The 56,454-nt window shown below is 71.4% G+C and carries 51 protein-coding genes and 1 tRNA gene (2 of these 52 only partly in view); 12 read left to right on the top strand and 40 right to left on the bottom strand.

What is annotated here, in order from left to right; all coding sequences use genetic code 11:
* A protein-coding gene (locus ACWD5F_RS24640; RefSeq protein WP_451257570.1) for a phosphatase PAP2 family protein crosses the window boundary here: on the top strand, nucleotides 1-670 show its 3' portion. The gene continues 29 nt to the left of window position 1, outside the view; only the last 670 of its 699 coding nucleotides appear in the window; the start codon falls outside the window, past its left edge; the stop codon is at nucleotides 668-670.
* Nucleotides 671-687: 17 nt separating this feature from the next.
* Here ACWD5F_RS24640 and ACWD5F_RS24635 read toward each other — a convergent pair whose 3' ends face one another.
* The 22 genes from ACWD5F_RS24635 to ACWD5F_RS24530 form a co-directional block, all read right to left on the bottom strand.
* Nucleotides 688-2,013, bottom strand: coding sequence for a glutamate-1-semialdehyde 2,1-aminomutase (locus ACWD5F_RS24635; protein WP_451257340.1), 1,326 nt, complete (start codon nucleotides 2,011-2,013; stop codon nucleotides 688-690).
* 7 nt (nucleotides 2,014-2,020) lie between these two features.
* Nucleotides 2,021-2,572, bottom strand: a complete 552-nt coding sequence (gene rfbC / locus ACWD5F_RS24630; RefSeq protein ID WP_451257338.1) for a dTDP-4-dehydrorhamnose 3,5-epimerase — start codon at nucleotides 2,570-2,572, stop codon at nucleotides 2,021-2,023.
* Entirely contained in the window at nucleotides 2,569-3,807 is a 1,239-nt protein-coding gene (locus ACWD5F_RS24625) for a polysaccharide pyruvyl transferase family protein (RefSeq protein ID WP_451257336.1), read from the bottom strand. The genes rfbC and ACWD5F_RS24625 overlap by 4 nt, the downstream gene beginning before the upstream one ends.
* The gene (locus ACWD5F_RS24620; protein ID WP_124002131.1) at nucleotides 3,804-4,751 is read right to left on the bottom strand and encodes a glycosyltransferase family 2 protein; all 948 of its coding nucleotides are present in this window, start codon (nucleotides 4,749-4,751) and stop codon (nucleotides 3,804-3,806) included. Before ACWD5F_RS24620 ends, ACWD5F_RS24625 begins: the two co-directional genes overlap by 4 nt.
* Nucleotides 4,748-6,046, bottom strand: a complete 1,299-nt coding sequence (locus tag ACWD5F_RS24615) for a hypothetical protein (protein WP_451257334.1) — start codon at nucleotides 6,044-6,046, stop codon at nucleotides 4,748-4,750. Before ACWD5F_RS24615 ends, ACWD5F_RS24620 begins: the two co-directional genes overlap by 4 nt.
* A complete protein-coding gene (locus ACWD5F_RS24610) occupies nucleotides 6,043-7,326 on the bottom strand; it encodes a DUF4910 domain-containing protein (protein WP_451257332.1) in 1,284 nt (427 codons plus the stop codon). The genes ACWD5F_RS24615 and ACWD5F_RS24610 overlap by 4 nt, the downstream gene beginning before the upstream one ends.
* Complete coding sequence (locus ACWD5F_RS24605; protein ID WP_399123257.1) at nucleotides 7,314-8,339, bottom strand: NAD-dependent epimerase/dehydratase family protein; 1,026 nt, start codon at nucleotides 8,337-8,339, stop codon at nucleotides 7,314-7,316. Before ACWD5F_RS24605 ends, ACWD5F_RS24610 begins: the two co-directional genes overlap by 13 nt.
* Before the next feature lie 5 nt (nucleotides 8,340-8,344).
* Nucleotides 8,345-8,992 carry a PIG-L deacetylase family protein gene (locus ACWD5F_RS24600; protein ID WP_451257330.1) on the bottom strand — a complete coding sequence of 216 codons (648 nt, stop codon included), beginning with the start codon at nucleotides 8,990-8,992 and terminating at the stop codon, nucleotides 8,345-8,347.
* A complete protein-coding gene (locus tag ACWD5F_RS24595; protein WP_451257328.1) occupies nucleotides 8,989-9,783 on the bottom strand; it encodes a sugar phosphate nucleotidyltransferase in 795 nt (264 codons plus the stop codon). Before ACWD5F_RS24595 ends, ACWD5F_RS24600 begins: the two co-directional genes overlap by 4 nt.
* Nucleotides 9,780-11,033, bottom strand: a complete 1,254-nt coding sequence (locus tag ACWD5F_RS24590; RefSeq protein ID WP_451257326.1) for a class I SAM-dependent methyltransferase — start codon at nucleotides 11,031-11,033, stop codon at nucleotides 9,780-9,782. Before ACWD5F_RS24590 ends, ACWD5F_RS24595 begins: the two co-directional genes overlap by 4 nt.
* Entirely contained in the window at nucleotides 11,030-12,271 is a 1,242-nt protein-coding gene (locus ACWD5F_RS24585; protein WP_451257324.1) for a glycosyltransferase family 4 protein, read from the bottom strand. Before ACWD5F_RS24585 ends, ACWD5F_RS24590 begins: the two co-directional genes overlap by 4 nt.
* A 2-nt stretch (nucleotides 12,272-12,273) precedes the next feature.
* On the bottom strand, nucleotides 12,274-13,578 hold the full coding sequence (locus tag ACWD5F_RS24580) for an O-antigen ligase domain-containing protein (protein WP_451257322.1): 1,305 nt from the start codon (nucleotides 13,576-13,578) through the stop codon (nucleotides 12,274-12,276).
* Nucleotides 13,571-15,121, bottom strand: a complete 1,551-nt coding sequence (locus tag ACWD5F_RS24575) for a right-handed parallel beta-helix repeat-containing protein (RefSeq protein ID WP_451257320.1) — start codon at nucleotides 15,119-15,121, stop codon at nucleotides 13,571-13,573. The genes ACWD5F_RS24580 and ACWD5F_RS24575 overlap by 8 nt, the downstream gene beginning before the upstream one ends.
* A 9-nt stretch (nucleotides 15,122-15,130) precedes the next feature.
* Nucleotides 15,131-17,077 carry an alginate lyase family protein gene (locus tag ACWD5F_RS24570; RefSeq protein ID WP_451257318.1) on the bottom strand — a complete coding sequence of 649 codons (1,947 nt, stop codon included), beginning with the start codon at nucleotides 17,075-17,077 and terminating at the stop codon, nucleotides 15,131-15,133.
* Nucleotides 17,074-19,263 (bottom strand): bi-domain-containing oxidoreductase, encoded by a 2,190-nt coding sequence (locus ACWD5F_RS24565; protein ID WP_451257316.1) that lies wholly within the window; start codon nucleotides 19,261-19,263, stop codon nucleotides 17,074-17,076. Before ACWD5F_RS24565 ends, ACWD5F_RS24570 begins: the two co-directional genes overlap by 4 nt.
* Nucleotides 19,264-19,278: 15 nt before the next feature.
* A complete protein-coding gene (gene asnB, locus ACWD5F_RS24560; RefSeq protein WP_451257314.1) occupies nucleotides 19,279-21,213 on the bottom strand; it encodes an asparagine synthase (glutamine-hydrolyzing) in 1,935 nt (644 codons plus the stop codon).
* 3 nt (nucleotides 21,214-21,216) lie between these two features.
* The gene (locus ACWD5F_RS24555; RefSeq protein WP_451257312.1) at nucleotides 21,217-22,746 is read right to left on the bottom strand and encodes a Wzz/FepE/Etk N-terminal domain-containing protein; all 1,530 of its coding nucleotides are present in this window, start codon (nucleotides 22,744-22,746) and stop codon (nucleotides 21,217-21,219) included.
* Entirely contained in the window at nucleotides 22,743-24,107 is a 1,365-nt protein-coding gene (locus tag ACWD5F_RS24550; RefSeq protein ID WP_451257310.1) for a Wzz/FepE/Etk N-terminal domain-containing protein, read from the bottom strand. The genes ACWD5F_RS24555 and ACWD5F_RS24550 overlap by 4 nt, the downstream gene beginning before the upstream one ends.
* The gene (locus ACWD5F_RS24545; protein ID WP_451257308.1) at nucleotides 24,104-25,369 is read right to left on the bottom strand and encodes a glycosyltransferase family 4 protein; all 1,266 of its coding nucleotides are present in this window, start codon (nucleotides 25,367-25,369) and stop codon (nucleotides 24,104-24,106) included. The genes ACWD5F_RS24550 and ACWD5F_RS24545 overlap by 4 nt, the downstream gene beginning before the upstream one ends.
* Complete coding sequence (locus ACWD5F_RS24540; protein ID WP_401711969.1) at nucleotides 25,359-26,675, bottom strand: nucleotide sugar dehydrogenase; 1,317 nt, start codon at nucleotides 26,673-26,675, stop codon at nucleotides 25,359-25,361. Before ACWD5F_RS24540 ends, ACWD5F_RS24545 begins: the two co-directional genes overlap by 11 nt.
* Nucleotides 26,676-26,745: 70 nt before the next feature.
* Nucleotides 26,746-28,245: a sugar transferase gene (locus ACWD5F_RS24535; protein WP_451257306.1), complete on the bottom strand. Its 1,500-nt coding sequence runs from the start codon at nucleotides 28,243-28,245 to the stop codon at nucleotides 26,746-26,748.
* Between the two features lie 881 nt (nucleotides 28,246-29,126).
* A tRNA-Pro gene (locus ACWD5F_RS24530) sits at nucleotides 29,127-29,203 on the bottom strand.
* Nucleotides 29,204-29,302: 99 nt separating this feature from the next.
* Between ACWD5F_RS24530 and ACWD5F_RS24525 the strand changes: the two genes are divergently transcribed.
* The 3 genes from ACWD5F_RS24525 (at nucleotide 29,303) to ACWD5F_RS24515 (ending at nucleotide 32,893) form a co-directional block, all read left to right on the top strand.
* Nucleotides 29,303-29,836, top strand: coding sequence for a DUF309 domain-containing protein (locus ACWD5F_RS24525; RefSeq protein WP_451257304.1), 534 nt, complete (start codon nucleotides 29,303-29,305; stop codon nucleotides 29,834-29,836).
* An 87-nt stretch (nucleotides 29,837-29,923) separates the two neighbouring features.
* Nucleotides 29,924-30,697, top strand: coding sequence for a precorrin-6A synthase (deacetylating) (gene cobF / locus ACWD5F_RS24520; RefSeq protein WP_451257302.1), 774 nt, complete (start codon nucleotides 29,924-29,926; stop codon nucleotides 30,695-30,697).
* Nucleotides 30,698-30,814: 117 nt separating this feature from the next.
* Nucleotides 30,815-32,893 carry an MDR family MFS transporter gene (locus tag ACWD5F_RS24515; RefSeq protein WP_451257300.1) on the top strand — a complete coding sequence of 693 codons (2,079 nt, stop codon included), beginning with the start codon at nucleotides 30,815-30,817 and terminating at the stop codon, nucleotides 32,891-32,893.
* Nucleotides 32,894-32,932: 39 nt separating this feature from the next.
* On the opposite strand, the gene ACWD5F_RS24510 is transcribed toward ACWD5F_RS24515, so the two are convergent.
* Nucleotides 32,933-33,679 carry a cobalt-precorrin-6A reductase gene (locus ACWD5F_RS24510; protein ID WP_451257298.1) on the bottom strand — a complete coding sequence of 249 codons (747 nt, stop codon included), beginning with the start codon at nucleotides 33,677-33,679 and terminating at the stop codon, nucleotides 32,933-32,935.
* A gap of 172 nt (nucleotides 33,680-33,851) precedes the next feature.
* Between ACWD5F_RS24510 and ACWD5F_RS24505 the strand changes: the two genes are divergently transcribed.
* Entirely contained in the window at nucleotides 33,852-35,294 is a 1,443-nt protein-coding gene (locus ACWD5F_RS24505) for a DUF6351 family protein (protein WP_451257296.1), read from the top strand.
* Nucleotides 35,295-35,355: 61 nt separating this feature from the next.
* Here ACWD5F_RS24505 and ykgO read toward each other — a convergent pair whose 3' ends face one another.
* The 4 genes from ykgO to ACWD5F_RS24485 all read right to left on the bottom strand — a co-directional run bounded on the left by ykgO (nucleotide 35,356) and on the right by ACWD5F_RS24485 (nucleotide 36,938).
* Nucleotides 35,356-35,478: a type B 50S ribosomal protein L36 gene (ykgO, locus tag ACWD5F_RS24500; RefSeq protein ID WP_124002110.1), complete on the bottom strand. Its 123-nt coding sequence runs from the start codon at nucleotides 35,476-35,478 to the stop codon at nucleotides 35,356-35,358.
* A gap of 53 nt (nucleotides 35,479-35,531) precedes the next feature.
* Nucleotides 35,532-35,792: a type B 50S ribosomal protein L31 gene (locus ACWD5F_RS24495; protein WP_451257294.1), complete on the bottom strand. Its 261-nt coding sequence runs from the start codon at nucleotides 35,790-35,792 to the stop codon at nucleotides 35,532-35,534.
* 83 nt (nucleotides 35,793-35,875) lie between these two features.
* Nucleotides 35,876-36,040 (bottom strand): 50S ribosomal protein L33, encoded by a 165-nt coding sequence (gene rpmG / locus ACWD5F_RS24490; protein ID WP_124002108.1) that lies wholly within the window; start codon nucleotides 36,038-36,040, stop codon nucleotides 35,876-35,878.
* Nucleotides 36,041-36,164: 124 nt separating this feature from the next.
* On the bottom strand, nucleotides 36,165-36,938 hold the full coding sequence (locus ACWD5F_RS24485) for a sulfite exporter TauE/SafE family protein (RefSeq protein ID WP_451257292.1): 774 nt from the start codon (nucleotides 36,936-36,938) through the stop codon (nucleotides 36,165-36,167).
* Between the two features lie 162 nt (nucleotides 36,939-37,100).
* Between ACWD5F_RS24485 and ACWD5F_RS24480 the strand changes: the two genes are divergently transcribed.
* Both ACWD5F_RS24480 and ACWD5F_RS24475 read left to right on the top strand, forming a co-directional pair.
* A complete protein-coding gene (locus tag ACWD5F_RS24480; RefSeq protein WP_451257290.1) occupies nucleotides 37,101-37,916 on the top strand; it encodes an alpha/beta hydrolase in 816 nt (271 codons plus the stop codon).
* Between the two features lie 70 nt (nucleotides 37,917-37,986).
* The gene (locus tag ACWD5F_RS24475) at nucleotides 37,987-38,469 is read left to right on the top strand and encodes a Dps family protein (protein ID WP_124002105.1); all 483 of its coding nucleotides are present in this window, start codon (nucleotides 37,987-37,989) and stop codon (nucleotides 38,467-38,469) included.
* Nucleotides 38,470-38,505: 36 nt separating this feature from the next.
* On the opposite strand, the gene ACWD5F_RS24470 is transcribed toward ACWD5F_RS24475, so the two are convergent.
* From ACWD5F_RS24470 to ACWD5F_RS24430, 9 genes are all read right to left on the bottom strand, one after another.
* Entirely contained in the window at nucleotides 38,506-39,195 is a 690-nt protein-coding gene (locus ACWD5F_RS24470) for an SDR family NAD(P)-dependent oxidoreductase (RefSeq protein ID WP_451257288.1), read from the bottom strand.
* Nucleotides 39,192-40,067 (bottom strand): cupin domain-containing protein, encoded by an 876-nt coding sequence (locus ACWD5F_RS24465; protein WP_451257286.1) that lies wholly within the window; start codon nucleotides 40,065-40,067, stop codon nucleotides 39,192-39,194. The genes ACWD5F_RS24470 and ACWD5F_RS24465 overlap by 4 nt, the downstream gene beginning before the upstream one ends.
* Nucleotides 40,064-41,416, bottom strand: a complete 1,353-nt coding sequence (locus ACWD5F_RS24460) for an amidohydrolase family protein (RefSeq protein WP_451257284.1) — start codon at nucleotides 41,414-41,416, stop codon at nucleotides 40,064-40,066. Before ACWD5F_RS24460 ends, ACWD5F_RS24465 begins: the two co-directional genes overlap by 4 nt.
* Before the next feature lie 32 nt (nucleotides 41,417-41,448).
* Nucleotides 41,449-42,429: an alpha-ketoacid dehydrogenase subunit beta gene (locus ACWD5F_RS24455; RefSeq protein WP_451257282.1), complete on the bottom strand. Its 981-nt coding sequence runs from the start codon at nucleotides 42,427-42,429 to the stop codon at nucleotides 41,449-41,451.
* A complete protein-coding gene (locus ACWD5F_RS24450) occupies nucleotides 42,417-43,394 on the bottom strand; it encodes a thiamine pyrophosphate-dependent dehydrogenase E1 component subunit alpha (protein ID WP_451257280.1) in 978 nt (325 codons plus the stop codon). Before ACWD5F_RS24450 ends, ACWD5F_RS24455 begins: the two co-directional genes overlap by 13 nt.
* A complete protein-coding gene (locus tag ACWD5F_RS24445) occupies nucleotides 43,394-44,731 on the bottom strand; it encodes a M24 family metallopeptidase (protein WP_451257278.1) in 1,338 nt (445 codons plus the stop codon). Before ACWD5F_RS24445 ends, ACWD5F_RS24450 begins: the two co-directional genes overlap by 1 nt.
* Nucleotides 44,732-44,783: 52 nt before the next feature.
* Nucleotides 44,784-45,482 (bottom strand): helix-turn-helix domain-containing protein, encoded by a 699-nt coding sequence (locus ACWD5F_RS24440; protein WP_451257276.1) that lies wholly within the window; start codon nucleotides 45,480-45,482, stop codon nucleotides 44,784-44,786.
* Nucleotides 45,483-45,493: 11 nt separating this feature from the next.
* Nucleotides 45,494-46,363, bottom strand: coding sequence for a Cof-type HAD-IIB family hydrolase (locus ACWD5F_RS24435; protein WP_451257274.1), 870 nt, complete (start codon nucleotides 46,361-46,363; stop codon nucleotides 45,494-45,496).
* An 83-nt stretch (nucleotides 46,364-46,446) separates the two neighbouring features.
* On the bottom strand, nucleotides 46,447-47,883 hold the full coding sequence (locus tag ACWD5F_RS24430; RefSeq protein ID WP_451257272.1) for a cytochrome P450: 1,437 nt from the start codon (nucleotides 47,881-47,883) through the stop codon (nucleotides 46,447-46,449).
* Nucleotides 47,884-48,192: 309 nt separating this feature from the next.
* Here ACWD5F_RS24430 and ACWD5F_RS24425 point away from each other — a divergent pair, with 309 nt between their 5' ends.
* The 5 genes from ACWD5F_RS24425 (at nucleotide 48,193) to ACWD5F_RS24405 (ending at nucleotide 53,084) form a co-directional block, all read left to right on the top strand.
* Nucleotides 48,193-49,035 carry a hypothetical protein gene (locus ACWD5F_RS24425; RefSeq protein WP_451257270.1) on the top strand — a complete coding sequence of 281 codons (843 nt, stop codon included), beginning with the start codon at nucleotides 48,193-48,195 and terminating at the stop codon, nucleotides 49,033-49,035.
* A gap of 112 nt (nucleotides 49,036-49,147) precedes the next feature.
* Complete coding sequence (locus tag ACWD5F_RS24420; RefSeq protein ID WP_451257268.1) at nucleotides 49,148-49,960, top strand: SAM-dependent methyltransferase; 813 nt, start codon at nucleotides 49,148-49,150, stop codon at nucleotides 49,958-49,960.
* Between the two features lie 39 nt (nucleotides 49,961-49,999).
* Nucleotides 50,000-51,403: a glutamine synthetase family protein gene (locus ACWD5F_RS24415; RefSeq protein WP_451257266.1), complete on the top strand. Its 1,404-nt coding sequence runs from the start codon at nucleotides 50,000-50,002 to the stop codon at nucleotides 51,401-51,403.
* Between the two features lies 1 nt (nucleotide 51,404).
* Nucleotides 51,405-52,532, top strand: coding sequence for an amidohydrolase family protein (locus tag ACWD5F_RS24410; RefSeq protein ID WP_451257264.1), 1,128 nt, complete (start codon nucleotides 51,405-51,407; stop codon nucleotides 52,530-52,532).
* Nucleotides 52,533-52,547: 15 nt separating this feature from the next.
* A complete protein-coding gene (locus ACWD5F_RS24405; RefSeq protein WP_451257263.1) occupies nucleotides 52,548-53,084 on the top strand; it encodes an NUDIX hydrolase family protein in 537 nt (178 codons plus the stop codon).
* 27 nt (nucleotides 53,085-53,111) lie between these two features.
* Here the strand turns inward: ACWD5F_RS24405 and ACWD5F_RS24400 are convergent, their stop codons facing one another.
* From ACWD5F_RS24400 to ACWD5F_RS24385, 4 genes are all read right to left on the bottom strand, one after another.
* Nucleotides 53,112-54,101 (bottom strand): aldo/keto reductase, encoded by a 990-nt coding sequence (locus ACWD5F_RS24400; protein WP_451257262.1) that lies wholly within the window; start codon nucleotides 54,099-54,101, stop codon nucleotides 53,112-53,114.
* 86 nt (nucleotides 54,102-54,187) lie between these two features.
* Nucleotides 54,188-54,853 (bottom strand): NUDIX domain-containing protein, encoded by a 666-nt coding sequence (locus ACWD5F_RS24395; protein WP_451257260.1) that lies wholly within the window; start codon nucleotides 54,851-54,853, stop codon nucleotides 54,188-54,190.
* 50 nt (nucleotides 54,854-54,903) lie between these two features.
* Nucleotides 54,904-56,352, bottom strand: a complete 1,449-nt coding sequence (locus ACWD5F_RS24390) for an alpha-amylase (protein ID WP_451257259.1) — start codon at nucleotides 56,350-56,352, stop codon at nucleotides 54,904-54,906.
* Nucleotides 56,349-56,454: the 3' portion of an MGH1-like glycoside hydrolase domain-containing protein gene (locus ACWD5F_RS24385; RefSeq protein WP_451257257.1), read on the bottom strand. The gene runs 2,579 nt beyond the window's last position; the window shows 106 of its 2,685 coding nt (coding positions 2,580-2,685); its start codon lies beyond the right edge, outside the window; its stop codon occupies nucleotides 56,349-56,351. The genes ACWD5F_RS24390 and ACWD5F_RS24385 overlap by 4 nt, the downstream gene beginning before the upstream one ends.

Genomic DNA, 56,454 nt, shown 5'->3' with positions numbered 1-56,454 from the left:
GCCCCGGCCGCTGCGCCCGTGGCTCGGACTGATCGCGGTCCTCGCCGCCCTGGTGGTCGTCGTGCTCGGGGTCATGTACGCGGGCCACGGCGAGTCCGGGACCGTGGACCGGTGGATCATCGCGCCGACCGCCGACAGTCTGCGGCCGCCGTGGCGGCGCGTCGCCCTCGCCCTGGACTTCCTGGGAGAGCCCGTGGGCGCGGGGGTGCTGCTCGCGGTCGCCGTGGCGGGCTGCCTGCTGCTGCGGCGTCCCCGCGCGGCCGTGTTCGTCGTCGCCGGCGCCGCCACGACCGTAGGGACGGCGACGCTGCTGAAGCACCTGGTGGGACGCACCATCCACGGCCCCGACAACCTGTCCTATCCCAGCGGGCACACCGCCTTCTTCACCGCCCTCGCCCTCATGGCGGCGCTTCTCGCCACCCCACGGCTCGGCCTCGGCAGGACGGCCGGCACGTCACTCGTGCTCACCGCGGCGCTGGCGGCCGGCGCCGCCATGGGATGGGCGCAGGTCGGACTGGGCGCGCACTATCCGACCGACGCCCTCGGCGGCTGGTGCACCGCGCTGGCGGTCGTCCCGGCGACCGCGTGGCTGGTCGACCGGACGGCCGACCGGCTGGGCGAGCGGTCGGACCGCCGAACGGCAGATGCCGGTCGGCAGGCGCGCCACTGACGTCACCTCACGTCACGTCACACCGCGCTGCGGAACACGGGCTTCACCGGTCGCCCGGCGAGCCAGGGAGTGGGGTCGGCGGCGTCCAGCGCCTTCCGGTACACCGCGCATGCCTGGGCCACCACGTCGACGGTGCGGTCGATGTCCGCGTCCGTCAGTGCGCTGCTCACCACGAAGGACGGGGCCAGCACTCCGCCCGCCAGGAGCCGGCGCAGGAACAGGGTGCGGTACTGCTGCGACGGCTGCCCGTTCTCGTCGAGAGTGGCGAAGACCAGATTGCTGGCCCGTCCCCGGACGACGACGTGGTCGCCGACGCCCATGCCGGCCGCCGCCTCGCGGACCCCGGCCGCCAGCCGTTCGCCGAGGGCGTGCAGCCGCGCGGTGACGCCCTCCTCGACGTAGGTGGCCTGCACGGCCATCGCCGCTGCCAGGGCATGCGTTTCCGCACCGTGCGTGGTGGACAGCAGGAACACCCGCTCACCGGAGTGCCGCAGCCCGCCCCACTCCATCAGCTCCCGGCGCCCGGCCAGCGCGGAGACGGCGAACCCGTTGCCCAGCGCCTTGCCGAACGTGGAGAGGTCGGGGACCACGCCGTACAGGCCCTGGGCGCCCGCCTCGGACCAGCGGAAGCCGGTGATCATCTCGTCGAAGATCAGTACGCAGCCGTACCGGTCGGCCAGCTCGCGCAGGCCGGCGAGGTATCCGGGCGGTGGCTCGGTGTGGGCGGCGGGTTCGAGGATCAGACAGGCGATCTCGCCGTCGTACCGGGTGAGCAGATCCTCCGTGGCGGCCAGGTCCCCGTAAGGGAACGCCACGGTGAGATCCGTGGTCGCCGCCGGGATGCCCGCCGACATCGGCGTGGTGCCGATGAACCAGTCGTCCACGGAGAAGAACGGGTGGTCCCCGCAGATGGCCACCCGCAGGCGCCCGGTGACGGCGCGGGCGAGCCGTATCGCCGCGGTGGTGGCGTCGGAGCCGTTCTTCGCGAACTTCACCATCTCGGCCGTCGGCACGGTGGCCAGGAAGCGTTCGGCGGCCTCGACCTCCACGATGGACGGCCGGACGAAGTTGCTGCCGCGGTCGAGTTCCCGCCGCACCGCCTCGACCACGCGCGGGTGGGCGTGGCCGAGGCTGACCGACCGCAGGCCCGAGCCGTACTCGATGTAGCGATTGCCGTCGACGTCCCACACGTGGGCACCGCTGCCGTGGCTGATGACGGGGGCCAGGTTCTCGGGGTACTGGTCGTCGCCCTTGGCGTAGGTGTGCGCACCCCCGGGGATCATGGCGTGCAGCCGCTCGTTGGCTGTCCGCGACAGGGGCAGGTGGAACTCTTCGGTGTCCACGGGGACCTCAACTTTCTCTGTGCTTCAGGACCTCGGCGAGACTCGGCGCCGCGCGGTCCCGCTGGGACATCAGTGCAGCCGGCAGCGGCCAGGGAATGGCCAGTTCCGGGTCGTCGTAGGCGATGGTCACGTCCTCGGCCGGATCGTGCGGGCGGTCGATCCGGTACGAGGTGTCGGCGGTGTCGGTCAGTGCCTGAAAACCGTGCGCGCATCCCGCGGGAATGTAAAGAGTTGGCTGTGATTCTCCTGTGAGTTCAAAGGAAATCCAATGGCGGAAGGTCGGGGAATCCGGCCGCAGGTCCACCACGACGTCGAAGATCCGCCCGTACGAGCACCGCACCAACTTGGCCTCGCCGGCGCCGGAGCGCAGGTGCAGACCGCGCACCACGCCCCGGACCGAGCGGGACACGCTGTCCTGGACGAAGGCGTGCGGGTCGAGGCCCACCGAACGGACCACGTCGACGTCGAAGGTGCGGCAGAAGAAGCCGCGTTCGTCGGCGTACGGCGTCGGCTCGAACAGGAACGCGCCTGCTATCTCCGGGACTTCGGTCGCTTTCATGGAGACTCCTGCCGAGCGTGGACGTGGGTGCGGTCGGCCGCCGGGAACAGGGCCGCGGTCAAGTCGGCGAACTGGCGGTCGAGTTGGTGGGCGGCGTCCCGGTTCCGCTCGACGAGCGTCTGCCGCAGTTCGGGCGATCGCTTCTCCAGCGCCCGAAATTGCTCCAGCAACCGGTCGGCGTCGACCTCGCGGGCCGGGTGGCAGAACGCGCCGAGACCCATCCGGTCCATGAGCGCGTCACTCTTCGCCGCGTAGCTGAGCGCGAGCACCGGCGTTCCGGTCTTCAGCGCGCAGATGAGGTTGTGGTACCTGACTGCCACCACGGTGTCGGCGGCCGTCATCTCCTTCATCAGGTCGTCCAGGGAGGTCGGTTCGGCCGCGGTGACCAGCGGGGAGTCCACCGCGTCGAGGATCGCGGCCACCACCGTCGCGTCGCACCGGTCGCCGGTGAGCAGCCGGACCGTCCTGCCCTCCTCGACCAGGGTGCGGACGAACCGGATCGTGCCGTCGAGATAGCGGCCGTAGATCTCGTCGGCGCGGGCGCGGTCGTCGTTGCCGCCGTGGAAGTCCATGACGCCGACGCAGACCGTGCCCGGTGCGCCCGAGGGTGTGTTCGCGGGTGGTGACGGGAGGGAGAAGGCGAGGTCCGGGTAGACCTCGTCGCGCGCGGTGTCGACGCCCATCGCCCGCATCGCGTCCCGGGACTGGTCATCCCGGTAGGAGCGGTAGGCGGCCAGGCGGCCCGACCAGCGGACCAGGGCGCGGGTGGGCCGGTTACGGATCTCGGCGGCGCCGACGCTGACCAGGGCGACCCTTGTCCGCGTCAGCTTCCCGCTCGCGCAGAGCAGGAACAGCGAGTACGGGAAGCCCCAGGGCCGCAGCGGCAGAGTGGCTTCCAGGACGCCCATGCCCGGCACGATCACCACGTCGTGGCGGCGCACCCAGGCGGCGGTGCGGAAGACGTCGACGAACTTGCCCAGCCCCTTCGCCACGATCGAGCCCAGGCGGGACGCGGTGCGGTACTCGGCGCGGTTCCAGTGCAGTCGCGTGGCGGGGATCCCGAACCGGGCCGTCACGGCCTCGGGTCCGCCGCACAGTGCGTCCACGGCCGCGTCCGGATGGTCTCTGCGGAGGTATCCGAGGACGGCTTCGAGCGACCCGTCGTTGCCGAGGTTGCCGGAACCGAGGAGGCCGAACACCCCGACACGCACCGGCTGTTGGGGCGCGGACGTCATGCGTGCCTCCCTTCGCGGCCGGCGACGAGGGCGTCCACGGAGACCGTGAGCTGGGCCGGGTCGACCGGGGCCCGGTCCTCGACCCGCTCGCCGGCGCCCGGCCGCACCCGGCTGGTCATCCACGCGGCCAGGTGGCCGTAGCAGGCACGCCGGTCGGCCGGGGAGATCGGCGCCCGCCGGATCGCGGAGGCGAAGCCCCACACGTACTCGGCGAGCAGCCTGGGCGTCGGGTGCAGCAGACCCGCCCGGCGCGGGTCCAGGTTGACGCACCGGGAGCGCTTGGACGGGTTGGCCCGCTCGGCGCGGTTGGGGTGGTCGCGGCGGAAGTAGAGCAGTTCCGGCACCTGGTGGAAGCGTCCGTGCAGGGTGATCTCGGCGACGTACGTACGGTCCGCGTGGTGGTAGCTGTCCATCGGTTTCACCCGGCGCAGCACGTCGGTCCGCATCACTCCGTAGAAGTCGTCGCCGCCCGGCTCGAACAGCAGACTGCGGAAGCGCTCCGGGGCGTGCGGCGAGCCGGTGGCGAGCGTGTACTCGTAGGGCACCGTCACCTGGCCGTCGCCGTCGATGACCGCCTGGTCGGTGTGCGCGAGGATGACGTCGGGCCGCTCGTCCAGTGCCTCTATGCAGCGCGTCAGCAGGTCACGGCCGTAGAGGTCGTCGTGCGAGGCCCACTTGAAGAGCTCGCCGCGGGACTCGGCCAGCACATGGTTGTGGTTCGGGGTGGCGCCGATGTTGCGGGGCAGCCGGAGGTAGCGGATGCGGGAGTCCTGGGCGGCGTACTTGCGGCAGACGGCCTCGGTGCCGTCGGTCGAGGCGTTGTCGGAGACGACCAGTTCGAAGTCCTCGTAGGTCTGGCCGAGCAGCGCGTCGAACGACTCGGCCAGGTACTCCTCGCCGTTGTAGACGGGCAGGCCGATGCTCAGCCTGGGTCGGTCGGTCATGAGGTCCTCACTTCGGGGATGGGTTCTCGGTGGCGCTCGCGCAGGGCGGAGCGCAGTTGCAGCCACCACACGGCCGAGCCACTGATGGTCGCGGCGGCGACGCCCCAGGCCGAACCGGACGTGCCGCCGAGGGCCGCGCCGCCGAGTCCGCCGCCGACGTAGCAGGCGGAGGCGAACAGCTGGCAGCGCAGGCTGCGACGGGCCGCGCCGAGCGCGCGCAGTCCGGCCGCCGCGCCGGTGCCGAGACCCGCGCCCGCGACGCTGAGGGTGATCTGCACGAGGAGATGCGAGGAGGAGTGCCAGACGTCGCCGAGCGCCAACTCGCCCAGCCCGCCCGGCATCAGCAGCAGCGCCGCGCCCCACAGCAGCGCGCCGGTGGCCTGTCCCCCGCCGAGGAAGAGGCAGAACCTGCCCAGCCGGTGCGGGGCCTGCCGCAGCACGCGGGCCGCCTCGGGGACGGTGACCAGCGACAGCCCCATCAGTACGGCGAGGAAGGGGCCCATCAGGAGTTCGGCACCCCGCACCGCGCCCACCGCGCTCACTCCGACGATCGCGCCGAGCCCGTACGCCCGCACCTGGCTGGCGCCGCTGAGGCTGACGTTCTCGACCAGGTACCGGTAGCCGAGATCGCGCTGCTCGCGGAGCCAGCCGCGTGCCTCGGCCGGCCGGGGCCGGATGCCGGACTGGAGGTAGCCGTACGCCGCGGCGACCGTGGCGGACGCGCCCCAGGCGAGCACGAAGGCGGCCACGGTGTCGACGTGGGCCGCCACCACCATGGCCGGGACGAGCGCGACGCCCCACACGACGTCGTTGACGAACGCCTTGCGCCCGGCGCCGGCGGCGAAGAACGAGAACCGCCAGGCGTCCTGGAGCAGCAGTCCCGGCAGCATGACGCCGAGGGCCACGAACGCGGGCCCCACCCGGCCGCCGAGGCCGAGCCCGGCCGCCAGGCAGACCACGCCGAGGGCCGCGCCGACACCGAGCGCGGTGCCCGTCGACCGGGCCACCGCCCCGCGCCAGGACGCCTCCGGCACGCCGCTGAAGCGCACCACGAGCGGGTCGGTGGCAAGGCCCCGGGAGACGTTGAGGACCACGCCGTAGGTCACCCAGGCGAGGCTGAACACGCCGAACGCGGTCACGCCCAGCGAGCGGGCCACGTAGATGCCCACCGCGAAGTTGCTGATGCTGGAGGCCGCCTGGTCGGCCAGTCCCCAGGACAGCCGGCCGACCAGGGCCCGCTTGGCGGACCCGGCCGGTGCTGTCGTCTTCTCCCCCGGGACGGTCATGGGCGTCATTCCTTGACCAGGTCGGCACCGCGCAGGGCGTCGGCCGCTGCGGCGACGGTGTCGAACGGCAGCCCGGACCGCTCGGCGACGTCCAGCAGGCTGTGCTCGCCGTCGGAGAGGTTGAGCACCCAGAGCATGGCCATCTGGGCCTGCTTGGTGTCGCTGCGGCCCCCCAGCGCGTCGTACAGCCCGCGCCGGCCCAACTGCGGTTCACCGTAAGGGCTGAGGTTCACGTACCGCCGGTTGCGGTCGAGAACGGCGAACGCCTCGCGGCAGACCGCGAGGGTGTCGGCCATCGCCTCCGGGGAGACGAAGTCCGGGTTGTCCGCCGAGGTGTGGTACTCGGGGTAGCCGGCGTACGGGGTGCGGGTGAGGGAGCCCACGCCCAGATTGAAGCCGGGCGAGCAGTACTGCCGCTCGTCGTAGCCGTACGGGGTGAACTCCGTGATGCTGTGCGGGCGTTGGGAGGTGTCCAGCACGTACCGCAGCACCCGGTCGATCTCCGCGTCGCCACGCCTGCTCTGTTTGTACGTCAGTTGGCCCCTGTCTCCGGCGCAGGCCAGCACGAGGCCGTGCTTGACCCGATCCACCCGCTCGGCGTTGCGGGCCAGCCAGGTGATCGCCCCGATGGTGCCGGGCGCGAAGATGAACCGGTAGGTGTAGTACGGCGTTTCACGCGCCAGCTGCCGGGCGAGGAACGTCGCCACGGCGATGCCCGCGAGGTTGTCGTTGGCCAGCGACGGGTGACAGGTGTGGCAGGAGACGATCACCTCGTCGGCGACCTGTCCGGGGACCACGTGCTCGGCATAGGTGAGGTGTCCGTCCGCGAGGGTGGAGTCGATCCGCACCTCGTAGTCGCCCTCGGGCAGCGCGTCCAGGGTCTCCTGCGCCAGGCAGAAACCCCACTCCGGCTTGTAGTAACTCGTGCGGTACGGCACCCAGTTCGGGTGGTCCGGCAGGGTGTGCAGGTGTGCGCGCAGCTCGGCGAGCGGCATGGTCCTCGACACGGGCACGCTGTAGCCGAGCACGTGCAGGCTGGACTCGGCGAAGTCGACGACCCGTCGGCCCGTGCTGTCGGCGATGTACGCGTCCCGGATGTTCCACTCCTGCGGCACCGTCCAGTCGAGCACCTGCGTCCCGGTCGGCACTTCGTGCACCTGCAGCGGGATGTACTCGCCGACGATGTCCAGGGTGGCGCGCACACCGTCGCCGGTGATGCTCCGGCAGAGCGGGTACAGCCGCTCCACCAGACCGTGCATTTCCTCGCCCGGCTCGGTCATCGGCGCCACCGCAGGGTGTCGTCGACGGTGCCGGCCTCGGAGGCCGCCTTGAGCACGGCGAGGCGGGTGAAGCGCTGCTCGAAGTCCTCCCGGGTCAGGTCGAACTTCCGGTAGGCGTCGGCGAGTTCGAGAGCGCCCTGCTTCACCGTCCACTCGCAGTCGAAGTCGGGGATCGCGGTGCGGAAGCGGGAGAAGTCCACGCGGTACGACCGCGGGTCGGCGCCGTTCTCCCCGGTGATCACGACCTTCGCGCCGGACACCGCCTCGGCGACCTGCTCGGCGATCTCGGCGACCGTGACGTTGTTGATCTCGCTGCCGATGTTGAACGCCCGGTCGTGGACCGCCTCGCGCGGCGCGGTGAGCGCGGCCGTGAAGGCGCGGGCGATGTCGGCGGCGTGCACGAGCGGGCGCCAGGGGGTGCCGTCGGAGAGGACCAGCACCTCGCCGGAGAGCAGCGCGTGGCCGACCAGGTTGTTCAGCACGATGTCGGCGCGCAGCCGGGGCGAGTAGCCGAAGGCGGTGGCGTTGCGCATGAACACCGGGGTGAAGTCGTCGTCGGCGAGCGCGTGCACGTCGTCCTCGACCCGCACCTTCGACTCCGCGTACGGCGTCACTGGGCGCAGTGGAGCGTCCTCCGTGACCAGGTCGTCGCCGCCGGAGGCGCCGTAGACGGAGCAGGTCGACGCGTACAGGAAGCGGCCGACTCCGGCGTCGCGGGCCAGCTTCGCCAGTCGTACGGACGCGTGGTGGTTGATGTCGTAGGTGAGTTCCGGAGCCAGCGAGCCGAGCGGGTCGTTGGAGAGCGCGGCCAGGTGGATCACCGCGTCGAATCCGGCCACGTGCTCGGCGGTGAGGTCGCGCAGGTCCACCCGCACGCCGGGCGGGTCGGCGGGCTGCGGGCCCAGGACGGAGTCGGCGAAGAGGCCGGAGTCGAGGCCGGCGACCTCGTGTCCCGCGGCGGTGAGGACGGGTGCCATCACGGTGCCCAGATATCCCTGGTGTCCGGTCAGTAGTACGCGCAAGGTGTTCAACCCCCCAGGTTGAGCGTGAGTTTGGTGACGGCGAAGGCCTCGGCGTAGCGCGCGTGGCATTCGATACCGCGGATCCGGGCGAGGCCGAGGAAGGCCTCCCGGTCGTACCACGGGCGGTGGCGCTGCGAGGGGTAGTGCTCCTGCAGCAGCCGTACCTTCTGTTCGGCGGTCTCGGTCTCCAGCGGCTGGTAGGCCGCGGGTCGGCCGAGGTCGCCGTCCCACTTGACGATCTCGTAGCCGAGCACGAGGTGGTCGCGGAACGCCGTGGTCATGAGCTGCGCCAGACCGCGGTGGTCCTGGTGGGCGTCGTCGGTGCGCGGCGCGAGGACCAGTTCGGGCTCGGTCTGCGCGCGGAGTTCCTCGACGGCGGCCTTGGCCTCCTCCCAGTGCGCGGGCAGGCGGCCGTCCGGCAGTTTGTGCACGGTCAGGCGCAGGTCGGCACCCGGACAGAAGGCGGTGAGCGCGGCCTGTTCCTCCTGCTCGCGCTCGCTGCCGCCACCGGAGAGCACCAGCGCGTCGACGCGGATGCCGGGCCGCGCCTGGCACAGCGTCAGCAGGGTGCCGCCGGCGCCGATGGCGATGTCGTCGCAGTGCGCGCCCACCGCCACGATCCGGTCCAGAGGACCGGCTCCGAGCCTGATCACGCACGCACCCCCGCGCTGTCCCGCTCCCACACGGCCCACGGGCGCTCGCCCCGGGTGTAGGCCTCGTCGAGCGCGGCCCGCTCCTTCACGGTGTCCGTCGGCTTCCAGAAGCCGCGGTGCTGGTGTGCCACCAGCCGTCCCTGCTTGGCCAGTTGGGCACATCCGTCGGCGACCAGGTCGCCGTTCTCCGGTATGTGGTCGAAGACTTCCTGGCGGAGCACGAAGTAGCCGCCGTTCTCCCAGAGCGGCATGTCGCTCACCGCGGTGATGCCTCCCACCAGGCCGTCCTCGCCCAACTCCACGCAGTGGAAGGAGGATTGGGGCGGTACGACCATCATCGACGCGCCGGCGTCGCGCTGGGCGAACTTGTCGATCATCTCCGGCAGCGGGGCATCGGTCAGCACGTCGGCGTAGTTGGCGAGGAACATCTCGTCGCCGTCCAGGTGGTGGCGCACCCGGCGCAGCCGCTCTCCGATGGGCGACTCGATGCCGGTCTGGGCGAAGGTGATCGTCCAGTCGGCGATGTCGGTGGAGAGCAACTCGGTCCGCCCGCCGCGCAGGACGAAGTCGTTGGAGGCGGTCTCCTCGTAGTTGAGGAAGAAGTTCTTGATGTGGTGGGCGCCGTAGCCGAGGCACAGGATGAACTCCTTGTGCCCGAAGTGCGCGTAGTAGCGCATGACGTGCCAGATCAGGGGTCTGGGCCCGACCATCGCCATGGGCTTGGGCACGTCGTCGGAGGTTCCGTTGCGCATGCGCATCCCGTAACCGCCGCAGAACAGGACGACCTTCATGCTGTGACCTCTTTCGACTGCGCCGCCTCGACGATGCTCAGTTCCGGGATGGGAAAGACGAGCCGGCCGCCCCACTCGTGCACGTAGGACAGCTGCTCGACCAGTTCGGCCCGCAGGTTCCACGGGAGGACGAGGACGTAGTCCGGCTTGTCGGCCGCTATCTGCTCGGGCGACAGGATCGGAATGCGGGTGCCGGGGGTGAACCGGCCGTGCTTGTACGGGTTGCGGTCGACCGTGTAGGCGAGCAGGTCGGGGCGGATGCCGCAGTGGTTGAGCAGGGTGTTGCCCTTGCCGGGGGCGCCGTAGCCGACGACCGTCTCGCCGCGGTCGGCCGCATCGATGAGGAACCGCAGCAGGTCCCGGCGCACCTTGGCGACCCGGGCGGAGAACTCGGTGTACCCGGCCAACTCCTGGAGCCCGGCGGCCTTTTCGCGGGCCAGTACGTCGGCCACCCGCTGCGAGGGCTCCCCCGCGACCTCGGCCGGGCGGGACCACAGCCGGATGGAGCCGCCGTGCGTGGGCAGCAACTCGACGTCCACCAGCGTGAGTCCGCCGCTGGCGAGGGCCCGGATCGCGGAGGCGACCGTGTAGTACTGGAAGTGCTCGTGGTAGATCGTGTCGTACTGGTTGTCCTCGATCAGGGTCAGCAGGTGCTGCACCTCGATGGAGACCCAGCCGTCGTCGGCGACCAGGGCGCGCAGTCCCTGGGTGAAGCCGACCACGTCGGGGATGTGCGCGTACACGTTGTTGGCCACGACCAGGTTCGCCGGGCCGTGCTCGGCGCGGACGGCCGCGCCGGTGTCGGGGCTCAGGAAGTCCGTGAACGTGGGCACGCCCGCCTCACGGGCGGCGGCACCGACGTTCACCGAGGGCTCGATGCCCAGGCAGCGGATCCCCCGGTCCACCACGTGCCGCAGCAGGTAGCCGTCGTTGCTCGCGACCTCGACCACGAAGGAGTCGGTGCCGAGGCCGAGGCGGTCCACCGCGCCGTCGACGAAGGTGCGCGCGTGCTCCACCCAGGAGGTCGAGTACGAGGAGAAGTACGCGTACTCCTTGAACGTCTCCTCCGGCGTGATCAGCGGCGGTATCTGCGCCAGCCAGCAGTCGGTGCAGACCCGCAGATGAAGCGGGTACGCCGGTTCCGGCAGGTCCAGTTGATCGGCGGCGAGAAAGCTCTCGCACGGCGGTGTCGCCCCGAGGTCGACGACGCTCGCCGTCGCTTCCGAGCCGCAGAGTCGGCATCGTGTCATGTGCTGTCCCCATCCCCCCTGCCCGCGTGGGTGTTCCCACCGGGAGCCGGTGCTGACCGTCCCGCGATCGCGGTGCGGTACTCCTCCAGCAGGCGCTCCAGGCCGACGGCCGGGCTGAATCCCTGCTCGTAGCGGCGCCGGGCCGCCTCGCCCATCTCCCGGTTGCGGTCCGGGTCGGCGGTGATCCGGCGGATGCCTGACGCGAGCGAGGCGGCGTCGCCGGGCTGGTGCAGCAGCCCGGTGACTCCGTCCTCGACGAGTTCGACGAAGGCGCCGTGCCCTGCGGCGACGGTCGGCACCCCGGCCGCCATCGCCTCCACGACCACCAGGCCGAACGCCTCCAGCCAGGTCGAGGGCGCGATCACGGCGACCGACCGCGCGATGGCCTTGCGGCACTCCGCCGGGTCCAGCAGGCCGACGTAGCGCACGTCGTCGCGGCCCGCCGCCCAGGCGGTGACCTCTTTCTCCAGCGGCCCGGTGCCGGCGATCGCGAGCGGGACGCCCACACCGCCGCTCGCCGCGAGCTCGTCCCACGCGGCCATGAGCAGCCGTACGCCCTTGGCCTCCGCGAGCCGGCCGAGATAGAGCACCTGCTCGCCCTCACCCTCCCGGCGGATGTCGGGTTCGGGGACGAAGTTGTGCTTCACCGCGAGGCGTTCGGCCGGCATGCCGGAGGTCACCAGGACGTCGCGCTGCGCGGCGGAGATGCACAGGAAGCGCTCCACGCCGGTCCACCAGCGCTTCCGGTTGACCGAGAGGCTGATCGCGAGCGGCACAGTGGCGAGGCTGGAGTTGCGGTAGCAGCCGTGCCGGACGGCGGGCAGCGGGGTCGAGCCGACGCACTCCGTGCACGGGTGGCCGTCCCGCTGGAGTGTGCCGGGCGGGCAGACCTGGGTGTAGTTGTGCAGCGTGGCGACGGCGGGCACTCCGGCGTCGGCGCACGCGGCGAGGACCGCGGGCGACAGGAGCGGGAACACGTTGTGGACGTGCACCACGTCCGGCCGCTCGGCGCGCAGTGTGGCGGCCAACTCCTTGCGCACGGCCGGATTCCACGGCACCAGGAGCGGCACCGCGACCTTGCCGAGGAGGGAGCGGCCGCCGATGTCGTCGCTGCGCCGCTCGAACAGCTCGACCCGGTGGCCGGCCGCGCGCAACAGCTCCACCTCCTGGTCGACGACGTTGTTCTCCCCGCTCGGCTGCGCCGAGTTGTAGCGGTTGTGCACCACGAGGACGTGCATGCTCAGTTCACCTCCGAGCCACGGGCCCAGCGCGGGACGTACCGACGGCTGTCTTCGGGCATCAGGAAGGGGGCGGGCTTGGCCGGGGCCGCCAACAGCGAGGCGGCCAGGGCCAGATGCAGCAGATACGGCGAGGCGTCACCGAGACCGGCCTCGGTGTACGAGGCGATCGCGCAGTAGCTGATCAGGAAGATCGCGCAGGCCCTCTCCAGTGACGGCGGCCGCAGCAGCGCGACACCACCCAGTACGGCGATGATCGCCGCGACGAGGGTGACGCCGATCAGACCCTGTTCGTTGTAGACGGCCAGCCAGCTGTTGTCGATCGGCAGCCCGCCGAACGACTTGTCGCCCAGGCCCACGCCGAACAGGTGCTGCGCGGTCGACCGGGGCTCGGCCAGCAGGGCGTTCCACACCTTGGCCCGCCCGGTGAGACTGGAGAAGTTCTCCTGGCTCTGCCCGCGCAGGAACCACGTCTGCAGCGCGGAGGCGAAGCCGACCGCGGCCACCACGGAGATCAGCACCGCCCAGGTGAAGAAGCGGCGGGCCGCGGCACTGGTCAGGACGAGCGAGCCGATCGCGAGCGCCAGCCCGAGCAGCAGGCCGAGCGTGGCCGTCCGGGTGTGGGTCAGCGCGAGCAGCACCAGCGACGGCACGATGACCAGCACGGCGCTGGTCCGGTCGGTCCGTCTGCCGATGACGAGCAGCACGGTGAGCCCGATGATGACCGCCGCGTACTGCCCGATCTGCGGCGGGGTGAGCGGCCACAGCGCGCCGACGAGGCGTCCGCCGTAGAGGTCGGGCAGGGCCTTGCCCGGGGCGACGACCAGGCCGAGGGCCACCGAGCCGAGGACCCCGTAGTACGCCCGGATGTGGTGGCGGACGAAGGTCGCACTGCCGTCCCACCAGCGGGTGAGCAGCCACAGGGTGCCGACGAAGAGTGTCAGGCGGAAGCAGCGGAACAGCGCGCCCATCCCGGACTCCAGGCTCGCGCTGGAGATCACGCTCGACACCAGCAGCAGGGAGAGCAGCAGCACGTAGGCGCTGGACCTGATGCGCACCCGCTGGTTGACCACGAGGGCCAGGCCGAACGCGGCGACCAGCGAGCCCATCGTGACCATCTGGATGAGGGAGCGGGGCAGCGGGACGATGGTCTTGGCCCCGGCGGAGCCGAGCGTGTTGAGGATCAGCAGCCCCCACACGATCCCGACGGCCTTCGGGGTGCGGGCCGGGCGCGGTTCGGCGCCCGGCTGCGTTCCGGCCTTGTCCGGTCCGCCGGGGAGACCCTCGCGCGCGGGGTTGTCAGCCATCTCGACCACCCACCCGCAGATCGAGGGTGCTGCCCTTGTCCTGCCGGTACGGCGCCGCCTGCCACTGTCCGAAGTCGAGCACCCGGCTCTGGTCCTCGACGACGAACTTCCACGGTCCGACGTAGACGTTGTCGTGCCAGCGGTTGTGCTGCTTCTCGGTGATGGCGTCGGCCACCCGCTCGCCCTGGTACGGCGACCAGTCCGGATAGGTGCCGTAGTTGGACAGCAGCCCCATGCGGTCGCACATCTCCGTGCACTTGACGACGGACTCGTCGAGCACGAAGCGGTTGTCGTGGATGTCCACCCGCTGGGTCTTCCACCGGCAGTCGGAGTAGAGCGGCGCCTTGGTGATCGCCGGTCTCACACAGCTGCTCGTCTTCTTCACCAGCCGGGTGCAGTCACCGGAGGAGGTGTTGGCCGGGCTGTTGCAGAACCGGTCGGCGTTCTCCCACAGGGTGATCCCGGACCAGTTGTTCTCCAGCACGTTCCGGTAGACATCGATCTTGTCGGTGCGGGCCGGGATCCGTGGTTCGCCGCCGGACTCCGACAGGTAGACGGTCGCGTAGGGGAAGTTGTCGCCGCCGGCGGCCGCCTTGCGGCCCTCGACCCAGTTGTTCCGCCGGATCGTGTTGTCCCGGATGACCGCGTTGTAGCTGGTCTCGTAGATCAGTGCGGCTCCGTCGTTGTCCTCGATCACGTTGTTCTCGATGCGGAAGTCGTTGTTGTTGGTGTCCGCCCACAACCCCGTTCCACGGTTGTCGTGCACCCAGTTGCCGCTCACGTCGGCGCGGTCGACGGCCCAGAACTTGATGCCTCCGGTACAGCCGCAGCCCTCCCGCCGCCGCTCCCAGTCGCCGGTGTTGTTGCCCACGATCTCGTTGCCCTCGACCACCAGGCCGGTGATGCGGCCGTCGCCCTTGTACGCGTTCATGCCGTACTGGCCGTTGTCGCGCAGGCAGTTGGCGCGCACCTGCTGGCGGTCGCCGGCCATCAGCCCGGCACCGGAGTTGTCCTGGATCGTCGAGTGTTCGATCGTCCATCCGTCGGCCGAGTCGTGGTTGACCACGCCCTCGTCCAGCGGCGGGACGAATCCCCGCACGGTCAGATGGCTGATGGTGACATCGCTCGCGGTACCCGCGAAGGCGTACTGGTTGACCTTGCGGCCGTCGAGCACCGCGCCTGGCGCACCGAGGTAGCGGTCCCCTTTCTTGGGGATGACCTGCGCGTAGCGGTCCCGCTCGAGTCTGTGTGTGCCCGGCCGGAGCCAGAACGTGGTGTTCGGGGGGCTGCTCTTGGTCTTCGCCGCCAGATCGCCGACCACGGCGGGGTCCACGGTCACCGCCCCTGCCAGCGCCTTCGCCGGTCCGGCGGCGGGGTTGGCACACACCCGGGCCACGGGCCGGGCGGCGGACGTGGACGTGGACGGCGCGGCGCTCGGCTTCGCGTCCGGGGCGCTCGACGTGCTCTCGCAGCCGGTCACGGTCAGCACGGCCAGCGCCGGCAGTATCACCGCCAACGCCCGGTGCCGTCTTCTGATGCCCACGTGCCCCCCCTAGCCGCGGAATCCGAGCACTGTGGTGAACCCGTCCGTGCCGTCGGCGAATCCGGTGCCGACGAGCGTGGTGGTGGGTTCCTTGCGCCCGAATCCTGCGGAGTACCACCCGAGCGGTGGGTCGGTCTCGCCGCGATGTGCCCGCCAGGACAGCTGCCCGGGCAGGTCGAGCACCGCGGACCGCCCCTCGCCGTCCCGGATCCAGGTGAGCACCGCCCGGTGCCCCACCAGGTCCGCGGCGATCGCGGGGCCGAGGTGGAACACAAGTCGGACCTCCTGGCGCGGGCCGCGCACCTCGTCGACGATCCTCAGCTCCTGGCTCGCGGCCGTCAGTTCGACCCGGCGACGGTGCACCGAGCCCTGGTAGCCGTCGTGCTCCGCGGCCCAACGGGCCACCCCTGCCCCGGAGTCGTCCACGTCCAGGACGCGGGTGCGGGCGTGCCTGGTCCACAGGAACGGGCCGCCGGAGACGGACTGGTCACCGCCGTCCAGTTGCAGGGTGTTGTGGCCGAGCGTCGAGCGGAAGTACTGCCGCCACACGGGCTGACCGTGGTAGCAGTACGTCCCCGGATCGGCGAGCACGTCGACTCCGTCGTGCCGCACCTCCACGGACAGCGCGTCGGCGTGGGCGTGCGCGGCGATGGACAGGAAGCCGTGCGGGCCGCCGTCGCAGCGGCACCAGATCTCCTCCGGACCGCGCAGGACGGTGAGCCCGGCGTCGGCGAAGTGGGCCGGCCGGGTCGCCGGGCGGGCGGCCGTGTTCTTCGCGTACGGCCGGACGAGCGCGGTCAGCAGCGGGGTGCGCACGTCGGTCGCGGTCACCTCCGGCCACCAGTCGAGCCGGCCGAACACGGCGTCGCCGGTGGCCAGCAGGGAGGCCCAGCGGTCGGTGCCCGCGCCGTCCAGGATCAGGCCGTGGCCGTCGTCCGCGTCTCCCTGACGGGGCGGTCGCAGCCGGTTGTCCACCACGGCCGCCAGCGCGTCGGTCATCCGCAGCAGTACCAGCCGGAGCGACTCGGGCACCGGCACGTCGGCGGCGTCCGCCTCGGCCACGGCGGCCAGGCCCAGTTCCAGGACGAGTCCGTGGTACTCGGTGGCCAGCTCGCGGTTGAGACCGGAGTCGAAAGTGTTGGCGCGCAACTGCCGGTCCAGCGAGCGCAGGGCGTCCGATCGCCAACGCGCCGACGTGGGGAACCAGTTGAACGCGCAGGCCGCGGCGAACTGCCCGGCCGTCTCGGCGATGACGTGGTTGTTGGCCGAGGAACCCCGGCTGGGGAAGCCGGCCAGCCAGCGCTGGTGGTGCCAGATCTGGTTCAGCGCCACCGGGTTGTCCTCGAACAGCTCGGCCGCGCCCGGCCAGCCGTCGAGCAGCCGGCGGACCCACACCCAGGACAGCAGCCGGATGCCCAGCTCGATACCGCTGAGCCAGTGCACGCCGCGCAGTGGCGGGTTGGCCGCCCACCACGACCGCAGATGCTCGGCCACGCGCTCGGCGTACCGCTCGTTGCCGGTGATCGCGTAGGCGGCGGCGAGCACGGTCAGGTACTGGTGCCGCGACAGCTCCCAGATCTGCTTGATGTCCCCGACCGCGTCCTCGTCCCGGTACGGCACGTCGAAGGCGTAGCCCCAGGGGGCCCGGAGCCCGGTCTTCGGGTCGCGCCACCAGTCCGGGTCGTCCAGGTCGTCGCGGACCACCCCGAAGAACTCGGCGTGCCCGTACATCAGCCGGTCCGCCTCGGCGACCAGACGCTTCGCGGCGTCCGGTGCCACCGAGGCGATCGCCTCTTCCGGCAGGACCGCGGTGAACCGGGCGCCGGTCACGCTCGGGCAGTCAGGGCGCGCCGATCGCCACCGCCGCCTCCGCACGGCGTCGCCCGCCCGGCCCGCGACCTCCCGCGGTCCCATCCGGGACAGCCGCCGCAGGTACCAGCCCGCGCTCATGGTCATGGCTGCCTCGCCAGGGTCACCGGTGCGCCGCCCGCCAGGCCGGCCTGCACGGCGAGAGTGGCCACCGTGGTGGCGACCAGCGACTCCAGCGGCACCGGCATCGGTCCGCCGGTCCGAACCGCCTTGACGAACGCGGCCAGTTCGGCGTTCTGGCCCTTGTCCCGGGCCTTGGGCAGCCGCGAACTGACCCACTTCTTGGGGCCGTGGACCGAGGCACGGACGAAGTCGTCGAGCTTCAGCACCTTGCCGTCCCCGACCAGGTCCAGGGTCTCCTTGGGGAAGCCGGAGGCGCCGGTGGTGACGTAGCTGATGGTGGCGGTGGAGCCGTCCGGGTAGCGCAGGACGACCTGGAGGTCCTCGTTGCCGGGCGCGGCCGTCGCGTACACGGAGGCCGGGTCGGCGTCGAGGAGCCAGCTCGCCGTGTCGATGAAGTGGCCGCCCTCACCGGCGAACCGCGAGCCCTCGGCGCCCTGTTGGAGATACCAGCTGCCGTGCTGGAGCTTGCCCGCGTTGACCAGGTAGCGCAGATTCGCCGGACCGCTGCGCGCGCCGAACCGGTCCTTGGCCTCCTGGAGCAGCGGCGCGAAGCGGCGGTTGAAGCCCACCTGGATGCGGTCGTTGCCGGACTCCTCCACCGCCGCGAGGACTCCGGCCAGCTCATCCTCGGTGAGGGCCAGGGGCTTCTCCACGAACACGGTCTTGCCGGCCAGCAGCGCCTGCCGGGTCAGTTCGGCGTGCGAGCTGTGCCGGGTGACCACGAACACCGCGTCGACGGACTTGTCACCGAGGACGGCGTCGAGGTCGGTGGTCGCGTTGGCGAAGCCGAACTTCCGCTGCGCGTTGGCACCGGAGAGCGCGGTCGTGGTGACGACGGTCGACAGTTCGACGCCCTCGCGCCGGGCCAGGTGCGGCAGCAGCATCGACGTCGCGTAGTTGCCCGCACCGACGAACGCGAGACGCACCGGGGTCTTGGCGGACCGGGCCGGGGCGGACGCCTTGGTGGCGGCCGGCACCGCGGGCACGGCCACCGACGGGGCCTGCGGCTCCCCCGCTTCCCCCGTCTGCTCGGGGTACTTGAACAGCACGGCCACGGCCTTCAACTCGCCGTCCTTCAGCCGCTGATACGTCTCCACGGCGTCGTCGAAATCGGCGATGTGGGAGACCAGGGGGTCCACGTCGACCCTGCCTCGGGCGACGAGGTCGAGGAAGCAGGCCAGGTTGCGGCGCTCGGTCCAGCGGACGTAGCCGATCGGGTAGTCGCGGCCCTCCAGCTCGTACGACGGGTCGTAGCGACCGGGGCCGTAGGAGCGCGAGAAGCGGACGTCGAGTTCCTTCTCGTAGTACGCGTTCCAGGGCAGGTCGAGGCGGCACTTGCCGATGTCGACGACCCGGCCGCGGTCCCGCGCGAGGTGGGCGGCCAGTTCGACGGGCTGGTTGCTGCCGCCGCCCGCCGCCAGGAACACCTGGTCCACGCCGTGGCCGTCGGTGAGTTCGGCGACGGCCGCTTCCACGGCGGCCGAGGCGGGGTCGCCGCAGGCCGCGGCGCCCAGGCGCTCGGCGAGTTCGCAGCGCGCCGGGTCCGGGTCGGCGCCGACCACGCGGACGCCCGCCGCGGTGAGGAGCTGCACCACCAGTTGCCCGATGAGGCCGAGGCCGATGACCAGGGCGACCTCGCCGAGCTGGGGCTCGCCCTGACGCACGCCCTGCATCGCGATCGAGCCGACGGTGCCGAAGGCCGCGTGCTGCGGGGCGAGGCCGTCGGGGACCGGGGCGTAGAGGTTCTTGGGGACCCAGTTCAACTCGGCGTGCAGCGCGTGTTCGTTGCCCGCGCAGGCGACGAGGTCGCCGACCTTCACGTCGTCGATGCCGGCGCCGACCTGCTCGACGACCCCGCACAGCGAGTAGCCGAGCGGGGTGTAGGAGTCCAGCTTGCCCATCACCTTGCGGTAGGTGGCGGGCAGTCCGTTGGTGGCCACGCTCTGCATGACCTTGGCCACCTGGTCCGGGCGGGAGCGGGCCTTGCCCAGCATCGACATGCCGGCCTCGGAGACCTTCATGAGCTCGGTGCCGGTGGATATCAGCGAGTAGGCGCTGCGCACCAGCACACCGCCCGGCTTGCACCCCGGTACCGGAACGTCGAGCACCGCGAGCTCGCCGCTCTTGTAGTTCTGTACAACCTGCTTCACCAGAACTCCTGTTTTCTAAGCCGTCGTCCGAGCGCTCTGGGCGGGGCCAGAGGTCGCGTCGCGATACCAGTACTCGAGGGTCAGTACGTGCCACAGATGCTTGGAGTAGTCCGTCTGTCCGGCGGCGTCCTCGGCGACCATCCGGGCCAGCGCGTCCCGGCGCAGCAGCCCGGACCGGACGAGTTCGCCGTCGTTGACCACCTCGCGCACCAGGGGTGCCAGGTCCCGGCTCATCCAGGCCCGCAGCGGGGCGCTGAACAGGCCCTTGGGCCGGTACACGATCTCCTTGGGCAGGATCGAGGTGGCCGCCTCCTTGAGGACGGCCTTGCCCTGGCGCCCGACGATCTTGCGGCTGCCGGGCACGGCGAACGCCGCCTTGACGACCTCGATGTCGACGTACGGCGTCCGGACCTCGGTGGAGGCGGCCATGCTGGAGCGGTCCGTGTACGTGAGGTTCAGGCCCGGCAGGAACATGCGGGAGTCGGTCAGGCACATGCGGTTGACGAAGTCGTCGAGGTCGTTGTCCTGGTAGACGTCCGTGTGCTCGGTGATGACGTCGTCGACCGTCCCGGCGAGGTCCGGATTGAGCAGCGCGAGCAGCTCGTCCTGGTCGTACATGGTGTAGCTGCGCCGGAACGCGGTCTCCTCCGGCAGACCGGCGAAGGACAGGAACCGCTTCGCGAAACGCACCGACCGGTAACCCCGGGTGGCCGAGGCGACCGGCAGCCGGTCCACGACCCCGGACACCCCGCGCCGCAGGGGTCGCGGGACGCGCTGGTAGCGCAGCGCGAGCAGGTTGGCGAAGTGCTTGCGGTACCCCGCGAACAGTTCGTCCGCGCCCATGCCCGAGAGCATCACCTTGACCCCGGCTTCCCGGGCGGCCATGCAGATCAGGTACGTGTTGATCGCGGCGGGGTCGCCGATCGGCTCGTCCAGGCTGTACGTCATCTGCGGCAGCAGGTCGAGCACGTTCGGGGCGATCTCGATCTCGTGCAGGTCGACGCCGAACTGCTGGGCGACCTGCCGGGCGTAGCGCAGGTCGTCCGGCATCGCCTCGAACTTGGCGTCCTCGGCGCGGAATCCGATCGTGTAGGCGGAGATCCCCGGTTGGTGGCGGGCCGCCAGCGCGGTCAGATAGCTGGAGTCGAGACCGCCGGAGAGGAAGGTCGCCACGGGTACGTCGGACATGAGGTGGCGCCGGGTCGACTCCTCGACGATGGCGGCGAGGTCCGGCCGTTCGCCGGCCAGGGCGCGGTCCCGGCCCTCGGCGGCGACGTTCTTGAGGCTCCAGAAGGTGCCGCGCTCGACCCGGCCGTCGGGCCGGCACCGCAGCCAGCTGCCCGGCGGCAGTTTCTCGGCCTCGCGGAACGCACAGCGGGAGTCGGGCACCCAGTAGTAGAGGAGGGAGGCAACGAGCGCCGCCTGGTCCACCTCCAGCTTCTTGCCGGTCGCGGCGGCGAGCGCCTTGAGCTCGGAGGCGAACATCAGGCCCTCGCCGCGCCGGAGCAGGAAGAGCGGCTTGATGCCGAGCTGGTCGCGGACGAGCACCAGGTCACCGGTGCGCTCGTCGAAGATGCCGAACGCGAACATGCCGCGCAGCCGGGGCAGACAGTCGGTGCCCCAGCGCCGCCAGGCCTCCAGGACCACCTCGGTGTCGGAGGTACCCCGGAAGCGCACCCCGGTGGCCTCCAACTCCGTCCGGAGTTCAGGGGCGTTGTACAGCTCGCCGTTGTACGTCAGGGCGAGGCCGTCCGAGACCATCGGCTGGGCGCCGGTCTCGGACAGGTCGATGATGGACAACCGGCGATGCCCGAGCTGCACTTCGCCGTCACCGACCGGGTGGCCGTAGCGGCCCGAGCCGTCCGGGCCGCGGTGGGCGAGGGTGTCGGTGAGCCGGTCGGTCACGGCCTTTCCGTCCGGCCATCGGTACGTGCCCGCGATACCGCACATGTCCTACCTCACCTCCTGGTCGTTGTCCGGGACCCGGGCGGCCCGTATCGGCTGCCGTTCGGGGAGCCGTCGTTCCGTTCGATCCGTGGCGTTGTGCCAGGTCGGCGGCTCGCTGCGGCCGCGCAGCGCGTTGGCCAGGCCGTCCCACAGCGTGCCGTCGGTCCGGTCGCGCGGATCGGGGTCGATCAGCACGACACCGACCACCGGGATGCGCTGGTCCGCGAGCTGTCGTGCCACGGTGTGCAGCCATGCGGCGCTGCCGTGCCCGGCGCGTACGACGAGGACGGTGCGGCCGCCGAGGTACTGGAGGTCGGTCCACGCCGTGCCGGGTGCCACCGAGCCGACGCCGATCCGCTGGTCCTGAGGGGGCACGGTCGCGGCCTCCTCGCCGCCGACCACGGTGGGGTCCCCCGGTTTCGGGCGGCGGCGCGAGAGCTGTGTGCCGGGGAGGCCGTCGACGACGCTCACCGGTCCGTCCTCCCCGAGGGCCCGGGCGAGACCGAGGGCGATCACGGCTGTGCTGCGCGCGCAGCCCAGTTCCAGCAGCGACAGCGGTTCCGCCGAGCCGCGCGCGGTGCGGGCCAGCGTCGTGGTGAGCCGTTCGCGGGCCACCCGGGTCCGCCGTCGCTGCCACAACCGGCCGGACCTGCGCGGCAGTTCCGCGATGACCGAGGCACCGAGGTTCGCCGCGATGTCCCGGCGCAGTACGGGGCGGTCCCCGACGACCACGCCGACCGCGGCCAGCGCGAGCCCGAGGAAGAGCCCGAGGACGAGTCCGACCACGCCGTCGGTGACGAGAGCCTTGGGCAGGGAGTGCTTCACCGCGCGCGGGGCGTCCACGATCTGGGTGCCGGCGACGAGCTGGGGCGCGCCGACGCGTGCTTCCTCGGCGCGTTGGCCGAAGTCGGAGATCTGCGAGGTGAGCTCGGCCCGCCGGGCGAAGAGCGACTCCAGGTTCGCCGCGTCCGCCGGGTCGGTGTCGGGCGACCTGCCGCCGATCGTCTTGTTGACGTCGGCGAGCTCCGACTGCATCCGGGCGCGCTGGTCGAGGAGGCCCTGGGCGTTGGCGTCGGCGATCTGCTGGATCCGCTTGGCGTGGTCCGCGACGAACGCCTCGGCCAACGCCTTGGCCCGGGCCACCGCTTCCGCGTCGGTCTTGGCCGTCACATCGATCTGAAGGACGTTGTTGGTCAGTCCGGTGCCCCGGTAGTCCTTCATGAAGTCCTCGGGTTTCTCGGAGGACTTGAGGATCTTCAGGGCCTGGCCGGCGATCCGTGAGGTCGCCAGCAGCTGCGCGTCGGTGCGGATCAGCGTTCCGGTGTCGTTCGGCTGGTCCTCCTGGTGCGCGACCAGCACCTTGGCCGTGGCCGCCGGTGCCGGTGGCAGCAGGACCGCCACGGCCGCGCCGGCCAGCAGCCCGAGCAGTGCCATGGCGCCCCACAGACGGCGGCGTCTGCGCACCGCGACCACCAGCGCCTGGAGGTCGAGGAGCGGGGTGGCGGCCGACGACTCCGAAGTCGTGCTCGTCGTCACGCTGGATCTCCTGTCCCGTGGCCGTGCACCGCGAGCGCCATGGTGGCCTCGTCAGACAGGCGGTCGGCGGTCCGCGCCGGGCGGGTGTGGACGGTGCCGGCGACGACGACGCCGACGAGTTCGTGCCCGCCGTCCGCGCACGCCCCGGCGATGCCGGCGAGTTCGCCGGCGGTCCAGTTGCCCGCGCTGAGGATGGCGAGGGCACCGGACTCGGTGTCGCTGTCCGGCACGATCGGCCGGTCCACCGAGACCTCCACGACCCGCAGCCGGGGGTCACCGGTGGCCTCGGTCGCGAGCTGTCCGGCGGCCAGCCGGGCGACCTCGTCGCCTTCCGGCACGACGACCAACAGCCGCCGGGGGGCGGGCAGTTGGTTCCGCAGGCGGGTGCACACCCGGCGGTAGCGGATCCGCCGCTCGGCCTCGTCGCCGGACAGCAGCGGGGTGGGCAGGTCCCATCGGGTGTCGGTGCCGAGGAACCGGCGCAGCCTGGCCCGTACGCCGTGGCTCTCGGGCCGGTGCCGTTCGCCGGGCACGTCGACGGTGCCGAGGAAGGGTGCGCCGAGCGCGGCGACGATCTCCGGTTCGGTGCGCAGCCGGCGGTTCACCCGTGCGGTGGCGAGATGCCCTACGAGGGCGAGCAGGAAGAACAGCAACGCCCCGCCGGCGATGAGCTGTGTCCTCGTCGGCGCCGCCGCGCCGGTCGGCCGGGGAGCCGGTCCCATGACGACCAGGCCGGCCTTGGCGGTCGCCGGGTTGGCCTCCTCCAGCTTCTTCATGGCGTCCGCCAGTCCGGTGCGCAGGGCTTCGAGCTCGGTGCGGGTCTGCACGCCCTCCACGGTCTGCCCCGGATCCGCCGAGTCGGCCAGCTCGGTGATGCGGCGGTTGGTCTTGGCCACCTGCTTCCGCAGTGCCTCCGTCGCGGTGTCCGCCGCGGGGTCGGTGCTGCCGCCCGCGATGCGGGTGGCGAAGGTGACGAACTGCTGGGCCAGTTGGTCGGCGAGCCGCTGCGCGCGCTCCGGGGTGTCGGCCGTGCCCGAGACCTTGATGATGTTCCCGTCGTCGGCCTTGGCACTCACCTTGTCCCGCAGTTCGGTGCCGTCGACGCCTTTCCAGTGGAGCGCGGCGGCGGCGCGGTCGACCACCGCCGAACTGGTGGCGATGTCCACCTGGGTCAGCAGTTCGCGCTCTTCCCACTGACCGGGCAGCAGTACCGATGCCTCCGCCGTGTAGCGCGGCGGAAGCAGCAGCGCCGAGGTGCCGTAGCCGACGAGCGCGCCGACCACGGCGAGGACGGCGAGGAGCCGCCAGCGCCGCCGGAGAATCCGTCCGATCGTGGCCAGACGGATCGTGTCGTCATTCAATGGTGCGGCCTCTTCCCCGTACGGACCGGCCCACCCGTCGACACCGGGGCTTGGTCCCGGGTGGCGGCGGCGTAGGCGGCGAGCAGCGACGCTTGCGAGTTCTCCCAGGACAGCGGGCCGCTGATCCGCTCCTGGCCGATCCTGCCCATCCGGGCCCGCTTCTCCGGATCGTCCAGGAGCAGCGCGATGAGCTTGGCGAACTGGGCCTCGTCGTCGTCGGGCGCGTAGACGGCGGCGTCACCGGCGGAGACGCGTGCCTCCCGGAGGTCGAACGAGACGATCGGTCGCCCCATCGCCATGTACTCGAGGACCTTGTTCATGGTCGACACGTCGTTCAGCGGATTGCACGGGTCGGGGGAGAGACAGACGTCCGCGGTGCACAGGTAGCGCACCAGGTCGGCGTCCGGGATGCGCCCGGTGAACTGCACCCGGTCGGACAGGCCGAGCTCCCGGGCCAGCTCCACCATCGCGTCGAAGGCGTCGCCGGCGCCGACGAAGACCGCGTGCCAGTCGGTCCGGCCGACCTCGTCGCGCAGTTTCGCCAGGGCCCGCAGGGCGTAGTCGACGCCGTCCTGAGGTCCCATGACGCCGAGATAGCAGAGCAGATGGGACTTGCCGCGCTTCAACTCCGGCTCCGCAGGCACCGGTTGGAACCGGTCGGTCGAGGGCGCGCTGCGCACCACGAAGACGTCCTCCGGCCGCTTGCCGCCACGGCGCAGTGCGACGTCCCGGTAGCTCTCGTTCGTGGCGAGCACGATGTCGGCGGCCCGGTAGGTCCGTCGCTCCAGCGCGCACACGGCGCGGTAGAGCAGGTCCTCGCCACGGTCGAACCGGGAGAGGTACAGCTCGGGCACCAGGTCGTGCTGGTCGAAGACGAACCGCGCGCCGCGCCGCTTCATCCACAGCGCCGGCAGGAACAGCAGGTCGGGCGGGTTGCAGGCGTGGACCACGTCGACCGGGCCGACCTTGCGGGCCAGCCGGAGCGTGTGCCAGAGCGCCGATCCGTACTCCCGCAGATAGCCGGCCGGTCCTCCGGTGGCGGCGCGCAGCGGGTAGCGGTGGATCCGCACCCCGTCGATCACCGCCTCCGGCTCCGTGTCCCGCTTCTCGCCCCGGGGGCAGATGACGTGCACCTCCCAGCCGGCGTCGCGCAGCGTGGTGCATTCCTGCCACACCCGTCGGTCGAAGGGGACCGACAGGTTCTCCACGAGGATCAGCGCGCGACGGTTCGTGCCGTCGCCGCCGGTCGCGTTACCAAGCAAGGCCCATGTACCCCGGTTCGGTCCGGCGCGCGTCGGCGTCGGGAAGGCGGATGAGGTCGATGATCGCCGGGCTGCCCGCATGGGGCAGCGCCGACAGCACGGCGGGATCCTTGGTCCCGACCAGGCACACCTCGGCGTGCTCCAGCACCTCGTCGACGGAGTCGGCGAGCAGTTGGGCGAGATGCGGCAACCGGCTCTCGATGTACTCGCGGTTGGCGCCGAGCAGCCGGGAGAGGCTCACGTTGGCGTCGTAGATCTTGAGGTCGTAGCCCTTGCCGAAGAGCCGCTCCGCCAGTTCGACGAGCGGGCTCTCGCGGAGGTCGTCGGTGCCGGGCTTGAAGGACAGCCCGAACAGGCCCACCTTGCGCTTGCCGGTGCGCTCGACCAGGTCCACCGCGCGCTGCAGATGGTCGGAGTTGGAGGCCAGCACGTGGGACAGGATCGGCACGGAGACGTCGGCCCGCTGCGCCGCGAAGACCAGGCTGCGCAGGTCCTTGGGCAGGCAGGAGCCGCCGAAGGCGAAGCCGGGACGCAGGTAGGCGGGGCTGATGTTCAGCTTGCGGTCGGCGAGGAAGACGTCCATCACCTGGTGCGAGTCCACGCCGAGGGCCTGGCACACGGCGCCCAGTTCGTTGGCGAAGCCGATCTTGAGGCCGTGGAAGGCGTTGTCCGCGTACTTGATGGCCTCGGCGGTCGGGATCGGCACCCGGAACACCTCGCCGGGCAGGCCGTCGTAGAGCGCCGCGACCGCGTCGCCGCTGGCCGGGTCGAGTTCGCCGATGACGGTCTTCGGCGGGTCGAAGAAGTCCTTGACGCTGGTGCCCTCGCGCAGGAACTCCGGGTTGACCGCGACCCCGATGTCCACGCCGGCGGTGCCGCCGACGTGCTTCTCGAGGATCGGCACCAGCAGGTTGAGGCAGGTGCCCGGGAGCATGGTGCTGCGGAAGACGACGGTCTGGCGGCCGCCCCGCTCGGCGAGCGCGGCGCCGATCTCCTCGGTGACCCGCTCCAAGTAGGTCGTGCACAGGCTGCCGTTGGGCTCCGACGGGGTGCCCACGCAGATCAGCGACACCTCGCTGTCCGCGATCGCCTCGCGGACGTCGCGGGTGGCGCGCAGGGCTCCCGTCCGTACGACCTCGGCGATGAGTTCGCCGATACGTTCTTCCACCACGGGTGCCTTGCCGTCGTTCACCAGGTCGACCTTCACCTGGTTGACGTCCACCCCGATGACCTCGTGGCCCATGCTGGCCAGGCACGCGGCCGATACACAGCCCACGTAGCCGAGTCCGAAAACGCTGACTCTCATGACCGGTCTCTCCCCCCAGGCAGGCCGTTGCGGCCTGCGGTCCGCGCGTCGGTCGGACGACCCCCGCGCATCAGTAGGCCCCCTGCCCGTGGATCACGGCGCGCAGGGTCTTCCACAAGATCACCGTGTCCAGGGCGAGCGACCAGTCCTCCACGTACCGCAGGTCGAGGCGGACGGCCTCCTCCCACGGCAGGTCGCTGCGTCCGCTGATCTGCCACAGGCCGGTGAGCCCGGGCTTCACCAGCAGCCGGCGCCGGATGTCCGGGCCGTACTCGGCGGACTCCTCCGGCAGCGGGGGCCGCGGTCCGACGAGCGACATGGCTCCGGTGAGCACGTTGAAGAGCTGCGGGAGCTCGTCGATCGAGTAGCGGCGCAGCACCGTGCCCACCCGGGTCACCCGCGGATCCCGGCGGAGCTTGAACAGCAGGCCCGCGCCCTCGTTGCGGTCGGCCAGCTCGGCGCGTGCCTTGTGGGCCCCGATGACCATGGTGCGGAACTTGAGCATGGTGAACTCGCGGCCGTCCTTGCCGACCCTGCGCTGGCGGTAGAAGGCCCCGCCCCGGCTGTCCATCACCACGAGCAGCCCGACGACGATCAACAGCGGCGCGAACAGCACCAGCAGAATCGTTGCGCCCAGTCGGTCGACGACCCCTTTGATCGCCCGGCGGCCCCCGGTGAAGGTCGGCATGCTGACCCGCAGCAGTGGGATCCCGAGCACCGCGTCGACGTGCAGTCGCGGGCCGGCCACCTCCATCAGCACGGGCGCGACGATCATCTCGGCGTCGCTGCCCTCGAGGTTCCAGGCCAGGCGCTGCAGCCGGTCCGGTGACCAGTGCGGGTCGGGTGTGACCGCGACGACCCGGTAGCCGTCGTGGCGGACGTGCTTGGCGACGTCCTCCAGCAGGCCTATGACCGGCACACCGTCCAACTGGTCGCCGTCCAGGCCGCCTTGCTCGCCGTCGACGCCGCGGCCGTCAGTGGTGCACACGGCCTCCACCCGCCAGCCGAGGTGCGGGAACTTACGGGTGCGGGCGATCAGGTCGCGCACGGTCGCCGGGCTCCCGGCGGCGAGCACCGGTCTCAGGCAGCGTCCTTCGTTGCGCTGTCTGTGCAGCCAGAGGCGGAGCACATACCGCTCCGTCATGGTGACGAGCGCGATCGCGGGGATCGCGACGAAGATCCAGAGCTTGATGTTGCGCGAGGTCAGAGCGATCCCGCCGAGCGCCAGGACGACGGTCGCCGTGAACAGCGAACGTCCGAGCCGGCGGAATTCCTCGGCACCCTGGCCGAGCACGGCCGGAGCCCACGAACGGCTCACCGCCAGCGCTCCCAGCACCAGCAACTGGGTGCCGAATGCGAGAATTCCCCATTTCTCGTGCCAGTTGGCCGCGTCCCGGGCCCCGAAGAAGTCTCCGATCGCCGCCACCACGCAGGCGGTGGCCACGGTGTCGCTGGTGATCACGGTACGTCTGTACCGCTGCTCCCAGTCGGTCGCGGGCTGACTGATTACCCCGTCCGCCAGACGCTCGCGCGCCGCCGAAAAAGGGCCGACTATTCCCCCCTGTGGCACAGAACCCCCCAAGGTCCCCAGTGGTACGACGTGTTCGCCTCACACTGTTTCGCTCCCTGCGGAGGTCCCCGCCCTCCGCAGCGCTGTTCCCCCCGAGAAACTGCCGCCCCTCTTCCCCTGCCGGGAGGCCCCTACCTCCCGTGCGTGGCGGCCCGGCCGTCGCGGAGCCACCTGAACCGCTACCGATCACCCCGCCGACGAACCTGGACGCTCCCCGCGCCACAAGCCCCTCTCGGGCTTCGACAGTCGGTCTCCCCCACGCCTGACGCGAGGGCCACCGATACTGTCCGCCTTGCCGCCGGACCCATAGATCATCATTTGTCGCCTGGTGTCACAGCTTGCGAAGCACGGTCAATCTAGACCATCTGAGCCCGTCTGCAGAGAGGCTTGTGTGCAATTTGTGCGCAAGATTTGAAGAAGAGTCATCGGACCAGTGCCGCCCCGCGCGTCTCCCGGTACACAGAAGACGCCCACAGCCCAGCAACGGCGGGAGTTTTACGAGCCGCGGGCACCGATAATCCGAGGCGCCCCCGGCACTGAACGAGGGCGCCCAGTAAGGGCTTTCATCACTCTGCCCGCACCGCCGGACACCGGGGGTGGCCTCGGCCGGGTCGTCGCCGTCGGCTCCACGACCGCACGGGTGTCTCGACCGATCGGCCGCGCTCACACAACGCCAGATACGGTCGTGACCGAAAAGGCGCACTCCTTATGAGCCACCAGTGGTTGCCCCGACGTGAACCGCCCATGGACGTCAAGAATTGTTTTCGACAATCTCCGCCACGGAATTCCGCCTTAGCCTCGGCATGCGGCCACCGGCCTTCCGGGAACGCGAAAGCCGCCCTCTCATGAATGAGAGGACGGCCACCGACCCGCCACAAAGCTGGTCGGGACGACAGGATTTGAACCTGCGACCCCTTGACCCCCAGTCAAGTGCGCTACCAAGCTGCGCCACGTCCCGATGCGACACACGCGGAGAAACACGTGATCACGCGGACAGTACTTTACCGCACGCCGCGTGCCGCCCCGAAGGGGGCATGGGGCGCGGGACACTTGGCGCATGAGTACTACGGGACGCGGCAGCGACGCAGCGCCGGACGAAGTCACCGACCGGCGCGACCGGGACGCCGACGGACGGGCACGCAATGCCCGGCCGCGCGACGGGCTCGGGCGACCGCTGCCCTATGGGGCGGCCGGCGTCGAGCGGCAGCCCGAGGGAGTCGTACGTCCCCCGGAGCGGTCCGTCGTCGAAGCGCAGGAGTTGCTCTCGGCCGGGAAGCCCTTCCACGCGCACGAGGTGTTCGAGGACGCCTGGAAGTCGGGGCCGGCGGAGGAGCGAGCCCTGTGGCGGGGGCTGGCCCAGCTCGCGGTGGGGCTCACGCATGCCGCGCGCGGCAACCTCACCGGCGGCGTCCGGCTGCTGCGGCGGGGCGCCGGGGCGGTGGAGGAGTGGGCGTCGGAGACGGCACGGCAGCGGCCGTACGGGATGAACCTCGCGGGGTTGGCCGGGTGGGCCCGGGAGTTGGCGGACGACGTGGAGCGGGACGGCACGAGCGTGGACGCGGGGGCGCGGGCGCCTCGGCTGCGGGGGTAGGCCTCCTCGCAGGTCTCTCTGGTCCTCGCAGGTCCACGCGCGGAGCCGGTGCACGCGTTGTCAGTGGTGTGCGGCAGACTCGACGGCGTGCGAAAGATTCATGTCATCGGTATCGGCGCGGGCGACCCCGACCAGCTGACCCTGCAGGCGGTCAGGGCGTTGCGCGGCACGGACGTGTTCTTCGTCCTGGACAAGGGCGAGGTGAAGAGCGACCTCACCCGGCTGCGCCGGGACATGCTCGACGCGCACGTTCCGCAGGGGTCGTACCGGGTGGTGGAGGCCCGCGATCCGGAGCGGGACCGCGCCGCCGGGGGTGCGGCGTACTCCCCCGCCGTCGGGGACTGGCGCAGCGCCCGGGCCGCCATCTACCAGCGGCTCATCGCCGAGGAACTGGGCGAGGAGGAGAGCGGCGCGTTCCTGGTGTGGGGGGATCCCGCGCTGTACGACAGCACGCTCGGCATCCTGGAGGAGATCCTGGAGCGGGGCGAAGTCGCCTTCGAGTACGACGTCGTGCCCGGGATCAGCAGCGTCTCGGCGCTGGTCGCCCGGCATCGGACGGGGCTCAACCGGGTGGCCGGGTCGGTCCAGATCACCACCGGGCGGCGGCTGGCCGAGGGCTTCCCGGACGGGGTGGACGACGTGGTGGTGATGCTCGACGCGCACCAGGCCTTCAGGCGGTACGCCGACCAGGACATCGACATCTACTGGGGCGCGTACATAGGCACCCCGGACGAGATCCTCGCCTCCGGTCCCATCGCCGAGGCCGGTCCGCGGATCGAGCGGCTGCGGGCCGAGGCCCGGGAGCGCAAGGGCTGGATCATGGACACGTATCTGCTGCGCCGGAACCCCGGCCGGAGCTAGGGCTGTCGTGCCCGCGCCGCCGGGCTGATCCGAACGACAGCCCCCAAGGGTAAATTCCGCCACCCGAGCGGTCCCTCAACACGTGCGCCTCCGGCGGCCCGGTGGGATCGTGACCTCGTGACAGTGACCGAGGACACCGCACCGCCCGCCGCCTCGCAGCCGCCGGTGCTGGACGCGCGTCGCCGCAACATCGTCTTCGTGACGATCATGCTGGGCATGCTGCTGGCCGCCTTGGACCAGACGATCGTGGGCACGGCGCTGCCGACGATCGTGTCGGACCTGGGCGGCGCGGAGCACATGTCGTGGGTGGTGACCGCCTACCTGCTCGCGGAGACGGTGTCGACCGTGCTGGTCGGCAAGTTCGGTGACCTGTTCGGCCGCAAGGTGGTCTTCCAGGTCTCGGCCATCGTCTTCATCTCGGGCTCGTTCCTGTGCGGCTTCTCCACCAACATGACGCTGCTGATCGCCTGGCGCGCGGTGCAGGGCATCGGCGCCGGTGGCCTCATGGTGACGGCCATGGCGCTGATCGCCGACGTCATCCCGCTGCGCGAACGCGGCAAGTACCAGGGCGCGATCGGCGCGGTGTTCGGCGTCGCCACGGTCATCGGACCGCTGCTCGGCGGCCTGTTCACCGACCATCTGACCTGGCGCTGGGCGTTCTACGTCAACGTGCCCATCGCGATCGTCGTCGTGATCGCGGCCGCCCGCACCATCCCGGTGGTGAAGGCGGTGTCCCGGCCGGTGATCGACTACCTGGGCATCGCGCTGGTCGCGGTCGGCGCCAGCGCGCTGATCCTGGCGACCAGTTGGGGCGGCAACGAGTACGCGTGGGGTTCGGCGACCATCATCACGCTGTTCGTCGGCGGCGCGATCGCGCTGGGGCTGTTCTGCTGGGTGGAGACCCGGGCCAAGGAAGCGATGCTGCCCATGCGGCTGTTCGCCAACCCGGTGTTCACGGTCTGCTCGATCCTCAGCTTCATCGTCGGCTTCGCGATGCTCGGCGCGTTGACGTATCTGCCGACCTATCTGCAGTACGTCGACGGCGACTCGGCCACGGTCTCCGGCGTACGGACACTGCCGATGGTGATCGGGCTGCTGATCGCGTCCGTCGTCAGCGGCAACGTGGTCAGCAAGACCGGGCAGTACCGCTGGTTCCCGATCGTCGGCTCCGTGGTGATGGGCGTCGGCCTGTATCTGATGTCCCTCATGGGCCCCTCCAGCGGTGCGTGGCTGGAGTCGCTGTACATGTTCGTGCTCGGTACCGGGATCGGCCTGTCCATGCAGGTCCTGACGATCGCCGTGCAGAACACCGTCGACTACGCCGACCTCGGCACCGCGACCTCCGGCGTCACCTTCTTCCGTACGCTGGGCAGTTCGTTCGGCACCGCGGTGTTCGGCACGATCTACGCCAACTCCCTCAAGCCGAACCTCTCCGAGGGCGTCGCCGACGCCGCGCGGGTCGGCGGCGTGGACCCGGCCACTCTCACCAAGGCGGCGAGCAGTCCGGAAGGCCTGCACAAACTGCCCTCGGCCACGGCCGAACCCATCGTCAACGCCTACGCGGACACGCTCCAGACGGTCTTCCTGTGGACCGTGCCCGTCGCGGTCGTCGGGTTCGTCGTCGCCCTGTTCCTCAAGCAGGTCCAGCTGCGCGACAGCGCCCGGGCGGGCTCCACCGACATGGGCGAGGGGTTCGCGTCGCCGCGCGGCGGGGACTCACAACGCCTGCTCGAAGCGGCCGTGGGGAAGATCATCGGCAGCACGGACCTGGACACCGCCCGGCGGCTCATCTCGGACTCCGACACACGGCTGGACATCGCCGGGGCCTGGGCCGTGATGCAGGTCGAGCTGTACACGCGGATGGTGGGCCACTCCAGCCTCGGGCTGATCGCCGCACGCCGGCATCTGCCGCCTGAGGTACTGCTGCCGGTCTTCGACCGCATGGTCTCGGAGGGCTATCTGACCCGCGACGGCAATCTGCTCTCCCACACCGCGGCGGGCAAGCGTGAGGCCTCGGTCATCGGCGAGGCCTGGGGGAAGTGGCTGGAGGACCGGGTGCAGCAGGACGTCGGCCGCCCGTCCGGCACCGACCTGCGCGCGGCGGTGGACACGATCGCCAAGCGCCTGCTGGTCGAGGACATGTCCACCGGACTGCCGCAGAGACAGCCGGAGTTGGCGAAGAGCGGGCCGAAGTAGCTCAGCACGCAGGGGTGTCGGACCGACCCGGGCCGCCGCTCAGGCCGAGTCGAGCCCCAACCGTCCCAGCACACCCACCACATCGGCCACCGCCCGCACTCCCTCCGGCAGCGGTGGCCGTCGTACGACCACCACGGGCAGGCCGAGTTCACGCGCGGCCGTCAGCTTGGCGGCCGTCGCCTCTCCCCCGCTGTCCTTCGTCACGAGTACGTCGATGCGGTGTTCCCGCAGCAGAGCGGTCTCGTCGGCGACGGTGAACGGCCCGCGGGCGATCAGCACCTGGGTGTTGGGCGGCACCGGCGGCTCGGGCAACTCCACGGACCGCACGAGGAAGTGACGATCCGTCAGACCGATGAAGGCCGAGAGACCCAGTCGCCCCGTCGTCAGAAACACCCGTCGCCCGAACCGCGCCAACGCCTCCGCCGCGTCCGCAAGGGAATCGACGAGGTGCCACCGATCCGCGGCCCCGGCCGCCCACCCCGGACGGCGCAGCACCACCACCGGCACCCCGGTCGCCGCACCGGCCCGCACGGCGTTCTCGGTGATCGCGGCGGCGAAGGGATGCGTGGCGTCGACGACGGCGTCCACATGCTGCTCGCGCAGCCAGTCGGCGAGCCCCTCCGCCCCGCCGAACCCCCCGATCCGCACCTCCCCGTCCAGCGACCCGGGCCGAGCCACCCGCCCGGCCAACGACGTCGTGACCCGGACACCGGCGCGCGCCGCGAGCACACCGGCCAGTTCGCGGGCCTCGGTGGTGCCGCCGAGGATCAGGAGGTGCGGGGACATGGGTGCGAGCGTACGAGGTCGTCCGCGGGGCGGCCGCACCGGGACGTCGGCTCGGTCGGCCCGCCGAACACTATGAACAGAACGATCTCCGCCATGGCTCCCCCGCCCCTTTGCTCCTTAGCATCGCCGCGCACGGCGCGACGTTGCGTCGGCGTGGACGAGGAGAGCCGCCTTGGACAGTTGGAGAACACGCGCACGGGATTGGCGTCGAGCGGGAGTCGTCGCCTCCGCGACGGTCGCGCTCCTGGGGACCATCGGCGGAGCCCCGCCGTCGGCCCGGGCGGACGCCCCGCCGCCGACGACCGCGACCTGTCCGGCCGAACTGGTCGGCAAGGCCACCTGCTACACCGGCCAGGACAAGAACGGCGCCTACTACGCCATCGCCGTCCCCAAGGACTGGAACGGCTCCCTCGTGGTCCACGCCCACGGCGGTCCCGACCTGGGCAACACCTCCGATCCGCAGCGCAGCGTCGACGACCTGACCCGCTGGTCGGTGATGGTCGAGGAGGGGTACGCCTGGGCGGGCTCGTCCTACCGGCGCGGCGGCTACGGCACCCGGATGGCGGCCGAGGACACCGAGAACGTACGCCGGCTGTTCGTCGACGAGTTCGGCAAGCCCCGGCGGACGTATGTGCACGGCCAGTCGTGGGGCGGTGACGTCGCCGCCAAGGTCGTCGAGACGTACGGCAAGAAGCACGGGCGCTACGACGGGGCGCTGCTCACCAGCGGGGTCCTCGGGGGTGGGTCCCGCGGGTACGACTACCGCGTCGACCTGCGCGTGGTCTATCAGTACTACTGCCAGAACCACCCCCGCCCGACCGAGCCGCAGTACCCGCTCTGGCAGGGTCTGCGCGCCGACTCGACGATGACGTCCGCCGGGCTGCGCGCACGTCTCCAGGAGTGCACGGGATTCGAGTCGGCTCCCGCCGAGCGGACCGCCCTTCAGCAGCGCAACCTCGACGACATCCTTGCCGTCACGCGCCTGCCCGAGCGCACGCTGGAGTCGCATCTGCGGTTCGCGACATTCACCTTCCGGGACATCGTCCACAACCGCCTCGGCGACCGGAACCCGTTCTCCAACCAGGGCGTCCGGTACACCGGTTCGCACGACGACAAGGCGCTCAACGCCGGTGTCCAGCGCTTCGGCGCGGACCCGACCGCCGTACGCGATCTGTCCTACGACAGTGATCTCACCGGCAAGATCTCCATCCCGGTGCTCACGATGCACGCGATCGACGACCCGACGGCGTTCGTGGAGCACGAGGCGGCCTACCGGGCGACGGTCGAGGGCGCCGGCCGGGAGCGTTACCTGGTGCAGACGTTCACGCGGGAGTCGGAGCACAGCGCGCTGAGCGACTCCGAGTACGCCAACGACATCTCGGCGCTGGACCGTTGGGTGCGGACGGGCAAGCGGCCCACGGCCAGGTCGATCGCGGGCTCGTGCGCCGCCTTCGACCAGACATACGCCACCGGCTGCTTCTACGACCCCGGTTACCACCCGGCCGCGTACGCCACGCGCGTGCGGCCGCGGCCTGGCGGGCTGCGCTGGCCGGCCATGACGGCGGCGCAGGAGAAGGCGTGGAGCAGGATCCCGGGGGTCGGGATCGCGCCCTAGACGGGACATGGGAGTGGCCCCCGTGCACCTGCACGGGGGCCACTCCGTCTTCGTACGCTCGTCAGCCCTGGCGGGCCTTGAAGCGGGGGTCCTTCTTGTTGATCACGAAGACCACGCCCTTGCGGCGGACCACCTGGGCGCCGGGCTTGTTCTTCAGTGAACGCAGGGACTTGCGTACCTTCATCGTTCTGCTCTCCTCGTCACACGCGCCGACGCGAGGTCGGTGCCGGGTCGCGGTCAGCCCTGGGCGGCCGTCGCCCGGCCGTAGCGGCGCTCGAAGCGCTCCACTCGGCCCGCCGTGTCCACGACCCGGGTGTTGCCGGTGTAGAAGGGGTGGGACGCCGAGGAGATCTCGACGTCGATCAGGGGGTAGGTCCGGCCGTCCTGCCACTCGATCGTCTTCGCCGAGTCGGCGGTGGAGCGGGTCAGGAACGTGACGTCCGCGGCACGGTCACGGAAGACGACGAGCCGGGTGTCGGGGTGGATGCGGGGCTTCATGGGATGTCCTTCCTGGGGCGCCGGGCGACGCGTCGGGCGTGCTGCTCGACGCGTCGCGCCTGTGGTGCGGCCGAGCCGGTGGTTCAGCGGGTCTCGCGGAACTCGACGTGCGCCGCGGCGACCGGGTCGTACTTGCGCAGGACCAGTCGGTCGGGGTCGTTCTGGCGGTTCTTGCGGGTCACGTAGGTGATGCCGGTTCCGGCCGTCGACCTCAGCGTGACCACGGGACGCGCCTTGCTGCGTGCCATGAAGTCCTCCCTTCGCCCACGCCACGGATCTCTGATCCGAGCATGTCAATCACAGCTGGTCCAACAACGCCTCCCCCCTTCGCATTCCCGAGCCGTCGGCGCAGGTCGAAGGGCAGGTGTCGGGTCAGCGCAGCAGCAGCTGAAGGCCGCCGACGATCGTCGCCGCGATCACGAGTTGCTCGAAGAGTCGCTGGTTGATTCGGTTCACAGCCCATTTGCCGATCAACGCACCGGGCACGACGAACAGCACGAGCGCCGCGTCAAGGAGCAGCGAGTTGCCGTCGATCAGACCGAGACCGGCGCTGAAGGGCACCTTGGCGACGTTGACGATCAGGAAGAAGAAGGCCGAGGTCCCCAGGAAGCCCAGCTTCCGGAACCCCGCGGAGAGCAGGTACATCGACATCACCGGCCCACCCGCGTTGGCGACCATCGTGGTGAAGCCGCCGAGCACGCCGTACGAGCGGGCCTTGACCCGGCCGGACCTGGTGGCCACCGAATCCGGTTCCGCCTCGGCCTCCGCGGTGCGCCGCCGCCAGACCGTCACTCCGGCCATCAGCAGCAGGATCGCGCCGATCGACGTCCGTACGATCTTGTCGTCGGCCCAGACCAGGAACACCGTCCCGGCCACCACGCCCGCCGCGACCGCCGGGAACAGCCGCCACAGCGTCGGCCAGTGGGCGTGCCGCCGGTAGGTCAGCACCGCCAGCACATCGCCCGCGATCAGGATCGGCAGGAGTACGCCGGTGGAGGCGCGGGCCGGCAGGACCGCCGCGAAGATCGCGAGGCTCACCGTGTTGGCCCCGCTCACCGCGGTCTTCGAGAAGCCGACGAGGAGAGCCGCCGCGGCGAGGGCGGCGAACTCCCAGCCGGTTATGTGCCAGAGCGTCATCGTGTCCATGCGAACACCGATGCTATGCGCACGTATCCGGCCACCGTAAGGAGCGTCTCGCGGGTCGGTCCGTACCGGCGCCCCGGCACCCAGCCAGTATTGGACTGTGGACCTCCGCTCCACCCCTGAGAAGATCTCCCCGGGACCTTCGCCGACGCAGCTGGAGGAGACATGGCCGACGTCCGCGAGCACGCCCTGGACGGCGTCAAGGGCAGGATCGTCGTCACCGAATGGGCCGCCGAGCGACCCCGGTATCTCGCCCTCGTGCTGCACGGGTACGGCGAGCACATCGGGCGGTACGAGGAAGTGGCGGGGGTGCTGGTGCGGCACGGCGGTGCCGTCCTCGGGCCCGATCACGCCGGGCACGGCAGGTCGGCGGGCGAGCGGGTGCTGATCGAGGACTTCGAGGACGTGGTCACCGACGCGCACGCCGTCGCGGACCTGGCCCGGTCCGCGTACCCCGGTGTACCCGTCGTCCTGGTCGGGCATTCGATGGGCGGCCTGATCGCGGCCCGCTACACCCAGCGGTACGGGGACGAGCTCGCCGCGCTCGTGCTGTCCGGGCCGGTGATCGGCGACTGGACGCTGCCGCACCGGCTGCTGGCCCACGACGAGATCCCCGACACGCCGATCAACCCGGCGGCGCTCTCCCGCGATCCCGGGGTCGGGGCGGCGTACACGGCGGATCCGCTGGTCTGGCACGGGCCGATGAAGCGGCCGACGGTGGAGGCGTTCGCGCGCACCCTGGAGACCGTGTCGAAGAGCGGCGCGGTGGGCCGGCTTCCGCTGCTGTGGCTGCACGGGGACGACGACCGGCTGGTCCCGCTCGCCGGGAGCCGCGTCGGGGTCGAGGAGCTGCGCGGCCCCGGCCTCCTCACCTCACGCATCTACGCGGGCGCCCGGCACGAGGTCTTCCACGAGACGAACCGGGCGGAGGTCTTCGCCGATCTGACGCGTTTCCTGGACGGGGCGCTGATCACCCGCTGACCCTGCCGCGTTTGCGCCGTTTCGCGTCGGGCACCCGGATGGGACGAACGACGACGAAGGAGATGCCCGTATGACTGTGGTGAAGAGCGCACTTCCCGAACCGGCCCGTGCGATCGCCGGGGACGCGTTGCAGGGCACCCTCGTGGATCTGCTCGGCCTCTCGCTGATCGGCAAGCAGGCGCACTGGAACGTCGTGGGTCCGCGGTTCCGCTCGATCCATCTGCAACTGGACGAGGTGGTCGACACGGCCCGCGCGTTCTCCGACACGGTGGCGGAGCGCGCCGCGGCCCTCGGGCTGCCGCCGGACGGCCGGCCCGAGACGATCGCGGCCGCCTTCACGCTGCCGAGCCCCAAGGACGGCTGGCAGCAGGACACCGAGGTCGTGGAAGTGATGGTGGCCTCGCTGGGGGCGGCTATCGGCCGGCTGCGCGAGCGCATCACCGCGACCGACGAGGCCGACCCGGTCACCCAGGACCTGCTGATCACGATCACCGCGGAGCTGGAGAAGCAGCGGTGGATGTTCGAGGCGGAGAACTGGCCTCTCGACAAGTGACCGGCCGGCCCGCCCTGTCGGGTGGCCGCCGATGCCTCACCCCAGCAACCAGCCCCCGTCCACGCTCAACTCCACCGCGTTGACCGACCGGTTGCGCAGCAGGAAGTCCGTGGCGTCCACCACGTCGGCCACCGTGGCGAGTTGACCGGTGGGAGTCCCGGCGCGCAGACCGGCCAGGACCTCCGCCGGCTTCGCCCGCCAGTAGGGGCTGTCTCCCACGACACCCGGGTGGACGGCGTTGACACGGATCGGGGCGAGTTCGACGGCGAGGGTGTGCACCAGGCCCCGTATCCCCGCGTTGACGGTCGCCACGGTCGTCGCGCCGGGGTAGGGCCGTTCCTTCGCCTGGCCGCCGAAGAGGACGATCGCGCCCTCGTCGTCCATGCGCGGGCGCATCACGTGCACGACCTCGGTGTAGCCGACGAGTTTGAGCGTGACGAGGTGCAGGGCGGCTGCGATGTCGTAGTCCGCGACCCGGTTCTCGTCGCGGGAGACGCCGGCGAGGACGAGGTGGTCGACGTGTCCGACGTCGGCCAACGCGCCCGCTATCTCCTGCGGTCGGGCCAGGTCGAGCGCGAGGCCGCGGGCGCCGATCTCCTTGGCGACGGTGTCGGCGCGGTGGGTGGCACGGCCGGTGAGGACGACCTCGTCGCCCCGCTCCGCGCGGACGCGGGCGAACTCACGGCCGATCCCGGACGTGCCTCCGACCACCAGAACACTGCTCATGGATCCAGGATCTCCTTCAGGTAGTCCCAGTCGCGGGTGAAACGGTAGGAGTGGCGGGACGGCGGCTGCGGTGCCTGGGTCTCCAGCCAACGCAGCGGTCCCCGGCCCGAGTTGGCGAAGCCGTGCACGCAACCGGCGCCCGCCCAGGCGCAGTCGCCGGGCCCGAGCCGGTATCGCTCGCCGTCGAAGACCGCCTCGGCTTCCCCCTCCAGGAACAGGTAGGTCTCCTCGAAGGGGTGGTCGTGGCTGCCGGCGACGCCGTCGGGCGCGTACTGGACCATGAACATCGTCGAGGCGACCGCGCCGAGTTCGCCGTCGACCATCATCTTCACCGTGATGCCGCTGTAGACGAGCAGGGCGGTGCGCATGCTCGCGGAGACCGCGAGGAGGTCCTGGGACTGCTTCCCCGGGTCCATCTGCGCCGGTTCGAAGTGGCCGAAGGAGCGGGTGCGCGGGTCGCGGACGTCGATGCGGACGGGATCGCGGGCGGGCAGCGCGGGCACGGGCCGGGTGTCGTGGCCGTAGCGCGCCCGCGGAACCGGAGCCAGCATGTCGGCCCAGCGTGCGGCCGTGTCCCCGGCACCGCGCCAGGCGTGCGGGACACCGGTCGGGAGGAGGCCGTAGTCGCCCTCTTCGAGGAGGTACGAGCCCTCGGGCACATCCAGGATCACGGTCCCGTCGAGCACGTGGAAGCTCTCCTCGTACGAGTGCACATGCGCCGACACCTCGCCGTCCGGCCGGAGTTCGCAGACGCCGAAGCCGGTGTGGACGCTCCCGTCGTCCTCGCCGACCAGTGCGCGGCGCCGGAATCCGTGCGCGTCGTAAGGGAGTTCGGGCAGGTCGGCGGCCCTGCGCACCAGATGCCTCGTCATGCGCTCCGCTTCGCCTCCTTCGCCGCGAGGAGCCGGTCGCGGGACTCCTCGACGAGCCTGCGGGCGCGGGCGACGTCGGCCGTCAGTTTTCCGTCGCGCTTGTGGACCACGCCGTCGACGATGACGGTCTCGACGTTGGACACGTCGGCCGACAGGGTCACCGCGGTGACCGCGTCGTGCAGCGGAGCGACGTTCAGCGCGGTGGCGTCGATCGCGACGACGTCGGCGCGCTTGCCGGGGGTCAGGGAACCGGTGCGGTGTTCGAGGCCCGCGACGTGCGCGCCGCTCAGCGTCGCCGCCTCCAGCATCTGACGTGCCGTCAACATCGTGTCGGGCACCGGCACATCGGCCTGCCAGCTGGCCGCGTTGACGCGTGCCCGCTCGGCACCGAAGGCCGCGCGGATCTGGGTGAACATGTCGCCGGGCACGGTGGTCACGACGTCGATGCTCAGCGAGGGCCGCAGCCCGTGCTCGATCGCCTTCATCACGGGCGGCCAGCCGTGCCCCATCTGCGTCTCCACCTGCGGCGCGATGGAGACCGTACCGCCGCTGTCGGCGACCATCCGCCACTCCTCGTCGCTGAGATAGCAGCAGTGGACGTAGGTGGTGTCCGAACCCAACAGCCCGAGGCCGTGCAGCTGTTGGACCATGCCGTAGCGCCCTGCCAGGCGGCCCATCGCCACGTGCACGGTGATCGGGATGCCGAGGTCGCGGGCCAGTGCCCATTCGGCGGTGACGACGTCGTTGACGCAGAAGCCGGGGCCGCGGGTGGCCAGGCCCATGGTCAACAGGCCGTCGTCGGAGGGGAAGTGGGCGGCTCGGATGCGGCGGACGTCGTCCCCGGGGATGGCGATCTTGCTCTCGAACCAGTAGTCGGCGAGGGAGGTGTTGGCGCTGCCGTAGGCGTACTGGGCGCGGATGCCGGTCTCGGTGAGGGCCTGGATCGCTGCATCCGGGTGCTCGGGGGTGTTGTTGATGTGGGACCAGTCGACAAGGGTCGTGATACCGGCGTTGAGGCACTCCAGGGTGCCGGCGAGGTTGGCCGCGTAGACGTCCTCGGGGGTGTAGAGCGGGGCGAAGGTGTCGAGGATGTCGACGAAGTAGTCGTCCAGGGTGGCGTCGGGGGCGACGCCCCGGATCGAGGCCTCCCAGGTGTGCCGGTGGGTGTCGACGAAGCCGGGGATCAGGATGCGGCCGGTCATGTCGAGGATCTCGGCGTCGGCACTGATCTCCCGCTGGACGGCGGTGATTCGGCCGTCCTCGATCAGGACGTCCCCCTCGGGCAGGTCCCCGATGTCGGGGTCCATGGAGACGATGTGGCCCGCGCGCAGGAGCAGTCGGTCGGTCATCGCGCTTCCTCCCAGGGAAGGTCGGGGGTTTCTCAGTAGGCGGCGAGGTGGCGGACCGCCGCCACGACCTTGTCGACGGTGGGGATGACCCGCTCCTCCAGCGCGTCCGCGAACGGCAGCGGGACGCACTCCCCCGCCACCCGGCGCACCGGCGCGTCCAGCAGGCCGAACCCCTCGTCGGCGACGACGGACACGAGGGTGGCGCCCCAGCCGCCCTGGTACGGGTTCTCCTCGACGGTGACGAGCCGCGAGGTCCGGCCCAGGGAGGCGAGGACGGTGGCGGTGTCCAGGGGCACCAGACAGCGCAGGTCGACCACTTCGGCCTCGACGCCCTCGGCCGCGAGGAGTTCGGCGGCCGTCAGCGCCACCGGGACCATGGAGGCGAGGGCGACCAGGGTCACGTCCGCGCCCTCGCGGACGACGGCGGCACGGCCGAGTTCGACGACGTGACCGGGCGGTGGCGGCGCCCCTTTGCTCGCGAGCAGTCCCTTGTGCTCGAAGAAGACGACCGGGTCGTCGCTGCGGATCGCCGCCGCCATCATGCCGACGACGTCGGCGGGCGTCGCCGGTGCCGCGATCTTCAACCCGGGGACGGTGAACGCCCAGTTCTCGGTGGCCTGCGAGTGCTGCGCGCCGAAACCGAGACCGCCGCCGTTGGCGGTGCGCACGACGAGCGGCACGGTGACCTGACCGCCCGTCATGTACCGCACCTTGGGTATCTCGTTGGCGAGGTAGTCCCAGCAACAGGCGAGGAAGTCGGAGAACATGATCTCGGCGACCGGCCGCATCCCGGTCATCGCGGCGCCCATCGCCGCGCCCACGATGGCCTGTTCGGAGATCGGCGTGTCCCACACCCGCTCCGGCCCGAACTCCTCGAAGAGCCCGGCGGTCGTCTTGAACACCCCGCCGGCCGCCCCGATGTCCTCCCCCAGGCACACGACGGCCGGGTCCCGGCGCATCTCGCGCGCGATGCCCTCGGCGACCGCCTGCCGGTAGGTGATCACGTCCGCCATGCGGCACCCCCGTCCGCCCATACGTCGGTGAGCGCGTCGCGCGGATCCGGCGCGGGCGCGTTCTTCGCCGCCTCGACCGCCCGCTCCACGACGTCACGCGCGCGGGCGTCTGCCTCGGTGACCGTCTCCTCGGACACGCCCAGCTCGACCAGTCGGCCGCGCGCGAGGTCCAACGGGTCGTGCTTGAGCCAGCGTTCGACCTCCTCGGCGGGGCGGTAGGCGGCCGGGTCGGCGCGGCTGTGCCCGAAGTGCCGGTAGGTCGCGGCCTCAAGGAGGGCGGGCCCGTCTCCTGCCCGGGCCCGCCGCGCGAGGCGGGCGACCGTGTCCCGGACGGCGACGACGTCGTTGCCGTCGACGGTCTCGCCGACCAGCCCGTAGGCGGCCGCCCGGTCGGCCGCGGGCCGGGCCACCGCCGTGACGTCGGCGATCGCGGTGTACTCCATGTAGAGGTTGTTCTCGCAGACGAACAGCACGGGCAGCTTCCATACGGCGGCCAGGTTCAGCGCCTCGTGGAAGGCGCCGATGTTGGTGGCGCCGTCGCCGAAGAAGGCGACCGCCAGCTGTCCGGTGCCGCGCAGCCGGGCCGACCAGGCCGCGCCGACCGCCATCGGGAGGTGGGCGCCGACGATCGCGTAGGAGCCGAGCATGCCGGTGGACGCCTTGGTGAGGTGCATGGAGCCGCCCTTGCCCCCGCACAACCCCGTGGCCCGGCTCATGAGTTCGGCCAGGCACTCCTCGGGAGTGGCACCGCGGGCCAGCGCGTGGTGGTGGCCGCGGTAGGTGGCGAACACGTAGTCGTCCTCGCGCAGGGCGGCGCTCGCGCCGACGGCGATCGCCTCGTGTCCGGCGGCGAGATGGGTGGTGCCCTTGACCAGGCCGGACAGGAACAGGTCGTGGGCGGCCTTCTCGGTACGCCGGATGACGACCATCTGCTCGTAGAGCGTGAGGAGTTCGGCCGCGTCCATCAGCGTGTCCCGTCCGCGAAGCCGGTGTTGAGGTGGGACTGCGCCTCGCGCCGGGTGTTGAGCTCACCGCCGACGGTCCAGTACTTGCGGCCCGCGACCAGCAGTTCCTCGGCCGGGAACTTGGTGATGACCTCGCAGCCGTCGGCGGTGACGACCATTTCCTCCTCGATCCGGGCCGCGGACCAGCCGTCGGCGGCCGGCCAGTAGGTCTCCAGGGCGAACACCATGCCCTCCTGGAGGACTTCGGGATGGTCCAGGGAGACGAGCCGGCTGAAGATGGGCTTCTCCCAGATCGACAGGCCGACCCCGTGGCCGTACTGGAGCGCGAAGGCGGCCGTCTCGTCGGCGAACCCGAACTCCTCGGCGCGCGGCCACACTCGGACGATGTCGGCGGTGGTGGCGCCGGGCCGGACCAGGGCGATGGCCCGGTCCATGTACTCCCGGCAACGGACGTACGCGTCGCGCTGGGCGCCGGAGGCGCTGCCGACGGCGAAGGTGCGGTAGTAGCAGGTGCGGTAGCCGAGGTGGCTGTGCAGGATGTCGAAGAAGGCGGGGTCGCCGGGGCGGATCAGCCGGTCGCTGTAGACGTGCGGGTGGGGTGAACAGCGTTCGCCCGATATGGCGTTGACGCCTTCGACGTACTCGCTGCCGAGGTCGTAGAGGACCTTGCTGACCAGTCCCACGCACTCGTTCTCGCGCACTCCGGGCCGCAGGAAGCCGTACAGCTCCTCGTAGGCCGCGTCGACCATCGCGCAGGCCTGGGTGAGCAGGGAGATCTCGTCGCGGGTCTTGGTGCGGCGGGCCTCCAGGAACACCTGCTGGCCGTCGACGACGTCGATGCCCTCCGCGCGCAGGGCGGCCAGCACGGGCATCTCGGCGACATCGATGCCCAACGGCTCGCCCGCCAGGCCGTGTTCGTGGAGTTCGGCGGCGATCTTCCGGGCCACGTCCTCGGCGATGCCCGCGTCCGGGTGGAAGGCGCCGCGCAGGGTGGAGATGCCGGCGCGGGCGCCGGTGGGCGGGCCGTCCTTGCCGTCGCTGTAGTCCAGCCACGGGTTGTAGAGCTGGTGGTGGCGGGCCGCGGAGCCGAAGTCCCAGACGATCGGCTCGCCGCCGCGCGTCAGCAGGGCGAAGCGGATCAGCTTGTCCATCGCCCAGGTGCCGATGTGCGTGGCGGTCATGTAGCGGATGTTGGCGAAGTCGAAGCTGAGCACCGCGCCGAGGGAGGAGCGGTTCAGGGAGTCGTGCAGCCGGGCCAGCCGCTCCGTGCGGAGCCGGTCCAGGTCGATGCGCTCTTCCCAGTCGACGGCGTTGGGTCCGAATGTGCGGATCGTCATGGCGACCACCCCCGCTTCGGAGTGAACGACCGGACCCGGCGAGTGTCAAGTGTTACTGAACAGTTGGTCCGTGCCACTGAACGGATTGGCTGAACACGAACCAGACGCCCACGGCCGGTTCGGCGCCGTCGTTGCGGTAGCGGTGCGGGGTCGTCGACTCGAAGCACACGGCGTCGCCCGGACCCAGCGTGTACTCGTCGAAGCCGAGGGTCAGGACGAGTTCACCGGAGGTCAGACACCCGTACTCGGTGCCCGCGTGCCGCATGAGGCCACCCGAGCTGGAGGAGGAGCCGCCGGGCCGGTAGGTCACCTGGAGGAAGTCGACGTCCACACCGGGCACATGACCGAGCCGCTCCCACACGACACCCGAGTCCAGCTCCAGCGTCTCCCGTTCACCGGGGGTGACCAGCGGCCCGATGCGGCGGCCGGGGTCGGCGGCGAAGGCGGCGAGGGCGTGCAGGACGGTACCGGGGAGCACCGAAGCCGTTGCCGCGGCGGCGACTTGAGCGTCGGCGGCGATGTCGTCACGGCCGTCGTCGCCGCCGTCGAAGAGCGACTCGATCGAGATCCCGAGAGCAGTGGTGATCGCGTACAGCGTGCTCACGGACGGCTGGCTCTTGCCGGTCTCGATCTGGGAGACCAGGCTCGCGGAGACGCCGATCTCCCGTGCCAGGGCGCGCAGACTCATGCCCCTCGCCTGGCGCGCCCGCCGGACACGGGCACCGACGGGCGGTGCTGCGGCAGGAGACACGACCCCTCCCCTCAGGACCGAACGTGTGCAGCTCCATTGAACAGTACGCGTGCGATCGTACGCAGCACGCCGTTGTCATTGTTCGACGGCGCTGTGTAGCGGGCTCTGGCGACGACGTCCGGATGGGCGTTGGCCATCGCGAAGGACCACTCCGCGGCGTCCAGCATCTCCAGGTCGTTGAGGTAGTCGCCGAAGACCATGGTCTGTGCGGGGGTGATGCCCAGGTCGCGCTGGAGGCGGCGCAGGGCGGCGCCCTTGTTGGCGGTGGGGTTCATGACGTCGGCCCAGTGCTCGCCGGAGACGACGACCTGGTGGGTCGTGGCGAACGGGGCGAGGCCCGGGGCGGTGGTGCGCTCGGCGGAACCGAAGTCGTAGAGGGCGACCTTGAGGATGTCGTCGTCGATCACGGTGGCGTCCTCGACGACCTGGTTCTCGACGTAGTACCGGCGCACCTCGTCCAGGAACGCCCCGTCGGTCCGCTCGACGTACGCGGACCGCTTGCCGCAGACCACGGCCCCCACGTCCACGCCGGACGCCACCAACTGCCGTACCGTCCGCACCAGTTCGGCGACCACGCCGGGCGCCAGCGGGTCCGAGGCGAGTTCCACGCCGTCGCGTACGACATAGGTGCCGTTCTCGGCGATGAACGCCATGCCCTCGGAGACCTCGGCGAACTCCCGCGCCAGTGTGGCGTACTGGCGGCCGCTCGCCGGGCTGAACAGCACACCGCGCCGGCGCAGTTCGGCCAGCGTCTCCCAGAGGCCGGGCGGGATCCGCTTGGCGTCGTCCAGGAGCGTGCCGTCCATGTCGGTGACGATCAGCCGGATGTCCGCGGGACCGGTGGGAAGGTCGGTGACGAGGTGTGCGGGGGCGGAGGACATGACCTGCTTCCGGTGAGGGTGGACGGCACCGCCGCCCGCTCCGGACGGCGCTTCCACCCTACGTGAGCCGGTCGAAGCCCAGGTCAGCCGCCCGACCGGATGAGTCCGGTCAGGTAGCGCCACAGCGAGGACCGGCGCTTGGCGCTGTGATCGGAGCCGTCGGACGCGCCCGGTTCGTCGGATACGTCCTCGCCGGGCGAGACGCCCGCCAGGCGCGGCCGCGGGTACGAGCTGACCGGTGCGGACAGCTCGTAGCGGACGGGCAGGGAGCGCAGGCCGCGCATGAACGGCGAGGAGCGCCAGGGCAGTTGGTCGACGGGGAGGGCGAGTTCGAGGTGCGAGAACCGCTCGAAGAGCCGGCCGACGCCGGCCGCCGCGATGGTGGAGGCCAGCTCGCGGGCGGGGCACTGGCGGCGGCCCGCGCCCCAGGACAGGTGGGCGCGGCTGCTGATGGTGGAGGTGCCGGGTGCCGTCTTGTCGGCGAAGAGCGGGTCGGCGTGCGCGGCTGCGGAGGAGACCCACACGGGGTCGCCGGCACGGATGGTGTACCGGCCGAGCCGCGTGTCCTCGGCGGCGAACCTCGGTACGAAGTTGACCAGCGGCGGCTTGCGCATGACCACGCGGTTCATGGTCTCGCGGACCATCCCGGCGGACAGCGCGGTGCGCACCCCGCCGTCGGCGTCCCCGGAGATGACCTCGACGACGGTGTTGGAGACGAGGATGCCGACGTGGTCGGAGGTCATGCCGAGCAGCATGAACAGCTCGCGGGCCAGCTCGTCGACGGAGAGGTCCGGGTGGGCGGCCACCAGGTGGGAGGGGAAGTCGTCCGCGGGCTGCGCGATCTTCGAGGCGGCGAGTTCCTTGAGCGTGTGCAGCAGCCGGTCGAGGGCCGGTTCCGCGTCCGGGCCCGCGTCGAGCACCCGCCACATGTCCATCAGGGCGTCGTCGCCCTGGGAGCCGGGGAAGCCGAGCAGATGGCTCGCCGCCATCAGCGGGAGCGGCCGGGAGAACTGGGCGGACAGGTCGGCCGCACCCGTGACGCCGCCCTGCCCGAGCAGGGAGATCAGCTCGTCCGCGTAACCGGTGACGGCCGCCTTCAGCCGCTTCGCCTGCGGGTTGCGCGGGTCCTGGAAGGGCCGCAGCGCGGTGTCCCAGGCGGTGCGCAGCGCCGGGTAGCCGGGGCCGCCCTGGATCAGGACGTGGTTGACCTCGAGGGACGGGCCGAGCGGCCAGTCGGCGGGCACCCGGCCCTCCGAGCGCGCCCGCCAGTTCTCCAGACCCTTCGGCCAGCCGGGGTCGTCCTGGAGCACCTGGAGCGACTCGCGGTAGCCCAGCACCAGCCAGGCGGGCACGCCCAGCAGGTCGACCGGCGCCACCGGACCGTGCCGGTCGCGCAGCCGCTCGTAGACGAGCGCGGGGCGGGTCTCGTAGTCCCGGGTCAGCAGGGGCTCGGGGGCCAGAGCCTCCAGCCGCGAACTGTCGGACACCGCGCCCCCTTCGTCGACCAGGTGGATCTCCATGCGTCAGCCGCCCCCTTCGACACCGCCGGCCTGCGGACGCGGGGGACGTTACCCCAGGCCTCCCACGTGTCACCGGGTGGGGGTACTGACCGGTAGCCGATCGTGATGTCGTCAATTCACGGTCGGCGGGCGGCCTTTGACGGACCGGGAGACAGGGGCCGGCGGACGGCTCGTGCGGGATGGCCGAGGCATGCGGTGACCTGCGTCCACGACCGCTCGGGCATCACCCGTACGGTCCAGTGCGCTGGTGAGCTGGTGGGCCCGGTGGTGCGCTGAGGGAAGACCCGATCCTTCCAGGAGGCACCCGTCATGACCCGTCGTGCGTCCCGCCCCGTCCGTGTGTTCGCCGCCGCGCTGGCCGCGGGCACGCTGCTGACCACCGCGGCCTGCTCGGACGACGGCGACGGCGGCTCCACCGCTGCGGACGTCGCCGCCTCGTCCGTCACCGACGAGGCCCGCGCCGCCTCCCCGCTCGCCGCGCGGACGTCTACCGCACCGGCCCGGCTGACCGAGGCCGGGGCGCGGGCCGCGCTGATCACGGAGGCGGACATCGAGGACGACTGGACGAAGGTCGACGACGCGGCGACCTGGCGGGACGAGCTGCTCGTCGGCAAGGTCGACGTGGCGGGCTTCCTCACCGCGAAGACGAACGCGGCCGACTGTCAGAAGCTCCTCGACGGCCTGTACGCCGACGATCTGCTCGGCAAACCCACGGGCGCCTCCGCCCTCATCGGCTTCGAGCAGGGCGACTCCCGCCTCCTCCACCAGGTCGCCGCCTACGACCGGGCCCCGCTCGCCGCCTCCCTGACCTGGCTGGGGACCCTGCCGGACAAGTGCGACCAGTTCACCGCGACGGACACCAAGGACGGGAAGCGGACGGTCCAGGTGATCGAGGCCTCGGTGCCGAAGGAGGGCGACGCCCGGCAGGGGCTGCGCGTGACGGTGCAGGGCACCACCAACGGCACGGCCACCACGCTCACCCTGGATGTCATGGCCGTACGTGTCGGCGACGACGCGATCACCGTCACCGCGGGCGGTCTCGACGGCGACGAGTCCGACTCGGCCGAGCAGGCCGTGAAGGAGGGCACCTCGCGCCTGAAGGACGTCCTGGCGGGGAAGACGCCCGCCGCGGACCCGGGCAACGACGACTGAGAACGCTCCCCCTGTTCCCCCCACCCCTGCTCCCCGATTCCCGGGACACCGTGATCACCCGCCCGGCACAATGGCGACGAAGGCCGCAGGCGGTGCGAGGAGGAGCAGAGTCGTGAGTGAGAGCCACACCCCCTCGGGCGGATCGGCCAGGCTCAACACCGCTGTGGCGCACAACGCGCGCGTGTGGAACTACTGGATCGGCGGCAAGGACAACTACGCGGTCGACCAGCAGGTCGGCGAGCAGGTCGCCGGGATGTTCCCGATCATCCGGGAGATCGCCCGCGCGGACCGCTGGTTCCTGGGCCGGGCCGTGCGGTTCCTGACCGAGGAGCGCGGGGTGCGGCAGTTCCTCGACATCGGCACCGGGCTGCCGACCGCCGACAACACGCACGAGATCGCCCAGCGGATCGCACCGGAGTCGCGGATCGTCTACGTGGACAACGACCCGATCGTGCTCGCCCACGCCCGCACCCTGCTGACCGGCACCGACCAGGGCGGCACCGACTACATCGACGCCGACGTGCACGACCCGGAGGCGATCCTCGAACGCGCCGCCGGGACCCTGGACTTCACCGAGCCCGTCGCGGTGATGATGCTCGGCATCCTGAACTTCGTCCTCGACACCGAGAAGGCCAGGGACATCGCCCGGCGGATCATGGCCACGGTCCCCGCCGGCAGCTACCTGGTCCTCACCCATCCCACCTTCGACGCCGAACTCGGCGGCGAGGGCCAGATCCCGGCGATGAAGTTCTGGAACGAGAACGCCACGCCCCCGATCACCGCCCGCAGCGGCACGGACATCGCCTCCTTCTTCGAGGGCCTCGACCTGCTGGAGCCGGGCCTGGTGTCCTGCTCGCGCTGGCGTCCCGGGGCCGACTCCCCGGCCGTGGTACCGCAGTTCGGCGCGATCGCCGTGAAACCCTGACGCGGGCCAGTACACCGGTCGAACCGTCGAGGAGAACGTATGACCACCCTTGCCGATCCCGTCCCCGGCGGACGCCCCGGTGATGTCGAGCGGGCCACCGCACTCGGCGGCGAGCTGGCCGGACGCGGGGTGCACGGGATCGTCCTCGCCTACGTCGACACCGCGGGCATCGCGCGGGTGAAGACGGTCCCGACGGCGAAGCTCGCCTCGGCCGCGGCCTGGGGCGTGGGTATGTCGCCGGTGTTCGACACGTTCCTCGCCGACGACTCGATCGTCACCACCGACGTCCTCGGCTCCCCCGACGGCGATCTGCGCATGTACCCCGACCTCGACCAACTCACCGTCCTGGCCGGGCAACCCGGCTGGGCGTGGGCACCGGTCGACCGCATCACGCAGGAGGGCGAGCCCCATCCGGCGTGCGCTCGTACGGTGTTGCGCCGGACCGTCACCGAGGCGGCCGAGCGGGACGGCATCACCTTCAGGGCCGCCGTCGAGGTCGAGTGGGCCGTCGGCCGGGGCCCGTCCGCCACCGGCGAGTTCGTCCCGGCGCTCACGGGCCCGGCGTACGGAGCCGTCCGGCAGGTCGAGCTGAGTGACTACACCGCCGACCTGCTGGCGGCCTTCGCGGCGCAGGGCGTGGACGTCGAGCAGCTCCATCCCGAGTACGCGTCCGGGCAGTTCGAGGTCTCGGTGGGCGCGCTCGACCCGGTCGCCGCGGCCGACCGCAGTGTCCTGGTGCGGCAGACGATCCGGGCGGTGGCGGGGCGGCACGGGCTGGTGGTCTCGTTCGCGCCCGCGGTCTTCGCCGAGGGTGTCGGCAACGGCGGTCACCTCCACCTCTCCGCGTGGCGCGACGGCGTCAACCTGCACGCGGGCGGTGCGGGCCGGTACGGCATGACGGCCGACGCCGAGTCCTTCGTGGCCGGAGTTCTCGGCCGGCTCCCGGCGCTCACGGCACTGACCGCCCCGAGTCCTGCCAGCTATCTGCGCCTCAAGCCCTCCCAGTGGGCCGGGGTGTTCACCGCCTGGGGCCGCGAGACCCGGGAGTCCGCGGTGCGTGTCGTCACCGGCACGGCGGGCCTGCGCGACCAGGCCGCCAACCTGGAGGTCAAGCCGGTCGACCTGGCCGCCAACCCGTATCTCGCGCTCACGGGCGTGATCGCGGCCGGGCTGAACGGGCTCACCTCGTCGGCGCCGCTGCCCCAGGAGATCACCGGGGATCCGGCCCGGCTCGACCCCGCGGAGGCGGCGGCCCGGGGTGTGCGCCGACTGCCGGTGTCGCTCGCCGAGTCGGTCGAGGAATTCCGCAAGGACGAGGTGCTGCGGGCGGCGCTGGGACCGGTCCTCGCGGACGCGGTGATCGCCGTACGTCTCGGCGAGATCGCCGCCGTGGACGGGCGGGACGACGAGGGCGTGGCGGCCGCCTACCGCTGGAAGTACTGACGTGGGCGCGATCCAGGAGGCGCTCGACGCGCAGGAGTTGACGGACCATCACTGCCACGGGGTGGTCACCGCGGACCTGTCCCGGGAGGGCTTCGAGGAGCTCCTCACCGAGGGCGGGGTCTGGCCGGGGATCTCGCCCTTCGACAGCCCGGTCGGCGTGTCGGTACGCCGGCACTGCGCTCCCCTGCTCGACCTGCCCCGGCACGCCCCCGTCGACGACTACCTCGCCCGGCGGGCCGAGTTGGGCTGGCGCGAGGTCAACCGGCGCTTCCTGACCGCCGGTTCCACGGACGTGTTCTGCGTGGACACCGGGTACACCCCGGACCGGCTCACCACGCCCGCCGAACTGGCGGACACCGTGGGCGGATCGGCGTACGAGGTGGTGCGGCTGGAGGGCGTCGCGGAGGCGGTGGCGGCGAAGGGGGTCGAACCCGGCGAGTACGCGGCCGAGTTCGGGGCGGCCGCGCGGGCGGCGGTGGGGCGCCCCGGCGTGGTGGCGGTGAAGTCCGTGGCCGCCTACCGCACCGGCTTCGACCTGGACCCGGCCCGCCCCGCGGCGGACGAGGTCACCGAGGCGGCCCGGCGCTGGCTCGCGGAGGGCGGCCGACTGACGGACCCGGTCCTCGTACGGCATCTGCTGTGGACCGCCGTCGATCTCGGGCTGCCGCTCCAACTGCACGTCGGATTCGGCGACAACGACATCCGGCTGCACCGCTGCGACCCCACGCATCTCACCGACTGGCTGCATCTGACCGCCGGCACGATCCCGGTGCTTCTGCTGCACTGTTGGCCCTACCAGCGCCAGGCCGCCTACCTCGCGGCTGTGTTCGAGCAGGTGTATCTCGACGTGGGCCTCACCCTGCACCACGTCGGTCCTGCCCGGGCTCGCGCGGTCCTTGCGGAGGCGACGGAGATCACTCCGTTCCGCAAACTGCTGTACAGCTCGGACGCGTACGGTCTGGCTGAGTTCTACTGTCTGGGTGCGCTGGCCTTCCGGCGGGGTCTGACCGGTCTGCTTCAGGACCGGGTGGACGCCGACGAGCTGAGCCTGCCCGACGCAATGCGGATCGCCCGGTGGGCGGGCGCGGACAACGCTCGCCGGGTCTACCGTCTGCCCGGCCCCTCCTGAAAGTATGATCAAGCAATGTCTGACATGACCGATACCACGCCAGGCTGGCTCAGCGCCGACGAGCTGGAGATGGCGCGTGCCCGTATGCCGATCCTGTATGTCGAGGCGGTGCCCGTGCGCGTCGACGACAGCGGCGAAGTCACCAGCGTCGGCCTGCTGCTGCGCATGGGACCGGAGGGGACGGTCAGCCGGACCCTGGTCTCCGGCCGGGTGCTGCACCACGAGCGGGTCCGGGACGCGCTGCTGCGCCACCTGGAGAAGGACCTGGGACCCGTGGCGCTGCCCCGGATCCCGGCCTCCCTGCAGCCCTTCACCGTCGCCGAGTACTTCCCGACCCAGGGCGCCACGCCGTACCACGACCCGCGTCAGCACGCGGTGTCGCTGGCCTACGTCGTACCCGTGACCGGCGACTGCCGGCCCCGGCAGGACGCCCTGGACCTGGTCTGGTTCAGCCCGCAGGAGGCCGTGTCGGCCGCCGTGCAGGGCGAGATGCCGGGCGGGCACGGGGTGCTGCTCCGGCAGGCGCTGGCGCACGTGGGGTGCGGTCTGTAGCGCGCCCGCCGGGGAACCCGGCCCGGATCAGTGCGCCGCGTCCAGCCGGGTGCGCTGGTCCTGGGTGAGTTCCAGGTCGAGCGCGGCCAGGTTCTCCTCCAGTTGGGCCACGGACGAGGCGCCGGCCAAGGGGATGATCGGCAGGTCGCCGCCCAGCTGCCAGGCCAGGACGACCTGGTTGAGGGTGGCGCCGGTCTCCTCGGCGACCGCCCGCAGCACGGTGAGCCGGGCGGGCGTGCCGGGGTGGTCGTAGTCCGGCGGGAGCGGCTTGTCCTGGCGGGTGTACGCGCCCGCGAGGAGCGGCGAGTAGGCGACCAGGGTGAGGGCCTCGGGCTCGGCGCGCAGGTAGGTCAGCAGTTCGGCGCCGGTGTGGCCGAGGCTGCCGTCCGGGAACATGTCGTCGGTCACGTCGGCGCGCGGGCGCAGCAGGCTGTGCTGGTACTGGAGCACCTCGTAGCTGGGCAGTCCGGCCGCGGCGGCGAGGGCGCGGGCCCGCTCGACGCGCCACACGGCGTGGTTGCTGACCCCGAGGAGACCGACCGTGCCCTCGGCGACCAGTTCGGCGAAGCCCTCGACGGTCTCCTGGATCGGAACCGTGCGGTCCTCGATGTGGGCGTAGAGCAGGTCCAGCTTCTCCACGCCGAGGCGTTCCCGGCTGCGTTCGGCGGACTCGCGGATGACCTTGGCGGACAGGCCCTCGGGGTTGTCGATGTAGCTGGTGCCGGGGGCGAGCGGGCGGGCGCCGAGCTTGGTGGCGATGACGATCTCGTCGCCGATGCCACGGCTGCGCCGCCAGCGGCCGAGGAGTTCCTCGCTGTGGCCGCCCTGGCCGCCGTCGGTCCAGAAGGCGTAGTTGTCGGACGTGTCGATGAAGTTGCCGCCGGCCTCGACGTACCGGTCGAGCACGGCGAAGGACGTCTCCTCGTCGGTCCGTGAGCCGAAGAGCATCGCGCCGAGCGCGAGCACGCTCACCTGACGGCGGTGGGCCGGGTCGGTTCCGATGGTGCGGTACCTCATGATGGGTCCTCCCGTTCGCGCCCGGTTGTCCGGGCACGAACGGGAGTCTTCATCTTGAAGCGCACTTGAAGTCAAGCCTTCGCGAACTAACTCTTCGCGAAGGGGCCTTCCAGTGCCGCCCACTGGAGCAGCATGATCGTCTTGGCGTCGGCGATCTCTCCGGTGCGGATCATCTCCAGGGCCCGCCGGAAGGGCAGTTCGACGATCTCGATGTCCTCGCCCTCCTCGTCCAGGCCGCCGCCCTCGTGGGTGCGGGTCGAGGGGCCGTAGGCGGCGGCGTAGAAGCTGACGCGTTCGGTGACCGAGCCGGGGCTCATGTAGACGTCGAAGACGTGCCGGACCTCGCCGATGGTGTGGCCGGTCTCCTCCACCACCTCGCGGCGCACGGCGAGTTCGGGGTGTTCGTCGTCGTCGTCGAGCAGTCCGCCCGGGGTCTCGACGAGCATGCCGTCGGGGTGGCCATTGACGTACACCGGGTACCTGAACTGCCGGGTGAGCAGGACGGTTTCGCGGTCGGCGTCGTAGAGCAGCATGGTGGCGCCGTTGCCGCGGTCGTGCGTCTCGCGCTGCTGGGTGCTCCAGGTGCCGTCGGCGAGCTGGAGGTCGAAGGTCGTGGCGCGCTCGACGTACCAGTGGCTGGACAGCAGCCGGACTTCGCGGACCTTGACGCGCGGGTTGCCGGTGAGGTCGAGGCCCGTGCGGTCCAGGCCGGTGCGGCCGCGGCGGTCCGGGGTGTCGATGCCGGCGGTCATCGGACACCGGTCCGGCGGGTGGAGGCGGTGGAAAGGTGCATGATCCGCTTCTACCACGCGCGCATTACGTGGGAGGCGCGGCCCGGCAGGTCGACATAGAGGCCGGAGGTGACCAGTTCGGTGCCGTCGCGGTCGTACGTCTGCCCGGACAGCAGGTCGGTGAGGTGACAGGCGCGGTCCTGGAGGTCGCGCCAGGGCAGCGGGACCCGGCCCTGGGCGGGCGCGTCCGAGTCGTTGACGACCACGACATGGCGGGTGTCGGGGCCGGTCCAGCTCCAGGCGAGGAGGTTGCGGTGCGTGTCGTTGTCCGGCCAGCCCGTACAGGTGAGCAGCTGCCAGTCGCCGACCCGCACCTCGGCCGCCGCCGGGAGCAACCGGCCGTAGAACTCGCGAAGTTCCTCGTCGACGGGTTCGGGCGGGCGGCGGGAGAGGAAGACCGGCGGGCGGACCTTCCGGCCCTCGAACTGGCCTTCATGCCACAGTGTCGCGCCGGGCAGGGTGGCGACGGTGACGGCGGCGGAGCGCTCGCTGTCGCCGGGGAAGGTGGCGGCGGCGCGAGGTTCGTCGTGGTTCTCCAGGAAGCGGACGAGACCGTGCTGGTAGGCGAGGTCGGCCTGGAGGTGGCCGTGGACGGACTCGGCGTCCTCGTGCAGCAGGCGGTCGTAGAGCCGCTTGTCGTAGCAGTGGTCGAACCCCTGCTGCTGGAGGGCCCATTCGAGGTCCCAGTAGGCCTCGGCGACGAAGAGCAGGTCCGGGTGGCGTTCGCGGACGCGCGGGATCACGTACGGCCAGAAGTCCTCGGCGGGCGGGGCTCCGGCCCGGTCGCCCCAGGTCTTGGCGAACACGTCGGTCATCAGCAGCATCGCCATGTCGCAGCGCACGCCGTCCGCCTGGTCGCCGATGGCCACCAGTGTCTCGACCGCCGCCGTCCGCAACGCGTCGCTGAAGGAGTTCAGTTGGACCACGTCCGGCCAGGGCGGGAAGTACGGGTCCCGGCCACGGGCGTAGATCTGCCCGCCGGCCTCGATGAAAGCCTCGGGCGAGCGGGCCAGGTCGTCCGGGGTGCCATGGACCAGGCAGTCGGGGCGTTCGGTGAGCCAGGGGTGGTCCGGGGCCACGTGGTTGGGGACGTAGTCGAGGATCAAGCGCAGGCCGCGCGCGGCCAGTTGGGCGCGGGCCTCGGCGAGGCCGGCCGGACCGCCGAGGGACTCGTCGACCACGTAGTTCCGTACGCAGTACGGGGATCCGGCGATGTCCGCCTCGGTGAGGTCGGGCAGGGCGGCGCGGAAGGAGGCGAGCAGTCCCTCGTCCCGCAGGGCGATCGCCAGTCCCGCCGGGCTGCGTTCCCATACGCCCATCAGCCAGACGGTGTCGACGCCGGGCCGCGCGACCTCGTCCCAGGCCTCGCCGGGGACCTCGCCCAGAGTGATCCGGCGGCCAAACCGTGCGCTCAACTCGCGCAGCCAGATGAGGGTGTTGATCTCGTGGAACACCGTCATGACAGCGGCTCCTCGCGCAGGGTCCCCCAGTCGCCGACGCCGACGACGTGGAACAGGGTCGCGGTGACGGCGGCAAGGCCGGTCCAGCCGGTCTGGTGGGAG

It is taken from the genome of Streptomyces sp. NPDC002499, from assembly GCF_053595415.1.
The sequence above is the reverse complement of the archived record's forward strand: the minus strand, read 5'-3'. Positions and strand labels throughout refer to the sequence as shown.

Bases quoted from the DNA above. Each gene is read 5' to 3' on its own strand.
- rfbC (WP_451257338.1), bottom strand. From the start codon at position 2,572: ATGAAAGCGACCGAAGTCCCGGAGATAGCAGGCGCGTTCCTGTTCGAG.
- ACWD5F_RS24625 (WP_451257336.1), bottom strand. From the start codon at position 3,807: ATGACGTCCGCGCCCCAACAGCCGGTGCGTGTCGGGGTGTTCGGCCTC.
- ACWD5F_RS24620 (WP_124002131.1), bottom strand. From the start codon at position 4,751: ATGACCGACCGACCCAGGCTGAGCATCGGCCTGCCCGTCTACAACGGC.
- ACWD5F_RS24615 (WP_451257334.1), bottom strand. From the start codon at position 6,046: ATGACGCCCATGACCGTCCCGGGGGAGAAGACGACAGCACCGGCCGGG.
- ACWD5F_RS24595 (WP_451257328.1), bottom strand. From the start codon at position 9,783: ATGAAGGTCGTCCTGTTCTGCGGCGGTTACGGGATGCGCATGCGCAAC.
- ACWD5F_RS24590 (WP_451257326.1), bottom strand. From the start codon at position 11,033: ATGACACGATGCCGACTCTGCGGCTCGGAAGCGACGGCGAGCGTCGTC.
- ACWD5F_RS24585 (WP_451257324.1), bottom strand. From the start codon at position 12,271: ATGCACGTCCTCGTGGTGCACAACCGCTACAACTCGGCGCAGCCGAGC.
- ACWD5F_RS24580 (WP_451257322.1), bottom strand. From the start codon at position 13,578: ATGGCTGACAACCCCGCGCGCGAGGGTCTCCCCGGCGGACCGGACAAG.
- ACWD5F_RS24570 (WP_451257318.1), bottom strand. From the start codon at position 17,077: ATGACCATGAGCGCGGGCTGGTACCTGCGGCGGCTGTCCCGGATGGGA.
- asnB (WP_451257314.1), bottom strand. From the start codon at position 21,213: ATGTGCGGTATCGCGGGCACGTACCGATGGCCGGACGGAAAGGCCGTG.
- ACWD5F_RS24540 (WP_401711969.1), bottom strand. From the start codon at position 26,675: ATGAGAGTCAGCGTTTTCGGACTCGGCTACGTGGGCTGTGTATCGGCC.
- ACWD5F_RS24525 (WP_451257304.1), top strand. From the start codon at position 29,303: ATGAGTACTACGGGACGCGGCAGCGACGCAGCGCCGGACGAAGTCACC.
- ACWD5F_RS24510 (WP_451257298.1), bottom strand. From the start codon at position 33,679: ATGTCCCCGCACCTCCTGATCCTCGGCGGCACCACCGAGGCCCGCGAA.
- ykgO (WP_124002110.1), bottom strand. From the start codon at position 35,478: ATGAAGGTACGCAAGTCCCTGCGTTCACTGAAGAACAAGCCCGGCGCC.
- ACWD5F_RS24495 (WP_451257294.1), bottom strand. From the start codon at position 35,792: ATGAAGCCCCGCATCCACCCCGACACCCGGCTCGTCGTCTTCCGTGAC.
- rpmG (WP_124002108.1), bottom strand. From the start codon at position 36,040: ATGGCACGCAGCAAGGCGCGTCCCGTGGTCACGCTGAGGTCGACGGCC.
- ACWD5F_RS24485 (WP_451257292.1), bottom strand. From the start codon at position 36,938: ATGGACACGATGACGCTCTGGCACATAACCGGCTGGGAGTTCGCCGCC.
- ACWD5F_RS24480 (WP_451257290.1), top strand. From the start codon at position 37,101: ATGGCCGACGTCCGCGAGCACGCCCTGGACGGCGTCAAGGGCAGGATC.
- ACWD5F_RS24475 (WP_124002105.1), top strand. From the start codon at position 37,987: ATGACTGTGGTGAAGAGCGCACTTCCCGAACCGGCCCGTGCGATCGCC.
- ACWD5F_RS24470 (WP_451257288.1), bottom strand. From the start codon at position 39,195: ATGAGCAGTGTTCTGGTGGTCGGAGGCACGTCCGGGATCGGCCGTGAG.
- ACWD5F_RS24465 (WP_451257286.1), bottom strand. From the start codon at position 40,067: ATGACGAGGCATCTGGTGCGCAGGGCCGCCGACCTGCCCGAACTCCCT.
- ACWD5F_RS24460 (WP_451257284.1), bottom strand. From the start codon at position 41,416: ATGACCGACCGACTGCTCCTGCGCGCGGGCCACATCGTCTCCATGGAC.
- ACWD5F_RS24455 (WP_451257282.1), bottom strand. From the start codon at position 42,429: ATGGCGGACGTGATCACCTACCGGCAGGCGGTCGCCGAGGGCATCGCG.
- ACWD5F_RS24450 (WP_451257280.1), bottom strand. From the start codon at position 43,394: ATGGACGCGGCCGAACTCCTCACGCTCTACGAGCAGATGGTCGTCATC.
- ACWD5F_RS24445 (WP_451257278.1), bottom strand. From the start codon at position 44,731: ATGACGATCCGCACATTCGGACCCAACGCCGTCGACTGGGAAGAGCGC.
- ACWD5F_RS24435 (WP_451257274.1), bottom strand. From the start codon at position 46,363: ATGTCCTCCGCCCCCGCACACCTCGTCACCGACCTTCCCACCGGTCCC.
- ACWD5F_RS24430 (WP_451257272.1), bottom strand. From the start codon at position 47,883: ATGGAGATCCACCTGGTCGACGAAGGGGGCGCGGTGTCCGACAGTTCG.
- ACWD5F_RS24425 (WP_451257270.1), top strand. From the start codon at position 48,193: ATGACCCGTCGTGCGTCCCGCCCCGTCCGTGTGTTCGCCGCCGCGCTG.
- ACWD5F_RS24415 (WP_451257266.1), top strand. From the start codon at position 50,000: ATGACCACCCTTGCCGATCCCGTCCCCGGCGGACGCCCCGGTGATGTC.
- ACWD5F_RS24405 (WP_451257263.1), top strand. From the start codon at position 52,548: ATGTCTGACATGACCGATACCACGCCAGGCTGGCTCAGCGCCGACGAG.
- ACWD5F_RS24400 (WP_451257262.1), bottom strand. From the start codon at position 54,101: ATGAGGTACCGCACCATCGGAACCGACCCGGCCCACCGCCGTCAGGTG.
- ACWD5F_RS24395 (WP_451257260.1), bottom strand. From the start codon at position 54,853: ATGACCGCCGGCATCGACACCCCGGACCGCCGCGGCCGCACCGGCCTG.
- ACWD5F_RS24390 (WP_451257259.1), bottom strand. From the start codon at position 56,352: ATGACGGTGTTCCACGAGATCAACACCCTCATCTGGCTGCGCGAGTTG.